The sequence below is a fragment of the Enterobacter cloacae complex sp. 382A5 genome, from assembly GCF_050031095.1.
Lineage (GTDB): Bacteria > Pseudomonadota > Gammaproteobacteria > Enterobacterales > Enterobacteriaceae > Enterobacter > Enterobacter cloacae.
Genome location: NZ_JBLGVK010000001.1, coordinates 2755750 through 2812517 on the forward strand (window position 1 = coordinate 2755750; position 56768 = coordinate 2812517).

General features: G+C 54.0%; 56 protein-coding genes and 1 pseudogene (2 of these 57 only partly in view). 25 read left to right on the plus strand and 32 right to left on the minus strand.

Features of this window, described 5'->3' with window-relative positions; genetic code table 11:
- Window positions 1–1539: the 5' portion of a CNNM family cation transport protein YoaE gene (yoaE, locus tag ACQG2G_RS12985; protein ID WP_013096133.1), read on the minus strand. Its footprint begins 21 nt before the window's first position; only the first 1539 of its 1560 coding nucleotides appear in the window; its start codon is at window positions 1537–1539; the stop codon falls past the left edge of the window.
- Window positions 1527–1736: a protein YoaL gene (locus ACQG2G_RS12990; protein ID WP_071843273.1), complete on the minus strand. Its 210-nt coding sequence runs from the start codon at window positions 1734–1736 to the stop codon at window positions 1527–1529. The genes yoaE and ACQG2G_RS12990 overlap by 13 nt, the downstream gene beginning before the upstream one ends.
- A 264-nt stretch (window positions 1737–2000) precedes the next feature.
- Here ACQG2G_RS12990 and manX point away from each other — a divergent pair, with 264 nt between their 5' ends.
- From manX to mntP, 5 genes are all read left to right on the plus strand, one after another.
- Window positions 2001–2966, plus strand: coding sequence for a PTS mannose transporter subunit IIAB (manX, locus tag ACQG2G_RS12995; RefSeq protein ID WP_250020558.1), 966 nt, complete (start codon window positions 2001–2003; stop codon window positions 2964–2966).
- A 47-nt stretch (window positions 2967–3013) separates the two neighbouring features.
- A complete protein-coding gene (gene manY, locus ACQG2G_RS13000) occupies window positions 3014–3814 on the plus strand; it encodes a PTS mannose transporter subunit IIC (RefSeq protein ID WP_003859914.1) in 801 nt (266 codons plus the stop codon).
- 12 nt (window positions 3815–3826) lie between these two features.
- Window positions 3827–4678, plus strand: a complete 852-nt coding sequence (locus tag ACQG2G_RS13005; RefSeq protein WP_006175979.1) for a PTS mannose transporter subunit IID — start codon at window positions 3827–3829, stop codon at window positions 4676–4678.
- 54 nt (window positions 4679–4732) lie between these two features.
- A complete protein-coding gene (locus ACQG2G_RS13010) occupies window positions 4733–5191 on the plus strand; it encodes a DUF986 family protein (protein WP_426769271.1) in 459 nt (152 codons plus the stop codon).
- A 395-nt stretch (window positions 5192–5586) separates the two neighbouring features.
- A complete protein-coding gene (mntP, locus tag ACQG2G_RS13015) occupies window positions 5587–6153 on the plus strand; it encodes a manganese efflux pump MntP (protein WP_013096130.1) in 567 nt (188 codons plus the stop codon).
- Here the strand turns inward: mntP and rlmA are convergent.
- The 7 genes and pseudogenes from rlmA to mgrB form a co-directional block, all read right to left on the minus strand.
- Window positions 6150–6965 (minus strand): 23S rRNA (guanine(745)-N(1))-methyltransferase, encoded by an 816-nt coding sequence (rlmA, locus tag ACQG2G_RS13020; protein WP_047023051.1) that lies wholly within the window; start codon window positions 6963–6965, stop codon window positions 6150–6152. The two genes, mntP and rlmA, sit on opposite strands and share 4 nt — an antisense overlap.
- A gap of 67 nt (window positions 6966–7032) precedes the next feature.
- The gene (ftsI, locus tag ACQG2G_RS13025) at window positions 7033–8739 is read right to left on the minus strand and encodes a peptidoglycan glycosyltransferase FtsI (protein ID WP_072193823.1); all 1707 of its coding nucleotides are present in this window, start codon (window positions 8737–8739) and stop codon (window positions 7033–7035) included.
- Between the two features lie 230 nt (window positions 8740–8969).
- Entirely contained in the window at window positions 8970–9179 is a 210-nt protein-coding gene (cspE, locus tag ACQG2G_RS13030; RefSeq protein WP_001062678.1) for a transcription antiterminator/RNA stability regulator CspE, read from the minus strand.
- 12 nt (window positions 9180–9191) lie between these two features.
- Window positions 9192–9336: pseudogene (locus ACQG2G_RS13035) on the minus strand (DUF2627 domain-containing protein).
- 525 nt (window positions 9337–9861) lie between these two features.
- Entirely contained in the window at window positions 9862–10851 is a 990-nt protein-coding gene (locus tag ACQG2G_RS13040) for an MBL fold metallo-hydrolase (protein ID WP_348595901.1), read from the minus strand.
- Between the two features lie 23 nt (window positions 10852–10874).
- The gene (locus ACQG2G_RS13045; RefSeq protein WP_023620462.1) at window positions 10875–11165 is read right to left on the minus strand and encodes a YebO family protein; all 291 of its coding nucleotides are present in this window, start codon (window positions 11163–11165) and stop codon (window positions 10875–10877) included.
- Between the two features lie 74 nt (window positions 11166–11239).
- Complete coding sequence (gene mgrB / locus ACQG2G_RS13050; RefSeq protein ID WP_013096124.1) at window positions 11240–11383, minus strand: PhoP/PhoQ regulator MgrB; 144 nt, start codon at window positions 11381–11383, stop codon at window positions 11240–11242.
- A 159-nt stretch (window positions 11384–11542) separates the two neighbouring features.
- Between mgrB and ACQG2G_RS13055 the strand changes: the two genes are divergently transcribed.
- The gene (locus tag ACQG2G_RS13055; protein ID WP_013096123.1) at window positions 11543–11782 is read left to right on the plus strand and encodes a YobH family protein; all 240 of its coding nucleotides are present in this window, start codon (window positions 11543–11545) and stop codon (window positions 11780–11782) included.
- 67 nt (window positions 11783–11849) lie between these two features.
- Here the strand turns inward: ACQG2G_RS13055 and kdgR are convergent, their stop codons facing one another.
- The gene (gene kdgR / locus ACQG2G_RS13060) at window positions 11850–12641 is read right to left on the minus strand and encodes a DNA-binding transcriptional regulator KdgR (RefSeq protein ID WP_013096122.1); all 792 of its coding nucleotides are present in this window, start codon (window positions 12639–12641) and stop codon (window positions 11850–11852) included.
- A gap of 178 nt (window positions 12642–12819) precedes the next feature.
- Here kdgR and ACQG2G_RS13065 point away from each other — a divergent pair, with 178 nt between their 5' ends.
- Window positions 12820–14193, plus strand: a complete 1374-nt coding sequence (locus ACQG2G_RS13065) for an MFS transporter (protein ID WP_013096121.1) — start codon at window positions 12820–12822, stop codon at window positions 14191–14193.
- A 50-nt stretch (window positions 14194–14243) separates the two neighbouring features.
- Here the strand turns inward: ACQG2G_RS13065 and htpX are convergent, their stop codons facing one another.
- The 4 genes from htpX to ACQG2G_RS13085 form a co-directional block, all read right to left on the minus strand.
- Window positions 14244–15125 (minus strand): protease HtpX, encoded by an 882-nt coding sequence (htpX, locus tag ACQG2G_RS13070; RefSeq protein ID WP_061771943.1) that lies wholly within the window; start codon window positions 15123–15125, stop codon window positions 14244–14246.
- Window positions 15126–15317: 192 nt separating this feature from the next.
- Window positions 15318–17366: a carboxy terminal-processing peptidase gene (gene prc / locus ACQG2G_RS13075; protein ID WP_348595900.1), complete on the minus strand. Its 2049-nt coding sequence runs from the start codon at window positions 17364–17366 to the stop codon at window positions 15318–15320.
- 19 nt (window positions 17367–17385) lie between these two features.
- Window positions 17386–18072: an RNA chaperone ProQ gene (proQ, locus tag ACQG2G_RS13080; protein WP_020690828.1), complete on the minus strand. Its 687-nt coding sequence runs from the start codon at window positions 18070–18072 to the stop codon at window positions 17386–17388.
- Window positions 18073–18168: 96 nt separating this feature from the next.
- Window positions 18169–18666: a GAF domain-containing protein gene (locus ACQG2G_RS13085; protein WP_013096117.1), complete on the minus strand. Its 498-nt coding sequence runs from the start codon at window positions 18664–18666 to the stop codon at window positions 18169–18171.
- A 132-nt stretch (window positions 18667–18798) separates the two neighbouring features.
- Between ACQG2G_RS13085 and yebS the strand changes: the two genes are divergently transcribed.
- The 4 genes from yebS to ACQG2G_RS13105 all read left to right on the plus strand — a co-directional run bounded on the left by yebS (window position 18799) and on the right by ACQG2G_RS13105 (window position 24548).
- Window positions 18799–20082, plus strand: a complete 1284-nt coding sequence (yebS, locus tag ACQG2G_RS13090) for a membrane integrity lipid transport subunit YebS (RefSeq protein WP_038984489.1) — start codon at window positions 18799–18801, stop codon at window positions 20080–20082.
- A complete protein-coding gene (locus tag ACQG2G_RS13095; protein WP_038419908.1) occupies window positions 20051–22684 on the plus strand; it encodes a PqiB family protein in 2634 nt (877 codons plus the stop codon). Before yebS ends, ACQG2G_RS13095 begins: the two co-directional genes overlap by 32 nt.
- Before the next feature lie 76 nt (window positions 22685–22760).
- A complete protein-coding gene (gene rsmF / locus ACQG2G_RS13100; protein WP_061771945.1) occupies window positions 22761–24203 on the plus strand; it encodes a 16S rRNA (cytosine(1407)-C(5))-methyltransferase RsmF in 1443 nt (480 codons plus the stop codon).
- Between the two features lie 105 nt (window positions 24204–24308).
- Entirely contained in the window at window positions 24309–24548 is a 240-nt protein-coding gene (locus tag ACQG2G_RS13105) for a YebV family protein (protein ID WP_013096113.1), read from the plus strand.
- A gap of 33 nt (window positions 24549–24581) precedes the next feature.
- Here the strand turns inward: ACQG2G_RS13105 and pphA are convergent, their stop codons facing one another.
- Window positions 24582–25226, minus strand: coding sequence for a protein-serine/threonine phosphatase (gene pphA / locus ACQG2G_RS13110; RefSeq protein WP_061771946.1), 645 nt, complete (start codon window positions 25224–25226; stop codon window positions 24582–24584).
- 166 nt (window positions 25227–25392) lie between these two features.
- Here pphA and ACQG2G_RS13115 point away from each other — a divergent pair, with 166 nt between their 5' ends.
- The gene (locus ACQG2G_RS13115; RefSeq protein WP_161670188.1) at window positions 25393–26334 is read left to right on the plus strand and encodes a VirK/YbjX family protein; all 942 of its coding nucleotides are present in this window, start codon (window positions 25393–25395) and stop codon (window positions 26332–26334) included.
- A 593-nt stretch (window positions 26335–26927) separates the two neighbouring features.
- Window positions 26928–27767, plus strand: coding sequence for a benzoate transporter (locus tag ACQG2G_RS13120; protein WP_061772751.1), 840 nt, complete (start codon window positions 26928–26930; stop codon window positions 27765–27767).
- A gap of 1314 nt (window positions 27768–29081) precedes the next feature.
- Here the strand turns inward: ACQG2G_RS13120 and ACQG2G_RS13125 are convergent.
- Genes ACQG2G_RS13125 through yobA form a run of 3 tightly spaced genes read right to left on the minus strand, consistent with a single transcriptional unit; the run spans window position 29082 to window position 30679 of the window.
- Window positions 29082–29420 (minus strand): YebY family protein, encoded by a 339-nt coding sequence (locus ACQG2G_RS13125; protein WP_013096105.1) that lies wholly within the window; start codon window positions 29418–29420, stop codon window positions 29082–29084.
- 16 nt (window positions 29421–29436) lie between these two features.
- Window positions 29437–30306 carry a copper homeostasis membrane protein CopD gene (gene copD, locus ACQG2G_RS13130; RefSeq protein WP_061772750.1) on the minus strand — a complete coding sequence of 290 codons (870 nt, stop codon included), beginning with the start codon at window positions 30304–30306 and terminating at the stop codon, window positions 29437–29439.
- A gap of 1 nt (window position 30307) precedes the next feature.
- Window positions 30308–30679 carry a CopC domain-containing protein YobA gene (gene yobA / locus ACQG2G_RS13135; RefSeq protein ID WP_020690820.1) on the minus strand — a complete coding sequence of 124 codons (372 nt, stop codon included), beginning with the start codon at window positions 30677–30679 and terminating at the stop codon, window positions 30308–30310.
- A gap of 137 nt (window positions 30680–30816) precedes the next feature.
- Between yobA and ACQG2G_RS13140 the strand changes: the two genes are divergently transcribed.
- The 3 genes from ACQG2G_RS13140 (at window position 30817) to exoX (ending at window position 32493) form a co-directional block, all read left to right on the plus strand.
- A complete protein-coding gene (locus tag ACQG2G_RS13140; RefSeq protein WP_061772749.1) occupies window positions 30817–31047 on the plus strand; it encodes a DNA polymerase III subunit theta in 231 nt (76 codons plus the stop codon).
- 109 nt (window positions 31048–31156) lie between these two features.
- Window positions 31157–31807, plus strand: a complete 651-nt coding sequence (locus ACQG2G_RS13145; RefSeq protein WP_061772748.1) for a carbon-nitrogen hydrolase family protein — start codon at window positions 31157–31159, stop codon at window positions 31805–31807.
- A gap of 23 nt (window positions 31808–31830) precedes the next feature.
- The gene (gene exoX, locus ACQG2G_RS13150) at window positions 31831–32493 is read left to right on the plus strand and encodes an exodeoxyribonuclease X (RefSeq protein WP_013096100.1); all 663 of its coding nucleotides are present in this window, start codon (window positions 31831–31833) and stop codon (window positions 32491–32493) included.
- On the opposite strand, the gene ptrB is transcribed toward exoX, so the two are convergent.
- Together ptrB and ACQG2G_RS13160 are read right to left on the minus strand one after the other, a co-directional pair.
- Entirely contained in the window at window positions 32490–34550 is a 2061-nt protein-coding gene (gene ptrB, locus ACQG2G_RS13155; protein WP_020690816.1) for an oligopeptidase B, read from the minus strand. The two genes, exoX and ptrB, sit on opposite strands and share 4 nt — an antisense overlap.
- An 85-nt stretch (window positions 34551–34635) precedes the next feature.
- Window positions 34636–35283 (minus strand): tellurite resistance TerB family protein, encoded by a 648-nt coding sequence (locus tag ACQG2G_RS13160; protein ID WP_020690815.1) that lies wholly within the window; start codon window positions 35281–35283, stop codon window positions 34636–34638.
- A gap of 170 nt (window positions 35284–35453) precedes the next feature.
- On the opposite strand from ACQG2G_RS13160, the gene purT reads away from it, so the two are divergent.
- Window positions 35454–36632 carry a formate-dependent phosphoribosylglycinamide formyltransferase gene (gene purT / locus ACQG2G_RS13165; RefSeq protein ID WP_040019983.1) on the plus strand — a complete coding sequence of 393 codons (1179 nt, stop codon included), beginning with the start codon at window positions 35454–35456 and terminating at the stop codon, window positions 36630–36632.
- Window positions 36633–36674: 42 nt separating this feature from the next.
- Here the strand turns inward: purT and kdgA are convergent, their stop codons facing one another.
- The 3 genes from kdgA to zwf form a co-directional block, all read right to left on the minus strand.
- Window positions 36675–37316: a bifunctional 4-hydroxy-2-oxoglutarate aldolase/2-dehydro-3-deoxy-phosphogluconate aldolase gene (gene kdgA, locus ACQG2G_RS13170; protein WP_029882310.1), complete on the minus strand. Its 642-nt coding sequence runs from the start codon at window positions 37314–37316 to the stop codon at window positions 36675–36677.
- A gap of 39 nt (window positions 37317–37355) precedes the next feature.
- Window positions 37356–39167 (minus strand): phosphogluconate dehydratase, encoded by a 1812-nt coding sequence (edd, locus tag ACQG2G_RS13175; RefSeq protein ID WP_061772747.1) that lies wholly within the window; start codon window positions 39165–39167, stop codon window positions 37356–37358.
- 234 nt (window positions 39168–39401) lie between these two features.
- Complete coding sequence (zwf, locus tag ACQG2G_RS13180; RefSeq protein ID WP_014832396.1) at window positions 39402–40877, minus strand: glucose-6-phosphate dehydrogenase; 1476 nt, start codon at window positions 40875–40877, stop codon at window positions 39402–39404.
- A 356-nt stretch (window positions 40878–41233) separates the two neighbouring features.
- Between zwf and ACQG2G_RS13185 the strand changes: the two genes are divergently transcribed.
- Together ACQG2G_RS13185 and pyk are read left to right on the plus strand one after the other, a co-directional pair.
- On the plus strand, window positions 41234–42103 hold the full coding sequence (locus ACQG2G_RS13185) for a MurR/RpiR family transcriptional regulator (protein WP_029882312.1): 870 nt from the start codon (window positions 41234–41236) through the stop codon (window positions 42101–42103).
- A 144-nt stretch (window positions 42104–42247) separates the two neighbouring features.
- Window positions 42248–43690 carry a pyruvate kinase gene (gene pyk / locus ACQG2G_RS13190; RefSeq protein WP_013096092.1) on the plus strand — a complete coding sequence of 481 codons (1443 nt, stop codon included), beginning with the start codon at window positions 42248–42250 and terminating at the stop codon, window positions 43688–43690.
- A 51-nt stretch (window positions 43691–43741) separates the two neighbouring features.
- Here pyk and lpxM read toward each other — a convergent pair whose 3' ends face one another.
- The 3 genes from lpxM to znuA all read right to left on the minus strand — a co-directional run bounded on the left by lpxM (window position 43742) and on the right by znuA (window position 47112).
- Complete coding sequence (lpxM, locus tag ACQG2G_RS13195) at window positions 43742–44713, minus strand: lauroyl-Kdo(2)-lipid IV(A) myristoyltransferase (protein WP_023620452.1); 972 nt, start codon at window positions 44711–44713, stop codon at window positions 43742–43744.
- A gap of 119 nt (window positions 44714–44832) precedes the next feature.
- Entirely contained in the window at window positions 44833–46152 is a 1320-nt protein-coding gene (gene mepM / locus ACQG2G_RS13200; RefSeq protein ID WP_013096090.1) for a murein DD-endopeptidase MepM, read from the minus strand.
- A 15-nt stretch (window positions 46153–46167) separates the two neighbouring features.
- On the minus strand, window positions 46168–47112 hold the full coding sequence (znuA, locus tag ACQG2G_RS13205) for a zinc ABC transporter substrate-binding protein ZnuA (protein ID WP_013096089.1): 945 nt from the start codon (window positions 47110–47112) through the stop codon (window positions 46168–46170).
- 77 nt (window positions 47113–47189) lie between these two features.
- Between znuA and znuC the strand changes: the two genes are divergently transcribed.
- Both znuC and znuB read left to right on the plus strand, forming a co-directional pair.
- Window positions 47190–47945 (plus strand): zinc ABC transporter ATP-binding protein ZnuC, encoded by a 756-nt coding sequence (znuC, locus tag ACQG2G_RS13210; RefSeq protein ID WP_014832401.1) that lies wholly within the window; start codon window positions 47190–47192, stop codon window positions 47943–47945.
- On the plus strand, window positions 47942–48727 hold the full coding sequence (znuB, locus tag ACQG2G_RS13215) for a zinc ABC transporter permease subunit ZnuB (RefSeq protein ID WP_013096087.1): 786 nt from the start codon (window positions 47942–47944) through the stop codon (window positions 48725–48727). The genes znuC and znuB overlap by 4 nt, the downstream gene beginning before the upstream one ends.
- Window positions 48728–48786: 59 nt before the next feature.
- Here the strand turns inward: znuB and ruvB are convergent, their stop codons facing one another.
- From ruvB to aspS, 6 genes are all read right to left on the minus strand, one after another.
- Entirely contained in the window at window positions 48787–49797 is a 1011-nt protein-coding gene (gene ruvB, locus ACQG2G_RS13220; RefSeq protein ID WP_020687650.1) for a Holliday junction branch migration DNA helicase RuvB, read from the minus strand.
- An 8-nt stretch (window positions 49798–49805) separates the two neighbouring features.
- Entirely contained in the window at window positions 49806–50420 is a 615-nt protein-coding gene (gene ruvA, locus ACQG2G_RS13225; protein ID WP_020687649.1) for a Holliday junction branch migration protein RuvA, read from the minus strand.
- Window positions 50421–50501: 81 nt separating this feature from the next.
- The gene (gene ruvC, locus ACQG2G_RS13230; protein WP_013096083.1) at window positions 50502–51023 is read right to left on the minus strand and encodes a crossover junction endodeoxyribonuclease RuvC; all 522 of its coding nucleotides are present in this window, start codon (window positions 51021–51023) and stop codon (window positions 50502–50504) included.
- 34 nt (window positions 51024–51057) lie between these two features.
- Entirely contained in the window at window positions 51058–51798 is a 741-nt protein-coding gene (locus ACQG2G_RS13235; RefSeq protein WP_013096082.1) for a YebC/PmpR family DNA-binding transcriptional regulator, read from the minus strand.
- A gap of 27 nt (window positions 51799–51825) precedes the next feature.
- A complete protein-coding gene (gene nudB / locus ACQG2G_RS13240; RefSeq protein ID WP_023620451.1) occupies window positions 51826–52269 on the minus strand; it encodes a dihydroneopterin triphosphate diphosphatase in 444 nt (147 codons plus the stop codon).
- A 1-nt stretch (window position 52270) separates the two neighbouring features.
- Complete coding sequence (gene aspS, locus ACQG2G_RS13245) at window positions 52271–54043, minus strand: aspartate--tRNA ligase (RefSeq protein WP_013096080.1); 1773 nt, start codon at window positions 54041–54043, stop codon at window positions 52271–52273.
- 264 nt (window positions 54044–54307) lie between these two features.
- Here aspS and ACQG2G_RS13250 point away from each other — a divergent pair, with 264 nt between their 5' ends.
- The 4 genes in view from ACQG2G_RS13250 to cmoA are tightly spaced (at most 50 nt apart) and all read left to right on the plus strand, a layout consistent with a single transcriptional unit that may run on beyond the window.
- On the plus strand, window positions 54308–54874 hold the full coding sequence (locus ACQG2G_RS13250) for a hydrolase (protein ID WP_045292479.1): 567 nt from the start codon (window positions 54308–54310) through the stop codon (window positions 54872–54874).
- Window positions 54871–55689 (plus strand): DUF72 domain-containing protein, encoded by an 819-nt coding sequence (locus tag ACQG2G_RS13255; protein ID WP_013096078.1) that lies wholly within the window; start codon window positions 54871–54873, stop codon window positions 55687–55689. Before ACQG2G_RS13250 ends, ACQG2G_RS13255 begins: the two co-directional genes overlap by 4 nt.
- Before the next feature lie 50 nt (window positions 55690–55739).
- A complete protein-coding gene (locus ACQG2G_RS13260; RefSeq protein ID WP_013096077.1) occupies window positions 55740–56135 on the plus strand; it encodes an MAPEG family protein in 396 nt (131 codons plus the stop codon).
- Window positions 56136–56175: 40 nt separating this feature from the next.
- Window positions 56176–56768, plus strand: partial view of a carboxy-S-adenosyl-L-methionine synthase CmoA gene (gene cmoA, locus ACQG2G_RS13265; protein WP_045292481.1) — the 5' portion only. 151 nt of this gene lie beyond the right edge of the window; only the first 593 of its 744 coding nucleotides appear in the window; it begins with the start codon at window positions 56176–56178; the stop codon falls past the right edge of the window.

Sequence of the window (56768 nt, forward strand, 5' to 3'; positions counted from 1 at the left end):
GGATTGCTCTTTAACAATACGCACCATATCAACGCGATAGTCGTTGGCTTCAACAATGGTAATGCTCAACGGGGGCAGTTCAATCACATCCCCCACGCGCGGGATCTGCCCGTTTACGGCGATGACCAGACCGGCCACAGTGGCAATGTCTTCTTCATCGTTGACCACGTTTTCCAGCCCCAGCGTATGCGAAAGCGCGTGCAGGTCAGTGGTACCTTTCACCAGCCAGCCTTCACCATCGGCCACGATTTCCGGTGTTTCGTCCTCATCCGGGAATTCACCGGCAATGGCTTCAAGCACGTCCAGCGGCGTGACCAGCCCCTGCACCACACCGAACTCGTTGGTGACAATCACGAAGCTGCCGCGGGCACGGCGCAGAACGCCAAGCAGGTTGATGGGGTCCAGCGTTTCCGGTACCACGATAGCCGGTGAGGCGGCGGCGATGGCTTCGACGTCAACGCCCTCTTCCAGCGCGACCAGCATCTCTTTGGCACGCACGACACCGATGATCTCATCCAGCTCACCACGACACACCGGGAACAGGCTGTGCGGTGAAGAGAGCAGCTGCTGACGAATTTCATCAACGCTCAACCGGGAATCTACCCAGCTGATCTCGCCGCGCGGGGTCATGATGCCGCGCAGTGAACGGGAGGCCAGGGAGAGAACGCCGTTAATCATATAACGCTCTTCTTCCACAAATGCCCCTTCCGGCACCGGAACCGGGTTACGGTTCTCGGTGTCACTCTGCACATTCACCTGACGGCGACCGCCCATCAGGCGCAGGATGGCATCCGCCGTACGGGCACGCAGCGGCTGATTGGACTGCTGCTTAATAAAGTTACGGCGTGCAATCTGGTTAAACAGTTCGATCAGGATCGAGAAGCCAATCGCGGCATACAGATAACCTTTCGGAATATGGAAACCGAAACCTTCCGCAACGAGGCTCAGACCGATCATCAGCAGGAAGCTCAGACACAGCACCACGACCGTCGGATGTTGATTCACAAAGCGGGTCAGCGGTTTAGACGCCAGCAGCATAACCGCCATAGCGATAACCACAGCCGCCATCATCACCGGGAGATGGTTCACCATACCCACCGCTGTGATCACCGCATCAAGCGAGAAGACAGCATCCAGCACCACGATTTGCAGCACCACAACCCAGAAGCTGGCATAGCCTTTGCCATGTCCATCGTCATGCTGACGGTTCTCCAGCCGCTCGTGCAGTTCTGTCGTTGCTTTAAAGAGCAGGAATATCCCCCCGAGCAGCATGATCAAATCGCGGCCAGAGAAGGTGAAATCCATGACGGTAAAGAGCGGTTTTGTCAGGGTGACCATCCACGAGATCACGGACAGCAGCGCCAGACGCATAACCAGCGCCAGCGAGAGGCCGATCAGACGCGCTTTATCACGCTGTTTTGGCGGCAGTTTGTCCGCGAGGATGGCGATAAACACCAGGTTATCAATGCCGAGAACGATCTCCAGCACCACCAGCGTGAGCAATCCCACCCAGATTGACGGGTCCATTAAGAATTCCATGACAAGCTCCTGCTAAAGGAATGACGAAACGGTGCCCCACTCAATGTGGGCAAAACAGCGGTAAACAGAGTCGATACGTGGCGAGGATCGCCGGTGAAAAAGGCGCGAAGTGGCCTGATAGATGACTGACGTCGGTGACGGTCCATATAGTGGGCTGTAGCCCTATACTCCTGATCAATTAAACGGAGGCTAAACATATCAGAGACATTACGTTTTTAGCAAAGATTTACGTTCCTTTGCAAAAACGTGAAAAGGCAGAATTTGTGTTGAGTAATTTCTGATTTTCGAAACCTAAATTACGGATCTTCATCACATAAATTATTTTTTCACTATCTAAAATAATTCGCGTAAGTCTGAGCTTTTTTAACTCTAACCCTTATCTGAATCGATTCGGTTCGCCAATACGATTCTCAGTACGTCTGCCTGGCAGAGGTATTAATGATAATAAAAGGAGGTAGCAAGTGACCATTGCTATTGTCATAGGCACACATGGTTGGGCTGCAGAGCAGCTACTCAAAACAGCAGAGATGCTGTTGGGCGAGCAGGAAAACGTCGGCTGGATCGATTTCGTTCCCGGTGAAAACGCCGAGACGCTGATTGAGAAATACACGGCTCAACTGTCGAAGCTGGATACCAGCAAAGGCGTGCTGTTTCTCGTTGATACATGGGGCGGCAGCCCGTTCAACGCTGCCAGCCGCATTGTCGTCGATAAAGAGCACTATGAAGTTGTCGCCGGGGTCAATATCCCGATGCTGGTGGAAACCTTCATGGCACGCGACGACAATCCGGCTTTTGATGAGCTGGTTGCCCTGGCGGTCGAAACCGGTCGCGAAGGCGTGAAAGCGCTGAAGGCACAGCCGGTTGAGAAACCCACACCGGCGGCTGCCGCGGCACCGAAAGCCGCTGCCCCCGCAAAACCAATGGGCCCGAACGATTATATGGTGATTGGCCTTGCGCGCATCGATGACCGTTTAATTCACGGCCAGGTGGCAACGCGCTGGACTAAAGAGACCAACGTTCAACGTATTATCGTGGTCAGCGACGAAGTGGCCGCCGACACGGTGCGTAAAACCCTCCTCACCCAGGTTGCTCCTCCGGGCGTTACCGCGCACGTGGTGGATGTCGCCAAGATGATCCGCGTCTATAACAACCCGAAATATGCCGGTGAACGCGTGATGCTTCTGTTCACTAACCCGACAGACGTCGAGCGCATTGTTGAAGGCGGCGTGAAAATCACCTCCGTGAACATTGGTGGTATGGCTTTCCGTCAGGGCAAAACGCAGGTCAACAACGCGATTTCAGTCGATGCGAAGGATATCGAGGCATTTAACAAGTTGAATGCTCGCGGTATTGAACTGGAAGCCCGTAAGGTTTCCACGGACCCGAAACTGAAAATGATGGATTTGATCGGCAAAGTTGGGAAATAAGCCCGCGCCGGTTTTTCACATAAAGATTATGCAATAGGAGAAGTACAATGGAGATTACCACTCTTCAGATTGTGCTGGTGTTCATCGTCGCGTGTATTGCGGGTATGGAATCCGTACTTGATGAATTTCAGTTCCACCGCCCTCTGGTGGCCTGTACGTTGATTGGCGCCGTTCTCGGTGATATGAAAACCGGTATCATCATCGGTGGTACCCTGGAAATGATCGCCCTTGGCTGGATGAACATCGGTGCGGCGGTTGCGCCCGATGCCGCGCTGGCGTCCATTATTTCAACTGTGTTGGTCATTGCCGGTCATCAAAGCATCGGTGCCGGTATCGCTCTGGCAATTCCGTTGGCCGCCGCAGGCCAGGTACTGACCATTATCGTTCGTACTATCACCGTGGCTTTCCAGCACGCGGCGGATAAGGCGGCCGAAAACGGCAACCTCACGGCGCTCTCCTGGATCCACGTCTCGTCCCTGTTCCTGCAGGCGATGCGTATCGCTATTCCGGCCGTTATCGTCGCTATCTCCGTAGGGACCAGCGAAGTTCAGGGCATGCTCAACGCCATCCCTGAAGTGGTCACCAGCGGTCTGAACATCGCCGGTGGTATGATCGTGGTGGTTGGTTATGCGATGGTCATCAACATGATGCGCGCAGGCTACCTGATGCCATTCTTCTACCTGGGCTTCGTAACCGCGGCGTTCACCAACTTCAACCTGGTTGCTCTGGGTGTGATTGGTGCGGTAATGGCAATTCTCTACATCCAGCTCAGCCCGAAATATAACCGCGTTGCGGGTGCCCCAGCGCAGGCTGCTGGTAATAACGATCTCGATAACGAACTGGACTAACAGGTGAGCGAAATGGTTGATATGACTAAAACTACCCCTGAGAAGAAACTCACTCCGGGTGATATTCGTGGCGTGTTCATCCGTTCTAACCTGTTTCAGGGTTCATGGAACTTCGAACGTATGCAGGCCCTGGGCTTCTGCTTCTCCATGGTACCGGCGATCAAACGCCTCTACCCGGAGAACAACGAAGCACGTCGCCAGGCGATTAAGCGTCACCTGGAATTCTTTAACACCCATCCTTACGTAGCGGCACCGGTACTGGGCGTTACCCTGGCGATGGAAGAGCAGCGTGCAAACGGCGCAGAGATCGACGATGGTGCCATCAACGGTATTAAAGTCGGTCTGATGGGTCCGCTGGCAGGCGTAGGTGATCCGATCTTCTGGGGTACCGTTCGTCCGGTCTTTGCAGCGCTGGGCGCGGGTATCGCGATGAGCGGCAGCCTTCTCGGTCCGCTGCTGTTCTTCATCCTCTTCAATGCGGTGCGTCTGCTGACCCGTTACTACGGCGTGGCGTACGGTTACCGTAAAGGGGTGGATATCGTTAAAGATATGGGCGGCGGCTTCCTGCAAAAACTGACAGAGGGGGCGTCAATCCTCGGCCTGTTTGTGATGGGGGCGCTGGTTAACAAGTGGACGCACGTGAACATCCCGCTGGTGGTTTCAACCATCACCGGACAGGATGGGCAAACCCGTGTGACCACCGTGCAGACCATCCTTGACCAGCTGATGCCTGGCCTGGTGCCGCTGCTGTTGACCTTCGCCTGTATGTGGCTGCTGCGTAAGAAAGTGAACCCGCTGTGGATCATCGTTGGCTTCTTCGTCATCGGTATCGCGGGCTACGCTGTTGGTCTGTTGGGCCTGTAAAGCTTTATGTTATACGCCGGGGGCTTGCCCCCGGTTTTTTTATCTGGAGGATGAATGACTGTCACGGACACCGTACTGGTTTTGTTTATTGTTGCCCTTCTGGCTTACGCGATCTATGACGAGTTCATTATGCCTCGCCGCCACGGCGAGACGCTGCTAACCCTTCCCCTCTTACGCCGCGGACGCATTGATGCGTTTATCTTCGCCGGTCTGGTGGTCATCCTGATTTACAATAACGTGACCAGCCATGGTGCAATATTAACCACATGGTTATTATGTGCGCTGGCAATAATGGCGATTTACCTGTTCTGGATCCGTTCGCCAAAACTCATTTTTAAAAAACACGGATTCTTCTTTGCCAATGTCTGGATAGAATATAACCGCATTAAAGAGATGAATTTATCTGAAGACGGGGTGCTGGTAATGCAATTAGAACAGCGCCGCCTGCTCATTCGTGTCAAAAATATAGATGACCTGGAAAAGATATACAAATTACTCATTAAAACTCAATAAGTTATATTTATAGCATCGGCTATATTCCGTGTTAACGTTGCTCACGAAATATAGCCATAGCTATATTCCATTGTTTTTATCCTTCCTATTTTTTAACGCTATTTTTACGAATAAATCTAAATGAAAATCGTTATCAACAAGACAATAAAATAATACCCCGCTGTTGTTGTTTTATATTCTCAAAATATGTTAAGGTTGCGCCCGTCGTTGGGGAGTAGCTAATTTCCTGTACTCAGGAAATGTACGTGTCAACATACTCGTTGAAAAACGTGGCGCGTACGGATCGTTTTCTGCACATCATTGTGCGACGGTCAGGCGAGACCATAGATACATCAACTGCTGTTTACTGGGGGCAGTGATGTGTCATATGGATATCTCCCGGTCTGGACGCTTGTATGAACATCTCCGCCACCATTCTTCTCGCTTTCGGCATGTCCATGGATGCTTTTGCTGCTTCCATCGGAAAAGGTGCCACACTCCATAAACCAAAATTTTCTGAAGCGCTGCGCACAGGTCTGATTTTCGGTGCTATCGAAACCCTGACGCCGCTTATCGGCTGGGGCCTGGGTATGCTGGCCAGCCAGTTTGTACTGGAGTGGAACCACTGGATTGCGTTTGTGCTGCTGGTGTTTCTCGGCGGACGAATGGTGATTGAAGGATTCCGTGGCAACAGCGATGAAGATGAAGAGCCTCAGCACCGCCACGGTTTCTGGCTGCTGGTCACCACCGCAATTGCCACCAGCCTTGACGCGATGGCCGTCGGTGTTGGTCTGGCCTTCCTGCAGGTGAATATCATTGCCACCGCGCTGGCCATTGGTTGCGCCACACTGATTATGTCCACCCTGGGCATGATGGTTGGCCGTTTTATCGGCCCGCTGCTGGGTAAGCGAGCCGAGATCCTGGGCGGGATCGTGTTAATCGGTATTGGTGCCCAGATACTCTGGGCACACTTCGCGGGTTAACCTTCGCGCTGCCAGCAGTGGATGCTGAAATCCGTCTGGCAGCGAAACGTGGCCTGTGCAGCCAGCGTCTCCCGGACAGCCGGTTTTGCCCGCCAGGCAAACGGCGTCATTTGCAGTAACGCCACGGCTTCATCCCCTGTCAGATCCATCTCATACGCTACGGTTTCTTCCTGCCTGAGCACAAAACCAGCCAGTTGTTCTGAATGGGGAGCATGCAGGCGAACCTCGTCATAAATCAGCCCTTTCAGCTCCATCAGATGACGTGGTCCTGGCGTGACGGTTATCACCCAGCCGCCGGGTTTCACCACCCGAGCCAGCTCTTCTGCCTTACAGGGAGCATAAATACGCACAACGGCATCCATGCTGGCATCTTCAAACGGCAGCCTGTGGCTTGAGGCCACGCAGAACATCACCCCCGCGTAGCGTTTTGCCGCTGCGCGGATCGCCGCTTTCGACACGTCCAGACCCGTCGTCTGCGCGCCCTTCCCGGCGGCAATCTCGGCAAACCTTGCGGTGTAATACCCTTCACCACAGCCGATATCCAGCAGAGCGGAGGCACTCTGCGTCAGCGTGTGGTCCAGCAGCTGAGCGACACTCTCCCTTAGCGGCTTGTAATGTCCGGCATCCAGAAATGCACGTCGCGCCTGCATCATCTCTGCGCTGTCGCCCGGATCGCGGGAGCGTTTATGCTGCACCGGCAGAAGATTCACATACCCCTCTTTCGCCATATCAAACTGATGTCCCTGCGGACACGCATAACTTTTCTCAGAACGCGTCAGGCGCGCGTGACAAAGGGGGCAACTGAAGGGCATGACAACTCCGGGGCATAAATCAAAGGGCGAAGTGTACCGCTATTCGCCCCGTTATAAAACGCCAGGGTTAACGCATGACGATAAGGTGGCCGGAATCAGCCGGCAAGCCATCCGGTTTCACGTTCTCCAGGCGCAGCACATTCCCCATGATCTCACTGAAAACGGGCGCTGAAACGGCACCACCATAATAGGCACCGTTCTGCGGATCGTTTATGACTACCACCAGCGCAAAACGCGGGTCGCTGGCAGGCGCAACGCCTGCGGTATAGGCGACATACTTATCGACGTACTTGCCACTGTCATCAATCTTTTTCGCCGTCCCGGTTTTGACCGCCACCCGGTAATCCCGTACCGCGGCCTTCACTCCTCCACCGCCCGGAAGCGCCACGCTTTCCATCATGTGTTCCACTTCATGGGCAATCTCTTCTGGCATGACTCTGTGGCCTATCACCGGCGGGTCGATACGGGTGATCGAGAGCGGGCGCTCAAGCCCATACCCGCCAATGGTGGCGTAGACATGGGCCAGCTGAAGGGGCGTCACCATCAGGCCGTAGCCGAAGGCAAAGGTTGCCCTGTCGAGTTGACTCCAGAATTTACGCTGCGGCAGTAACCCTGAGCTTTCGCCCGTTAAGCCCAACCCGGTATTGGTGCCAAAGCCAAAGTTCCGGTAGGTATCGATAAGATGCTGGATGGGCATCGCCAGAGAGAGACGGGAAACACCGGTGTCGCTCGATTTTTGCAGGATCCCGGTCATCGTCAGTTCCGGATAGTAACCCACATCGCGGATACGGTGACCGTCAAGGGTATACGGATGGGTATCAATGACGCTGTCCGGTTGCACCAGCCCCTGCTGCAATGCCGTCATCAGAACCAGCGGCTTAACGGTGGAGCCGGGTTCGAAGGTATCGCTAATGGCACGATTACGAAAATCGTTTAACGTTGCACCTTCACGATTGTTTGGGTTGAAATCGGGATAGCTCGCCATGGCGAGTATTTCCCCTGTGGGGATATTGATCAGGACCGATGCACCCGACTCGGCTTTATTCCAGGCAACCGCATTATCAAGCGCGTCCTCGGTGATGGTTTGCAGACGCTCGTCAATGCTCAACTGGATATTATGCGCAGGAACGGGCGCCACTTCGGTCAGGTTTTCCACCACGCGTCCATAGCGGTCCTCCCTCACCTGCCGGACCCCGGCCTTCCCCATCAGCTGCGCGTTGAAGCTCTTCTCTACGCCTTCAATCCCCTGGCCATCAATATTGGTAAAACCGATAAGGTTTGCGGCCACATGGCCTGCCGGATAAAAACGCCGGGACTCATCGCGCAGGTTGATGCCTGGCAAATTGAGTTTATCGATCCACTGCGCCTGAGCAGGATCCACCTGACGGGCAAGGTAAATGAAGCGCCCCTGTGGATTGCTGTTAATACGCGATGCCAGCGTGCTGAGGGAGAGATGCAGCGCGCTGGCCAGCGCCTGCCAGCGGTCATCAAACCCTACCCCACCTTTTGCCAGCACCGTTTTGGGGTCGGCCCACACGGCCCTGACGGGCACACTCACCGCCAGCGGACGGCCTTCACGGTCCATGATCATGCCACGCGGTGCATCAATCGCCACCTCACGCAGCGATCGCATATCTTCCTGTTTTACCAGATTGTCAGGTTTAATAATCTGCAGCCAGGCAACGCGTCCCAGTAAAAATGCCAGGCTGCAAAAAATAGCAAAACAGAGCAGAGCAAAACGTGCCGGGGTGAAACTGCCGGCACTCGGTATCATTTTCTTCTTCACCTGAACCCCAGGGCTGTTGAACAACGCCCTGATTTAACGGGAAAAGCCGCTGTGGAGGGGGGAAAACAGTGCTAATAATCTCGTAGCTTTGCAACAAGTTACTAACAGAGACAGGGATGGTAATATTTTGAAAGATAAGGCATATAAAAAAGCCCCGCGTTTGCGAGGCTTTATGTCTGAGATTGAAGTGCTACGCGCTTCAGTCAGCAGCGGTTCGATCAGATAGCAGTTACGTTAACTGCAGCTGGGCCTTTCTGGCCGTCCTGAATTTCGAACTCAACGTTCTGGCCTTCAGCCAGAGTTTTGAAGCCGTTACCCTGGATTGCAGAGAAGTGTACGAACACGTCTTTGCTGCCGTCAGCAGGAGTAATGAAACCAAAACCTTTAGACTCGTTGAACCACTTAACTTGACCTTTAATCTTTGCCATTTGCAAAATTCCTTAGAGTGTTTTCTTAGCCCGCAGGCATTGACTGAGATAAAACTGAGACATTACTGCTTGAGGCACTAATATAAGGTTCGGCAGAGAAGCGGTATTCAACGACAACGTGTTTACTCAGGACTTCTTTACTGAAAATGCCACACATAAACAGAACTGTACCTCGTTTGACCCAAAACGTGTTATCACACACTATGTTTAATATGGCAAGCCATTTTTAAACATGTCTCGATCCGCCGCACAAATTCGAACACAGCCTGTAAGGATTTGCACATTTATGCTTACCGCATACAAACCAGTCCTCGTCCTTATACAGACTCAACGTTGCTTTCACACCCGCTGTAATCAAAGACTTTTTTAACATAGCTCAATCATTACAATGCGTCCAGCAACCCACGAAAGAAAGCCGGAAACAGTGATTGATTTAGAACATTTTGTGAAAAGTTATGCTCAAATCATTGTAACGCAACTGTATTGTTACAAAGAAAATACACAGCTAATAAGCCCGGCCAAACTGTGTTAAAAATCACCAGATAATAAAAAAGTTATGCACCAAAATAATGAAATTTTTATGACTCTGCCTCAAAAGAAGGCAAGCAAAACGTTTCGATAAAAATAAAACATTAGATAGTGGCTTTAATAGCAGAATATATGCAACAAACCATCGCTTCGCTTACAAGGATAAATATTCACCAATTTTCAGTATCCTGAAGGAATTATTAACCGGTGCTAAATTAACAAGCGCGTCAGTTAACTCTCTGACTGGTTCATCCAGTGATTCATCCGCCAGTTCAAACACGCCCCAGTGAATGGGAAAAGCTAAGGGACTTCCCAGTTGCTGCCACAATGCGACGGCAGATTGCGGATCCATATGGTGTACCGCCATGAACCATCTTGGTGCATAGGCGCCAATGGGCAACGCGGCGGCGTCGATTTTGCCCAATCGTTCCGGGATCAAAAGCAGCTCCGGAGAGTAACCCGTATCGCCGCTAAACCAGAAACGGCGGTGTCGTCCCTCAAAGACCCAGCCACACCACAGAGAGCGATTGCGGTTCCAGAATGTTCGCATGCTCCAGTGCTGTGCCGGAACGGCGGTCAGGGTTATCCCCTGCCAGGTGATACTCTGCCACCAGTCGAGCTCAACGATGCGCCTTGCTCCCCGGCGGCGAAACCATTGTGCAAGTCCTAACGGCACGAAGAAACTGACGTCGGGAAAGCGCTTCAGGATACGGCGAACGGTCGCGTCATCAAGGTGATCGTAATGATTGTGGGAGATAACCACTGCATCAAGCTGCGTGAGTTGTTCCACAGAGAGAACGGGAGGCGTTCTGCGCAGGGGCCCCAGGAACGGTACGGGAGAGGCGCGTCGGGAAAATACCGGGTCGGTGAGAAGAGTATTGCCGTCCATTTGCAGCAGCATACTCGCATGCCCCAGCCACCATACCCCATCTTCATGAGGTTGATTAAGCGACACGGGCTGCCACCACTGGCGGATAAAGTCGTCATAACCGAGCGCAGGGGGTTTGGGCAAACCGGCTTCTTTACGCGCTTTACGCCAGCGCTCAAGGTCGCCGGGCTGATGCCCAACGGGACAGGTATTCTGAAAACCGTTCGGTGTGTGATGCTTCAGGGAGGCGTCATACCAGGGATTTTTCCAGACCACAACCACCTCCCAGGTCAGAAAGATTAACGCTCTGCCACCAGACGGATAAAATCGTCTTTGTCGTCGCTCTCTTCCGCAGCAGCCTCTTTCGCCGTCTCTTTCTCTTCCGGTTCGTTAGCCTCACACAGACGGCGTAACAGCGCATTCTGACGCTTTTGCTGATCGAGCAGCGCTTCCAGCAGTTCGATCTGCTCGTTCGTCCGGGAGCTCGCGCGGTTCACGAAAAACCAGATGACAAGTCCCACCAGCAAAACAACGACAGAAACCATCAGGGATGCCATATTCAGCAGCCCTGAATTCAGTAACTCACCCATTTCACCACCTCAATAAAAACGCTCATTTTACCACTGGCGCGAAGGAAGGAAATCACCTTAAGAAAAAATGCCTGTTACCACGGAATAAACTTATTGATTGCGCAAACGCCGCTAAAAAACTGTACATCCTGATCGCACATCACATTGATCGTCTGCGTCCACAACACCACGCATGCAATCAGCACGATAACCAGAATTACCCAGCGTATTTTTTTCACTCCACACTCCGTCTTAACACCTGTTGCATACAGGTTATCACGGTTATCTTAAACAAGGACTAACTGTAACGCCTGTAAGCCCTTTTCAGAATCATGCACTTGTTTCATAGAGTAAACCGTTTAGTCTTGAGGCATGACAACAAAGATAAAGAGGCAATGATGCATTTAATCATTCGAACAATTATTGCACTGGCCGTAGTATGGATTGGCCTTTTATTAACCGGATATGGCGTGCTTGTGGGGAGCACCGAAAACGCAGCTGGATTAGGTATCCAGTGTAAATACCTGACCGCCCAGGGAATGAGCACCGCCCAGTACCTGCATTCTGATAGCGGGATCATCGGGTTAACCAACTGCCCGGTCCTGCGTAAAACTTCCGTCGTCATTGATAACGGTTAATTACCCTTTTTTACGACCGATAAAAAACGCCGCAATGTCTGCGGCGTTTTTTCATGCTGAGAGGGGGTTAAAACGGATACGCGTTATAGCCCATCTGCTCAGAAATCTTACGCGCGGCGGTATGAAGAATAGCAACATACTCATGCAGACGCTCTTCTGAGAAGCGCAGCGTCGGGAAGGAGATACTGAGACCCGCAATCACCACACCAAAGCGGTCAAATACCGGCACACCAATGCAGCGCAGCCCTTCTTCCTGCTCTTCGTTATCTTCGCCATAGCCCTGCTCACGTACCTTATCAAGCACCGTCAGCAGTTCGTCCGTGCTGGTGATGGTACGCTGGGTGCTGCGTTTGTACTCCACCCCATCCAGAATCTGCTTCACTTCTTCACGGTCACGCCAGGCCAGCAGAACTTTGCCGATAGCCGTGCTGTATAACGGATTGCGACGCCCAATGCGAGAGTACATGCGCAGGTTATACATTGAGTCAATTTTATGGATGTAAACAATGCTGTCTTCATCCAGAGCACCCAGGTGAATGGTTTCTTTGGTCAGACGAGAGAGCTCACGCATCTGGATATCTGCACTACGCACCAGGTCAACGTTTTGCAGCGCACGGGCACCTAATTCGAACAGTTTCAGCGTCAGAGAATATTTTTCAGACTCGCCTTCCTGCGCGACATACCCCAGTGACTTCATGGTTTGCAAAAAGCGATAAACGGTGCTTTTCGACATCATCACACGCTGCGACAATTCTGTAATACCAATTTCACGCTCTTCTCCGAGCGCCTGCAGGATGCCAAACACCTTCAGCACGGAAGAAACAGAATCGGGTTGTTTATCCAAATCTGCAATTGCCATTCATCACCTCATAGAGAGTGTTTTATAAAAATCAGAACCGGTTTTTATTATAAATTCCCGTCATGCCTGCTGCAATCAATCCGCGTTTACTTCGTTACAAATCTGCGACATAAAGCGGTTGTAACAGTGCTAAAATAGTTACCCTGAGAATAATTTCACACTGAGCTATTCATCCCACATGGAAAAAAAACTGTCCGATGGCCTGCCTTTACCCCAGCGGTATGGCGCTATCGCTACGATTATCATCGGTATTTCAATGGCCGTGCTCGACGGCGCGATTGCCAATGTTGCCCTGCCCACCATTGCCAGCGATCTGCATGCCTCACCCGCCAGCTCAATCTGGATTGTTAACGCTTATCAGATAGCGATCGTGATCTCACTGCTCTCGTTCTCGTTTCTGGGCGATATGTTTGGCTACCGGCGGGTGTATCAGTGCGGTCTGGCTGTGTTTACCTTAACCTCCCTTTTCTGCGCCCTCTCTGATTCGCTGCATATGCTGACGCTGGCCCGCATTGCGCAGGGTTTTGGCGGCGCGGCGTTGATGAGCGTTAATACCGCGTTGATTCGCTTAATTTATCCTCAGCGCCATTTGGGGCGCGGAATGGGGATAAACTCCTTCATTGTGGCGGTATCCTCGGCCGCCGGGCCCACCATTGCGGCGGCTATACTGTCTGTCGCCTCATGGCAATGGTTGTTCGCCATCAATGTGCCGCTGGGTATGGTGGCCATTTTCTTTGCCCTGCGCTATCTGCCGGGGAATGGCCCCAAAAGCACCATGCCTCGTTTTGATATCGCCAGTGCGGTGATGAATGCGCTGACCTTTGGCCTGCTGATTACGGCTCTGAGCGGCTTTGCGCAGGGTCAATCACTCCTGCTGACCGTTGCAGAGGTTGCTGCTCTGCTGATCATTGGCTACTTCTTTGTTCGCCGCCAGCTCGCTTTGCCTGTGCCGTTACTGCCGGTGGATCTGCTGCGTATTCCGCTTTTTTCGCTCTCAATATGCACCTCCATCTGTTCGTTCTGCGCCCAGATGCTCGCCCTCGTCTCTCTGCCCTTTTTCCTGCAGAGCGTAATAGGACGTTCGGAAGTGGAGACTGGACTGCTGCTGACCCCATGGCCGCTGGCAACGATGGTGATGGCACCGCTGGCAGGTTATCTCATAGAGCGCGTGCATGCCGGATTACTGGGCGCGCTGGGGCTGGCAGTCATGGCGGCGGGTCTGTTTGCGCTGGCGCTGCTTCCCTCGCAACCTACGGATCTGGATATTATCTGGCGTATGATCCTCTGCGGTGCTGGTTTTGGCCTGTTCCAGTCACCGAACAACCACACCATTATCACCTCCGCACCGCGCCACCGCAGTGGAGGAGCCAGTGGCATGTTGGGTACCGCGCGCCTGCTGGGGCAAAGCACCGGTGCGGCACTGGTCGCCCTGATGTTCAACCTCGCCGGGCAGAATGGTAATCACCTTGCGCTCCTCACCGCAGGTGCGCTTGCCACCCTTGCCGCGATCGTCAGCGGCCTGCGCGTCACACAGCCCAGCGTACAGGCATAAAAAAAGCCGGGCGGAGTTTCCTCCGCCCGGCTCAGACTGCATCTTCAGCGTTACTTCAGGTATTCCCCACTGCGCAGCGCTTCAATACGTTTATCCAGCGGCGGGTGAGACATAAACAGCTCGCTCAACGATTTTGATTTACCGTTGATGCAGAATGCCATCATGCTGTTAGCTTCCTGCGGCTCGTAGCTGGTTTTCAGACGCTGCAGGGCAGCAATCATCTTCTCACGACCAACCAGTTTCGCAGAGCCGGCATCCGCATGGAATTCACGGTGACGGGAGAACCACATGGTGATGATGCTGGCCAGAATGCCGAACACCAGTTCCAGAACCATCGATACCGCGAAGTAGATCAGCGGGTTACCGTTGCTCTCTTCACCTTCATCGCGGTTTCCACCCATAAAGCCAGCGGCGATCTGCGCCAGAATACGGGAAATAAAGATCACAAAGGTGTTCACCACGCCCTGAATCAGCGTCATGGTTACCATGTCACCGTTCGCAATATGGCTGATTTCGTGCGCGATAACCGCTTCGGCTTCGTCACGGCTCATGTTCTGCAGCAGCCCGGTACTTACGGCAACCAGCGACGCATCGCGACGGGCACCCGTAGCAAAGGCATTGATGTCCGGCGCATGATAAATGGCAACCTGCGGCATGGCGATCCCCACCTGCTTAGCTTGCTGCGCCACCGTATTCATCAGCCACTGCTCCATATCGTTGCGCGGCTGTTCAATGACCTCACCACCTACCGATTTCAGCGCCATCCACTTCGACATCAGAAGTGAAATAAAAGAGCCACCAAAACCAAACAGCAGCGCCATAATCAACAGACCCTGAACGCTACTCGACTGAATTCCTGTCAGGCTTAGCACCAGCCCGAATACCACCATTACCGCCAGGTTGGTGAGCAGGAAGAGCGCGATTCGCATCATAATTTTCTTTTAACCTCAATTTAACAAAACGCACTATGCGATTACCCACATCGTATGGGTATTGTGGCTATTTTCAAGCATCCGAAGGGCGTAAGTCACCAGAAAGACACAACTTTACACAATTGGAAATCTGCCTGACGGAAGGATGCAGAACAAAAAGAAACAGGCACAATTTCTTGTGCCTGTTGGGGATTATTTTGCCGGAGCAGGTTGCTCGGCGGGCCTGGCTCTTTCGAGTTTCGCCAGGTCAAGAGCGATATGTACCGTCTCGTCCAGGTACGGATCCGGCTCCTGGTAATCTTTTGGCAGATCGTCCAGTTTCTTGAGCAACGGTTTACCTTCACGTTTGAAGCGATCGTTGATACGCGCCAAACGCGTTGCGTCATCCTCATTGTTCTCTTTCTCACGCTGAGCGTAGTTCAGAGAAACAATATTCCGTTTTTCTTTCAGGGCATTAAAGCGGGCAATGTCCTTCATGATGTACTGGAATTCAGGATCTTTCGCGATGCGTTCGTTGTGGTCTTTCAGTAGCTCCGGACCAAACTGGGTCATATCACCGGCTTTCACGTAAGTCGCGGCATTGATGCTATCCCACGGTAACGCGTTATCTTCAAACTTCTCACCGGTTTCCGTCTCTTCCGTGCCTGTCGGCATCATGATGTCTGGCGTCACGCCCTTACGCTGCGTACTGCCGCCGTTCACACGATAGAATTTCTGAATGGTGTACTGAACAGACCCCAGCACAGGCCATTCCGGACGCAGCATCTGATCGTAAATACGATTCAGAGAACGATACTGCTGGACGGTACCTTTACCGAACGTCGGCTCACCCACGATCAGCGCGCGACCATAGTCCTGCATTGCAGCGGCAAAGATTTCTGACGCTGACGCACTGAAGCGATCGACCAGCACCACCAGTGGGCCTTTGTAGTAAACCACGCCATCATTGTCGGCATCTTCACGCACTTTGCCGTTATTATCGCGCACCTGCACGACCGGGCCAGACGGGATAAACAGGCCAGACAGAGAAACGGCTTCTGTCAGTGCACCACCGCCGTTGCTGCGCAGATCGATGATCACGCTGCTGACGTTCTGCTTCTCAAGCTTCTGCAGCTGCACTTTTACATCATCGGTCAGCCCTACGTAGAAGCCAGGAATATCAAGTACCCCCACCTTCTCTTTACCGACGGTTTTCACCGACATTTTCACCGCGCGGTCTTCAAGACGAATACGCTCACGGGTCAGGGTAACGATACGGGTTTTGGTGCCTTTCCCGGCAGGCAGAATTTCAAGACGAACTTTGCTGCCTTTCGGACCTTTGATCAGCGCAACCACATCGTCCAGACGCCAGCCGATGACATCAACCATGTTCTGCCCGGTTTGGCCTACACCGACAATGCGATCGCCTACGCTTATCGCTTTGCTTTTTGATGCCGGGCCACCCGCAACCATGGAGTTGATCACCGTGTAATCGTCGTCCATCTGCAGCACCGCGCCGATACCTTCCAGAGACAGGCTCATTTCGGTATTGAACTGTTCGGTGTTACGCGGGGAGAGATAGTTCGTATGCGGGTCGATTTCGTGGGCAAAGGCAGTCATTGCCAGCGAGAAAACATCTTCGCTGTTGGTTTGTGCCAGACGACGAATGGCAAACTTGTAACGGCGCGTCAGCGTGTCACGGATCTCTTTCTCATCTTTGCCAGTGAGCTTGAGACTCAGTTCGTCGTACTTCACTTTGCTGTCCCACAGGGCGTTCAGCTCGGCTTCGTCTTTCGGCCAGGGCGCTTTACTGCGGTCCAGATTAAAGGTGTCATTGCCGGTGAAGTCCATCGGACGTTCCAGCACTTTCAGCGCATATTGATAACGTTCAAAGCGGCGCTTTTGTGCCAGGTTATACAGATCGTAGAACAGATCCAGCTTGCCGGAACGCAGCTCATCACCGACGTCGGATTTACGTTTGGCGAACTGCTCGACATCGCTGGCAAGCAGTACGTTATGGCTGTAATCCAGCAAGTTCAGATAGCGGTCGAAGATTTTGGCCGAAAAGGCCTGATCGAGATCGAACTGACGATAGTGCGAACGGGTGAAGCGTGACGTCACACGCTCGCTCACCGTCGCGTGCTGCGTCTCTTCCTTGAGAACCGGAATTTGATCAACACGCGTAATATCGTCCACTGCGAAAGCATGGCCTGTTATGGCAAACAGGCCCGCCAGCGCGGTGAGCTTAAAAAAAGTGTTCATGCCAGGCTTGGCCTCCGTTTCAGAACAACAAGTGTTCTGCGCGTACAATCATTGACATACCAGAAGTCAGCTGTACACGAACGCCATCTTTGGTGATTTCCATAACGGTGGCGTCCATTGCATTGTTACCCGCTTTTACCTTCAGTGCCTGACCGACGCTCAGGGCGTTGATGTCTGAAACCGGAGTGTGGCGCTGCTCTTCACGAGGCGCGCGCGGGGCTTTAGCTGCTGGTTTGTCAGCACGCGGTTTGCGATCGTTATTTTCGGTGCGACGCGGTGCAGGACGCGGTTTACGCTCACGGCGAGGCGCTTCTTCCTGGCCGTTTGCCGCAGCGGCTTCACGTTTTTTCGCCTGCTGTTCTGCACGTTGTGCTTGAACGCGTGCTTTGGCTTCTTCAAGCTGCTTACGCGCATGCTCGACGTGCTGCTCGTCCAGCTCACCACATGGGTTGCCGTCAAGATCCACGCGAGTCGCGCCCGGTTTGATACCGTACAGGTAACGCCAGCTCGAAGTATAAAGACGTAAGGCGGAACGCAGCTGAGTTTTGCTGAGGTTCATTTCCCCCTCAACGCGTGCTACCAGATCCTGAAAAATACCGACTTTCAGGGGACGAGCTTCGCCTTCAGCGCTGAAGCACTGTGGGAAACGCTCGGCCAGAAATGCGATAACTTCTTTACTGCTATTCAACTTAGGTTGATTTTCCATGAAATTTCCTGATTACAACGGACGTTGCCAACAAGCGCAGGCATGAACAGGCGTCATTATAATGACGCTATCAGTAAATGCTACGTTATCCGTTGATTATCCTGCGACGCTCGCAAAGAATTTTTGATAATCGGTTGCTGCAAGAACGTTTTCCAGATTCGCCACCAGCTCGCGCAGCCCCTGTTCGTCCTCGATTGTAAAGCGACTGAAGACCGTACTGTCGATGTCCAGAACGCCAATAATCTGATTTTTTACCACCAGCGGCAGCACGATTTCAGAATTACTGGCGGCATCACAGGCAATGTGCCCGTCAAACGCATGCACATCTTCCACACGCTGTACCTGATTCTCGGCGACTGCCGTGCCGCAGACACCCCGGCCGACCGGAATGCGCACGCAGGCCAGTTTGCCCTGGAACGGCCCCAGCACCAGCGTTTCACCTTCCAGAAGATAAAAACCGGCCCAGTTCACGTCAGAGAGACGTTCAAACAGCAATGCGCTAGTATTTGCCAGAGTGGCTAAGAAGCTGGTCTCACCCGCCATCAATGCCTTAAAATCGCGGTTCAGATCCGCGTAGAATTCTGTTTTGTTCATTCTTCAATCACTTAGTTGTCTTACAAAATTACCGCATAGCCTATTAAAATAAGCATTAAATGCGCTCATGCTCAAGATGAATCCATTCATGAGTTATTATAACTTTCAACAATACCTATTTGTGCGCAACTGATGGCCTTAAAAACAACCAAAATCACGCCGACAAAAAAGATAACTGTCCATACGGTAAGCGCAGCTTTGCCTCGTGCACATTATCAGCGTTGCCCCCAGTGCGATACGCTTTTTATGTTGCCGAAGATGAAATCGCACCAAAGCGCCTTTTGTCCCCGCTGCGACGCCAAAATTCGTGACGGCCGCGACTGGTCATTAACCCGTCTCGCCGCCATGGCGGTCACCATGCTGCTGTTGATGCCCTTTGCCTGGAGCGAGCCGCTGCTGAAGCTCTACCTGCTCGGCGTGCGCATTGATGCCAACGTGCTGCAGGGGATCTGGCAGATGACGCGCCAGGGCGATCCGGTGACCGCAGCCATGGTGCTTTTCTGTACCGTTGGTGCACCACTGGTGCTGGTCGCCGCCATTGCGTATCTCTGGTTCGGTAATATTCTCGGCATGAACCTGCGTCCGGTGTTGCTGATGCTCGATAAACTCAAAGAGTGGGTGATGCTGGATATCTATCTGGTGGGCGTTGGCGTGGCCTCCATAAAAGTGCAGGACTACGCGTTTCTGCAACCGGGCGTCGGCCTCTTTGCTTTTATCTGTCTGGTATTACTCAGTATCCTGACGCTGATCCATCTCAACGTTGAGCAGCTCTGGGAGCGATTTTACCCGCAGCGCCCCGCCACGCGCCCGGACGAGAATCTCCGGGTCTGTCTGGGCTGCCACTACACCGGGCTGCCCGATGCGCGCGGCCGCTGCCCACGCTGCCATATTCCCTTGCGACTGCGGCGCAACAACAGCCTGCAAAAATGCTGGGCCGCCCTCATCGCCTCGTTGATATTCCTGCTTCCTGCCAACATGTTGCCGATATCCATTATTTACGTGAATGGCGGGCGGCAGGAGGATACCATCCTCTCGGGCATTATCTCCCTTGCGCACAGTAATATTGGCGTGGCGGCAATTGTGTTTATCGCCAGTATTCTGGTGCCGTTTACCAAAGTGGTGGTGATGTTTACCCTGCTCATCAGCATTCACTTTAAATGTGAGCAAGGCTTACGTACCCGTATCCTGCTCCTGCGCTTCGTTACCTGGATTGGCCGCTGGTCGATGTTGGATCTGTTCGTGATTTCGTTGATGATGTCGCTGATTAACCGCGACCAGCTACTTGCTTTTACAATGGGACCCGCAGCTTTTTATTTCGGCTCTGCGGTGATATTGACTATTCTTGCTGTGGAATGGCTGGATAGCCGCTTACTTTGGGATGCACATGAGTCAGGAAACCCCCGCTTCGCCGACTGAAGCGAGAATTAAAACAAAACGCCGCATTTCGCCATTCTGGTTGCTGCCTGTCATCGCCCTGATGATTGCAGGCTGGCTTATCTGGACGAGCTATGAAGATCGCGGAAGTACCATCACCATTGATTTCCAGTCTGCCGACGGCATTGTGGCCGGACGTACCCCGGTGCGTTTCCAGGGGGTGGAAGTCGGTACCGTCCAGGATATCTCCCTTGGAAAAGGGCTGAATAAGATTCAGGTGCGGGCCAGCATCAAATCTGATATGCAGGACGCGCTGCGCAGCGAAACACAGTTCTGGCTGGTCACGCCAAAGGCCTCTCTGGCCGGGGTGTCCGGTCTGGATGCGCTGGTTGGCGGGAACTATATCGGCATGATGCCGGGTAAAGGTGAGCCACAGGATCACTTTGTGGCGCTTGATACGCAGCCCAAATATCGTCTCAATAACGGGGATCTGATGATCCACCTGCAGGCGCCGGACTTAGGGTCACTCAACAGCGGCTCGCTGGTGTACTTCCGTAAAATCCCGGTGGGCCGGGTGTACGATTACGCCATCAACCCCAACAAGCAGGGGGTGACTATCGATGTGTTAATCGAGCGTCGCTTTACCAATCTGGTGAAAAAAGGCAGCCGTTTCTGGAACGTTTCCGGCGTGGACGCTGACCTAAGTCTCAGCGGTGCGAAAGTGAAGCTTGAAAGTCTGGCCGCGCTGGTCAATGGTGCCATTGCCTTTGACTCCCCGGAAAATTCCAGCCCTGCCGCCGCAGATGACACGTTCGGTCTGTATGCCGACCTGGCGCACAGCCAGCGTGGCGTGATCGTCAAACTTGCCCTGCCCGATGCCAAAGGGTTAAAAGCCGGTTCTACGCCACTGATGTATCAGGGGCTGGAGGTCGGTCAGCTCACCAAAATGACGCTCAATCCGGGCGGTTCCGTAACCGGGGAGATGACGGTTGACCCAAGCGTGGTAGATCTTCTGCGCGAGAAAACGCGTATCGAAATGCGCAGCCCGAAACTGTCCCTGAGTGATGCCAGCATCAGCAGCCTCCTGACAGGCAGTACCTTCGAGTTGATCCCCGGCGAAGGCCAGCCCAGCAACACCTTTGTGGTTGCCCCGGCGGATAAAGCCCTGCTGCAAAAACCCGGCGTGGTGACAATAACGCTGAACGCGCCGGAAAGTTACGGTATCGAAGCCGGTCAGCCGCTGATCTTACACGGCGTGCAGGTAGGTCAGGTGCTGGAGCGGTCGTTGTCGGAAAACGGTGTGAGCTTCTCCGCCGCAATCGATCCGCAATACAGCAACCTGGTGCATGGCGACAGCAAATTCGTGGTTAACAGCCGCGTAGACGTGAAGGTCGGGCTGGACGGCGTTGAATTCCTCGGAGCCAGTGCGAGCGAGTGGGTGAACGGCGGGATCCGCATCCTGCCGGGCAGCAAAGGTCCCGTTCGCGACAGCTATCCGCTGTATGCCAATCTGGATAAAGCGATTGAAAACAGCATGAGCGATCTGCCGACCACCACGCTGACGTTAAGTGCGGAAACGCTGCCGGACGTTCAGGCAGGATCGGTCGTGCTGTATCGCAAGTTTGAAGTTGGGGAAGTCATCACCGTTCGCCCTCGTGCAGACGCCTTTGATATTGAACTGCACATCAAGCCGGAGTATCGCAAACTGCTTACCCCGAACAGCGTCTTCTGGGCGGAAGGTGGCGCAAAAGTTCAGCTCAACGGTAGCGGGCTGACCGTGCAGGCCTCCCCGCTCTCGCGCGCGCTGCGCGGGGCGATCAGCTTCGATAACCTGCCCGGCGCGGGCGGCAATATGCGCAAGGGTGACAAGCGTATTCTCTTCCCGTCTGAAACCGCTGCACGTGCGGTTGGCGGGCAGATTACCCTGCACGCCTTCGATGCCGGAAAGCTGGCGGAAGGAATGCCTATCCGCTACCTGGGCATTGATATCGGACAGATCCAGAAGCTGACGCTGATCACCGCCCGCAATGAAGTGCAGGCCACCGCGGTGCTTTATCCGGAATATGTGCAGACGTTCGCCCGTTCAGGCACGCGTTTCTCCGTGGTGACGCCGCAAATCTCGGCCGCGGGCGTTGAGCATCTCGACACCATCCTGCAGCCGTATATCAACGTCGAGCCTGGCCGTGGCAACGCGCGTCGTGATTTTGAGCTGCAGGAAGCCACCATCACCGACTCGCGCTATCTTGATGGTCTGAGCATTGTGGTGGAGGTACCGGAAGCCGGCTCGCTTAGCATCGGCACGCCAGTCCTGTTCCGCGGTATTGAAGTGGGAACGGTGACCGGCCTGACGCTCGGGACGCTCTCCGACCGTGTGATGGTGGCGTTACGCATCAGCGATCGTTACCAGCATCTGGTACGGAATAACTCGGTGTTCTGGCTGGCCTCTGGCTATTCGCTGGACTTCGGCCTGACGGGCGGCGTGGTGAAAACCGGTACGTTCAACCAGTTTATTCGCGGCGGTATTGCTTTCGCCACGCCGCCGGGTACACCGCTGGCGCCGAAAGCACAGCCGGGCAAACACTTCCTGCTGCTCGAAAGCGAACCTAAAGAGTGGCGTGAGTGGGGAACCGCCCTGCCGCGTTAATCTCAGGGCTCCGGTGTCAACGCGCCGGAGCCTTTATGTTACACTGCGCACCTGAACTTTTCCCTGTGGTGTGCCCGTGGCTCAAAACTCCGTATATCTTCCTGAACAATTCCTGGCGCAGATGCGCGAGGCGCTTCCTTCTCACCTCTCGTTAGACGATTTTATCGCCGCCTGTCAGCGACCGTTACGCCGGAGTATTCGCGTCAACACGCTGAAAATCAGCGTCGCGGATTTCCTTGCGCTGGTATCACCTTACCACTGGCGGCTCACGCCCGTTCCGTGGTGTGAAGAGGGTTTCTGGATCGAACGGGAGGACGAGGCGTCACTGCCGCTGGGCAGTACCGCCGAGCATTTGAGCGGTCTGTTTTATATTCAGGAAGCCAGCTCAATGCTGCCGGTTGCTGCGCTGTTTGCCGATGGCAACGCGCCTGAACGGGTCATGGATGTGGCTGCCGCACCCGGTTCAAAAACCACGCAGATTGCCGCCCGCATGGCTAACCGCGGGGCCATTCTCGCCAATGAGTTTTCAGCCAGCCGCGTGAAGGTGCTGCATGCCAACATCAGCCGCTGCGGCATTCAGAATGTTGCCCTGACGCATTTCGATGGACGCGTGTTTGGCGCCGCCCTGCCGGAAGCGTTTGACGCCATCCTGCTGGACGCCCCCTGCTCCGGTGAAGGCGTGGTACGCAAAGATCCCGATGCGCTAAAAAACTGGTCAGTTGAAAGCAACCTCGACATTGCCTCAACGCAGCGCGAACTGATCGACAGCGCGTTTCATGCCCTTCGTCCAGGCGGTACGCTGGTTTATTCCACCTGCACGTTAAACCGTGATGAAAACGAAGACGTCTGCCTGTGGCTGAAAGCGCAATACCCCGATGCGGTTGAGTTTCTGCCACTGAATGACTTATTTGCCTCGGCTGAAGACGCCATCACCCCGGAAGGTTTCCTCCACGTATTCCCGCAGATTTATGACTGCGAAGGTTTTTTTGTCGCCCGTCTGCGTAAAACAGCCGCCATCGCACCACTGCCCGCGCCAAAATTTAAGGTCGGTAATTTCCCCTTCACGCCGCTGAAGAGCCGTGAAGCAGACCAGGTCACCACCGCAGCCCGCAAAGCCGGACTGAACTGGAATGACGATCTTCACCTCTGGCAGCGCGATAAAGAGATTTGGCTTTTCCCGGCGAACATCGAACCGCTTATCGGCAAAGTTCGTTTTTCCCGAATCGGGATCCGCCTGGCGGAGGTGCATAACAAGGGCTATCGCTGGCAGCACGAGGCGGTCATTGCCCTTGCCGGCACGGCTAACACCTTCGCGTTGACGCATCAGGAAGCTGAAGAGTGGTACCGGGGGCGCGATGTGTATCCGGAAACGGCCCCTTCTCAGGATGACGTTGTGGTGACGTACCAGGGATACCCGCTGGGACTGGCAAAGAAAGTGGGTTCGCGTCTGAAAAACAGCTATCCACGCGAACTGGTGCGCGATGGTCGCCTGTTTACCGGTAACGATCGCGCCGACTAAAAAAAGCGCACTTTTTTACTGGCGATTTTGCTCTCCTTGTCTACGATCAAAAATGGATGGCTGTACTGGTCATACCAGATTTTGACAACACACCCGGAGAGCATTATGACGAAAACCAGCGTGCGAATTGGCGCTTTTGAAATCGACGACGCAGAATTGCGCGGCGAAACCCAGGGCGAACGAACGTTAAGTATTCCCTGCAAATCCGACCCGGATTTGTGTATGCAACTGGATGCCTGGGATGCCGACACCAGCGTTCCGGCAATCCTTGATGGCGAACATTCCGTACTTTACCGCGAGCATTACGATAGTAAAACCGATGCCTGGGTCATGCGTCTTGCCTGACCAGAGAGAACCCGCCCGAAGGCGGGTTATTTATTACTGCAACTGCGCCAGCGTGAAATAGCCGTCAAACACCGCGCCGGTATCAATGTAGTGCAGGTTGTCAAAATCATATCGCTTATCCAGCGGCGTATGACCAAACCAGAAGTGATCCGCTCCGCGAATTCCCTGCCCTTTTCCTGCCATAAACCCCATTAGCCGATCCCGATCCCACAGCACCCGCTCAGCGCTCATCGGCTGCTGCCAGCGATATTCCGCTGCCGGATAGTCAGCATGAGCAATGACATTCAGGCCGTTTGTGCAGGTTATCTCAATAATCAGCGGCAACTGTCGGCACGCTTCTAACAGGGTCAGCGCCTGCTGCTGTTGCGAATCATCAAGCTGCGAGAACCAGCTTCCACCATTCATCAACCAGAGCGCAAAGTCGTTATTTTCCACGCTGTCGATTGCCATTTGCTCATGGTTCCCCCGGACTGCGCGAAACCATTTTTCATTGATCAGTTGCAGGCACTTAACGCTGTCAGGGCCACGATCAATCAAATCCCCAACGGAGATCAGCAAATCCTCATAAGGATTAAAACGGCGGCGTTTCAGTTCGTCCAAGAGCCACTGATAGCAACCGTGTATATCGCTCACAACCCAGACGTGACGCCACTTTCCACCATCGATTCGCTGATACATAAGGCCTCCCTGAATAAGTATAGCCGCATCAGAAAATGCAAATATCAGCGCCGGGCATCACAAAGCCAAACAAACGCTAAACCAAACGGAAATAAACCTTCCCGCGCTATTAATCCCTTTTTATCGGGCCTTTAAAATAAGCGCTAAATAAAAGAGAGGTTTCAACGTGTCCAATACTCACCTGCATAACGATGTGCTCTATCCGCATCGTACACATATTATTTCCGACCTGGTCAACGGAAGATGCGTTCCGGGCCCCATCTGGAAAAAGCGTGAGTATCGGCTGAAATTCCTGTTACGCACGCTTCTGTTCTGGTCTTCTACCCGACGCATGCTTGAGGCACTCTCTGGCCGGGATGACTTCGATCGGTTACTGGCCGCGCAAATCACGTTACCCAGTAAAACCCACCGCCAGTACTTGATGCGCGGCCTGAATGCCGGCGACCGTGCTGACGCGATCGTCAGCCACTACCACTGGATTGATGGTCTGAAAGACCCCTTACTCGCCCATGCGCTGACCAGCCCTCAGGAGCAACCTGTCGTGCAGTTCAGGGCTAAAAATGAGGTGCTCTATACCGTCAACGCCTCCTCCGCTCACAAGGCCGAGCGCGAAGGTGAAAGCACACTGTGGCTGCGCGATGATGAGAATACCTTGCTCGCAAGCCTGACCTTCACTGTTGCGCACAGCGCGGGACAACGGGTACTGGTGATCGGCGGGCTTCAGGGGCCTCGCCGTGGCGTCACGCGCGATGTGATCAAACAGGCTACCCGCGCCTGCCACGGCCTGTTCCCAAAACGCGTATTGATGGAAGTGATTTTCCAGCTGGTCGCACAGTCAAACATCCGCGCCATTTATGCCGTCAGTGATGAGGGCCATGTTTTCCGCGCGTTGCGTTATCGCCTGAGCAAAGGCCGTCATTTCCACGCCAGCTACGATGAGTTTTGGGAAACCCTGGACGGTAAGAAACGCTCGACCTTCTGCTGGCAGTTGCCACTTGAGATGGCGCGTAAATCCCTGGACGAGATTGCCAGTAAGAAACGGGCAGAATATCGCCGCCGCTTTGAGCTGCTTGATGAAATTAAAACGGCCATCAACGCCCGCTTTTAACCCTGCGTCTTGCTTTTGCCAACCACATACAAAAATTTAACAAAACCGTCAAAAAGGGCTGGACTTCCGCCTGCCGTAGTGTGGTATGGTTGAAGGCGGTTCACTGGAAGTGAACCTTCTGAGAGAGTTGACCAACAATTTTTATTTATTTTCAATAATATGAACAGAGGTCTGATGCGACTCTTTTCATTCCTGCGATTGTTAACCCATCTTAATCAAGCAAATACGCATTATTGAGAATTAAATTCATACATTCGGTGAGGTATGTCAAAGAGAGGAAGCCATTTATTTATCTTAAATTGATAATATGTTAGGGCACGATATGGACTCATATACTAGATTAATCTAGTTATAAAGGATATTTATTCTACATCATATCCATCAACACATTCTTGTGTCGAATTTTTCGTCCCAACAAATAGCAACCGCGACAAGGGCGCCTCCAGATCCAACTCTGTAGATTCAACTTTAAAATTACAAAGCTACGCGCTATTGCATATGGCATGGCTGCTCAGTTAGCATTAGGTGAATTCGGACTGGCGAAGGTGCCGGAAAAATGCGCTTAACGAGCGCGAGTTTAAAGGATTTTCATCATGATTTATGACTGTTTTCTCTACTACGACGAAGATATGCTTCTCGATATCAGACTGAATACGCTATCGGCTGTGGTTGATCGCTTTGTTATAGTTGAATCCACACACACTTTTACTGGTTTACCTAAGCCTTTAAACTTCGACAGTAAGAAATTCGATGCATTTAAAGATAAAATAATTTATATCATTTATGATGAAAAACCTATTTTTAAAGAAGATGGTCACGTGGATGCCTGGGTTAACGAAGAACATACACGAAATGCCATAATGAGAGGACTCAAAAATGCTTTTGACAGTGATTTGGTTATCATATCAGATATCGATGAAATACCTTCTCCAGACTCGATACTCAAAGTTGACAGTTCCAGGTTGTGCACAACAATGATAATGAATTTCTATAATTACCAGTTTAACCTACAGGTATTTAATGCAGATGGTCAACCCAGGTTATGGGAGTTACCAAGGGCAACCTCATTTAAAAATCTTAAAGGTTTCTTTGAAGGGAGTCCTGAAACTCTAAGAAATATAAAGAAAAGCAAAATAAAAAGCAACTTCTTAAAATGGAATGTTTTTAAATTTTTTAATAAAAAAATACCTAATGCTGGATGGCATTTTTCTTGGATAATGACACCAGACCGGATTTCAGAGAAAATGAATTCGATATCTCACACTGAATATAATTTACCTGAATTTAATAATAAAGCACATATTATTGACGCTTTAGAAAAAGGTAAAGACATATGGGGAAGAGAAAGGGTCATGAGAAAAATGGCGCTAGATGAGCAATTCCCTGATTATTTAGTAAAAAACAGAGAACGATTTAGAGAATTCATCCTTTAACCCCCCCCCCTTCATAGGGGGGATTAGCAAGACATTGCTTATTTGAAACCACGCCTTACAATTATACAACACATTACATTCGCTCTTATGAACCCTTTAATACCCCTTAACTAATGTAATTATATTCAGGCGATGGCGTAAAGTCCCACAAAATAAGACATATGCATCACTCGCTTACAACTGCATCATTATAAAAATCAAATTTGCCCCCACTGATTTAATCATTTCGAATTCAGACTAATGTACTGTGACACACAAGGAAATACCCCTTGGAGTTTAATTATTTTCGATTCATTTTTGACCGGCAATGCTACCTATTTTAGCTTATTTTTTCGGCAAGAATTCCTCCATTATTTATTATTTTACAATCAAACACCTTAAAATCTTTTGCTATTGTGCCTTTCTATCATTAACCTTCTACGATTTCACTGCCACCAATTAGTTATTTATTCAATGATTCCTCATTCGTTATAGCGCCATCCCCTCGCCTTTTCCTGTCCCGCTTGTCAGCCAACCACCATACCTGGTAATGCAATTGTTCGGCACAAATGTTTCAACACATTTTCTGTCATGCTAAAACAAGGTCTGGCGATATCGACATTCATTAGAAAATGCGTGTGATTTGAGCAGCATGTTTCGAAAATTAGGGCGTATATGGACATCACGCACAGACGATTTTCATAGTGCGTGTCAGCGAGCAGAAGCGACAGTCAAGGGTATCCATAAGAGCTGCAGTTACATAGCAACACTCATGACCGGAACCCCATGTATACGCAGCCTCCCAGGATGAGCTGATTCGTGATATTTAACCTCCACCAGTAACCTGAAGTTTAATCGAAGCAGGTTACCGGTGAAGTATCGATTGACAGTGCAGATCATTGATGACGAAGCCATGAAGGATGAGCGAAAAGCATCTGGAAAGCAGAAAAAAGAATTCGTGATGATCTAAGAGTTTGCGTGTAAATGAATTGTGAATGTTAAAAACGGTGTGGTATAACGGGAATTACCGAATGTTGAAGTTCGGACAACTTTCGGACGGAGAGCCGCAAGTGACTGAAATAAAAAGCAGATAAAAAGAGACCGAATACGATTCCTGTATTCGGTCCAGGGAAATGGCTCTTGGGAGAGAGCCGTGCGCTAAAAGTTGGCATTAATGCAGGCTAAGTCGCCTTGCCTTTTAAGAATAGATGACGACGCCAGGTTTTCCAGTCCACAGCTAAAGCGGCCGGAAAAAAAGCGTCAAAACATCAATAAATATGAAAAACCGCAGTGCTTTCGCAAGCCACTGCGGTTTTTTTTACTGGAAACCGAAAGCTAGCAGAGCTTGTCAGCGCGTTCGATAAACGGCGCCAGACTCATTTTCTGCCCCGGGCTGGACGGATCGTCTATCTGGATAACGCTGATAGGCTGTCCGCTGCTCTTACCGCTGGCGACCTGCTGTTCGGCCGCGTCGTTTAACGGGTATTGCACCAGCGTGCTTGGGTTGATGGCATACAGCGCATGACCCGGACGGCAGGTCAGCATCACCTCTTCACGATTGAACGCCCATTTATCCTTACCCACTTCAAAACGGCTGACGGTAATAACCTGCGGTGCCGCCAGCGCGCTACCCGTGCAGGCCAACAATAAGAGAGAAAGTACTGTCTTTTTCATATGCTTTTTAACCTTGTCAAAAGGGTTCCCAGGTGGCGAACAGGCTGACTGTTGCCAGCACCAACGCCCCCAGCACCACCTCTGCCTGTGTCATCCTGATAAAAATCTGTTGTTCGCGCCCGATGTGGGCACCAAACCGTGGCACCAGAAAATACCGATTCACCAGCGCAATTACCACCATCAATGCCACCAGCGCACATTTGAACAACAATAGTTGCACGTAGCCCGCGTGCCAGGGCACCGTAATGCCCAGAATAAAGAGCCCATTGATCGCGCCGGTAAGCACGACCCCCGCTACGGCATAATGCCCCACGCGAGAGAAGCGCATCATGGTGTAAATTGCCGCAACCCGCCAGCGCCCTTTCGCCAGATGCATGCAATACAGCAGCGGCAGGAGGCCGCCAACCCAGGTGGCGGCACAGAGCAGATGCAGAGCGTGATTGATACGCTGCAACGCCCCCGCTGCACCGTCGTTCATTGCCGCATGCCCTACGCCTGCCAGCAGAACAAATTGCCCCATGGCGAGCAGCAAGAGTCGCGATCCTTTCTGAGGCGCAAGCCAGGCGACACAGGCCGCAATTACGCCCAGAATAATTTGCCACAACCACACGCTACCAAACTGCGTTGCCAGCACGCTCTGCCAGACGTTCGGGTTAAACACGTCTCCCCAGCCGTTGCCCATGAGTCCCGCCTGGATCATGAACATCAGGAGCGCCGACAACAGACTGACCATAGACGCAATCTGCTGCTGCGCCTGAAAACGACAGGACATCAGACGGTACAAAGAAGACGGCGCGAACCAGACGCTATACAGCGCATTACCAAAAATCAGCATCAGCGCGCCGAAATGGATAAAGCGCAACCCTACGTAGATGAAGGCCAGCATATTATTTCACGCTGAAGCGATAGCTGCCTTTGGTTTTGTGACCATCTACCGAGACCACATGCCAGTCAACCTGGTACGTGCCGGTCACCAGCGTCTGCTCCAGCGGAACATGGAACTGGGCCTTATTCTGCTCGTCACGCTGTATATCACCGGTTTTAACCACGTTCCCCTGTGCATCCTTCACCACGACACCGCTGAATCCGGGTTCAATGCCTTCGGAAAAATTAAGGGTAAGCGCCTGAGGAGCTGCTACCTGGCTATCGGCTGCCGGGATTTGCTGCTGGAGGTGCGCATGCGCCAGCACCGGGGTCGCTGTAACGGAAGAGAAGAGAAAAGCCAGCGCGCATACCGCGCGGGAAGCGGATAAACCCATCGCAATCATTCCTTTTTGTTATGCCTGTATGCTAAAGAATAACGCTGTATAATAATCGAGTCGAGGATCATCCCACCTCCGCTTGTCATCATCGTGCAATCGCGGTAACGTTGCCGCCGCATAAAAAGGAGAAGGTAATGAAGATCAATCTGGCTGCCCTTCCTCAGGACGAGATGGATAAAGTGAATGTCGATCTCGCTGCCGCAGGTGTCGCGTTTAAAGAGCGTTACAACATGCCAATCGTGGCTGAGGTGGTGGAACGTGAACAACCCGCCCATCTGCGTGACTGGTTCCGCGAACGTTTGATTGCGCACCGACTCGCGTCGGTCAATCTCTCTCGTTTGCCGTACGAACTTAAAGTTAAATAAGCTTAACGACTCGTTACACTTCCTTACGCGGAATATGCCAGGATAAGAAAACCCTGATTAGTTTAGGTGTATTCTTAAATCCTGCGACTCTGTGTATAAGGAAGTCACGATGTCACAATGGAATATTGCCGCCGCCCAGTATGCCGGGCAGCATCACAGTGTAGATGACCACGTAGCGCACCATCTCCGTTTCGTTGCGGAAGCGGCACAACAGCGGTGCGATCTCCTGGTCTTTCCTGAACTCTCGTTAACAGGACCGGGAAGGACGGACCTACCTCCCCCACCCGATGACGCACAGCTGGTCCCTTTGCTCGCCGCCGCAAAGCGTTACCGAATCACCATCATTGCCGGTCTGCCCCTTGATTTGAATGGTCAGCGCGTTAAGGGCCTCGCCCTGTTTTCGCCATCCCGGCACAGCATCCTGCGCTACCCCCAGGGAAGCGGAGCCAGCCTGGTGCCGGGTGATAAACAGCTGACGATTGTTGATACGCATGCCGATTCCCCCAATCTGGATCCGCAGGCGACGCTATTCACCAGCTGTCAGTCGGTGGGCGATACCCGCTGGCGCCAGTCCATCAACACGTTGCAGCGCTTCGCGCACAGGTATGCCATTGCCGTGTTAATGGCGAACGCCCGTGGCGGTAGCGCGCTGTGGGATGAAAAAGGCCAGCTGATTGTCCGTGCGGATAAGGGCGAACTATTATTGACCGGATCTCTGGGCCGACAGGGTTGGCAAGGCGATATCATTCCTTTAGGCTAAGCGTTTTAGCTCAGGAGCGTTCAATGCTGCGCGTCATCGATACCGAAACTTGCGATCTTCAGGGCGGAATAGTGGAAGTGGCGTCAGTTGACGTCATTGACGGTAAAATCGTCAATCCAATGAGCCATCTGGTGCGTCCCGACCGCCCGATTAGCCCGCAGGCGATGGCCATTCATCGCATTACAGAATCGATGGTGGCGGATAAACCCTGGATTGAAGAGGTCATTCCGCACTATTACGGTAGCCCGTGGTATGTCGCGCACAACGCCAGCTTTGACCGCCGGGTACTGCCCGAGATGCCCGGCGAATGGATTTGCACCATGAAGCTGGCGCGTCGTCTGTGGCCGGGGATCAAATACAGCAATATGGCGCTGTATAAATCGCGTAAGCTCAGCGTCAGAACGCCCGAGGGGCTGCATCATCACCGCGCCCTGTACGACTGCTATATCACCGCGGCGCTACTCATAGATATTATGAATACCTCTGGCTGGACGCCGGATGATATGGCGACGATCACCGGGCGACCGGCGCTGCTGACCACCTTCACATTTGGCAAATACCGCGGCAAAGCGGTGTCCGATATCGCCGATAAAGATCCGGGCTATCTGCGCTGGCTGTATAACAACCTCGACAAAATGAGCCCGGAGCTTCGCTTAACGCTCAAGCACTATCTGGGTGAAGCTTAACTTCCGGCACGGCCTGGCAGCGTTTCCTGCGCCAGGCCAATCAAAAAGGCATACTCCAGCGCGACCCCTTCATACGATTTGAATCGTCCCGATTTCCCGCCGTGTCCGGAGTCCATGTCGGTACAGAGTAGCAGCAGGTTATTATCGGTTTTCAGCTCCCGCAGCTTCGCCACCCATTTTGCGGGCTCCCAGTATTGCACCTGTGAATCGTGCAGGCCGGTGGTCACCAGCATGTGCGGATAGGCTTTGGCTTCCACGTTATCGTACGGGCTGTACTCTTTCATATAGCGGTAATAGATCTCGTCCTGAGGATTCCCCCACTCTTCAAACTCACCGGTCGTCAGCGGAATAGACTCATCCAGCATTGTGGTCACCACGTCGACAAACGGAACCTGCGCGATAACCCCTTTGAAGCGGTCAGGACGCTGGTTAATGGCCGCACCCATCAGCAGCCCTCCCGCACTGCCGCCCATGCCAAAGCAGAGCTGCGGATCGCCATAGCCCTGCTCTATTAGCGCATCGCAGACGTCGAGATAGTCGTTAAAGGTGTTTTTCTTCTTCAGGAATTTCCCGTCTTCGTACCAGTGCTGGCCCAGCTCGCCGCCACCGCGCACGTGGGCGATGGCGAAAACAAAGCCACGATCGAGCAGGCTTAATCTGCTGCTGCTGAAATCGGCATCCATGCTTGAGCCGTAGGATCCATACCCGTAGACCAGGATCGGGTTTTTCCCTTTCTGAAAATGCGCCTTGTGATAGACGAGCGAGACGGGCACCTCAACGCCATCCCGGGCGGTGACCCACAGGTGTTCGCTTCGGTAGTTATCGGAATCAAACCCTTTTACCTCAGACTGCTTAAGCACCTGACGTTGTCCGGTCTCCATGTCCAACTCAAACAGCGTATCCGGCGTGGTCATTGACGAGTAGCCATAGCGCAAGCGGGAAGATTCCGGCTCGGGATTAAACCCAATCCACGTAACATAGGCCGGATCGTCAAACGCAATCCCGATGACCTCCCGCGTTTTGCGGTTAATTTGCCGCAGGCTGGTCAGCCCCCGCTGGCGCTCTTCCACCACCAGCCAGTCGGTAAAGAGGGTAAATCCTTCCAGCATCACCTGTTCCCGCGCAGGAATGAGCACTTCCCATTTCCGTTCATCGCGTACTTTGGTTTTATAGAGGCCAAAGTTTTTGCCCTCGCGGTTAGAGCGCAGGTAAAAGCTGTGCTGGAAGTGATCCAGGCTGTACTCATGATCTTTACGACGCGGCAGGAAGCAGAGCGGCTGCGCATCAGGCAGCTCGGCATCAAGGAGCAGAACTTCAGAGGTGGTTGCGCTGGCGAGGAAGATAATCACATAGTGGCGTGACGACGTTTTATGCAGACTGACATAGAACGTTTCATCTTTCTCTTCGTAGACCAGCTCGTCATCATCCGCACTGGTGCCGACGGTATGACGCCATACCTGATAAGGCAGCAGCGTGGAGGCATGTTTCTTCACGTAATAGACGGTTTCAGAATCATTCGCCCAGACAAAATCCGGCGAAACGTTCGCAATCATCTCCGGATACCAGTTACCGGTTTCCAGATTGCGAAAACGCAGGCCGTACTGACGCCGGGAGAGGTAATCTTCCGCCAGCGCCATAATGGCGTTATCGGGCGAGACCGACATGCCGCCCAGCGTATAAAACTCGCTGTGGGCAGCACGCTGGTTGGCATCCAGCAAAATATCCCATTCATCCCACTCGGCGCTTAACACCGACTGACGCTGGTAGATGGGATATTCATTACCTGGCTCGTAGATATGGCGATAACGATAGCCGTTTTTGGTCCAGGGTGCGGAGACATCGCGCTGGGGAATACGCTGCACCATTTCATTCAGCAACTGATCCTGCAGCGCCTGCTGGCTGGCCATGACCTTGCGGCCATAGTCATTTTCCGCGTGCAAATAGTCGAGCACCTCTGGCCGGGAACGCGAATCGTCCCGGAGCCAGTAATAGTTGTCAATGCGCGTATCGCCATGCGTGGTGATCGCATAAGGAGTACGTCGGGCTTTTGGTGGCATGTCATGTTTCTTTTGAGTTTTACACCCTATAAGGTTGGCAAAACACGCGCATGATGCAAGCGAAACATGACCGCGACGGTGACAGTTAACCCGCTAACGCCTGTTTTTGCTCCCTGATATCCTTCTCAATGCCGTCGCGCACGTCCTGAGGGATCTTCAACGCGTCGCCGAGGGCATTGAGGTAGCTGCGCTCCATAAAGTGGTCAATATCAATGGCGGCACAGCTTAAGAAATAGAGTTCAAGCGCCTCCTCCTCATTCTTTACGCTTTGCGCAAGGCGCTGCGGATCCAGCGGCTGTTCGATGGCCTGAGCCACCAGCGTTCTGCCCTGCTCTTCCACACCGGCCTCCCGCAGCTGCTGCTCAATCGCCGACCGTTCTTTATCGTCGATATGCCCGTCACTTTTCGCGGCAAAAACCAGCGCAAGGATCAGCCGTTCAGTGCGCAGATCCAACGGTGACGTGTGCTGACCATAATCGGGTTCATCGCTATGTGCGGTTCGTACTCTGTCCTTGTATTTGTTCCACAGAACCGTGCCCGCAATGGCTCCGCCACCGGCCAGTAACGCGCCGGTGCCATATTTTGCCAGCAACTTGCGCGAGGATTTATTCGCCACCAGCAGGCCCGCCAGCCCGCCGAGCGCCCCGGGGACCAGTTTGCTCAGCCCCTGCTCGCCGGATGGCGACGTTTTCTGCCCTAACAGTGATTGCAATTGATTTAACCAGCCAGACATGGTTTCCCTCACTTAACGGTGTACATGTTCCACAGCGTAAGCGAGCAGGCGTCAGGAAATGTCTGGCGGGGCTAAAGAAGCGCAAATTTCTTCCCCGCGCACCGGCCCCGATCAAGACACACGCAAACGTTTTCGTTTATACTGCGCGCAACTTTTTCAGGGGGATTGTTATGACTCGTTTAGGAACCGCGCTGCGACCAGCGGCGACGCGTGTAATGCTGTTGGGATCGGGTGAACTGGGCAAAGAGGTCGCCATTGAGTGTCAGCGTTTAGGCGTGGAAGTCATTGCCGTAGACCGGTACGCCGATGCACCCGCCATGCACGTTGCCCACCGTTCTTATGTGATTAACATGCTGGATGGCGATGCCCTGCGCGAGTTGATTACGCGTGAGAAACCGGATTTTGTCGTACCGGAAATCGAAGCCATCGCCACCGATACGCTGCTTGCCCTTGAACAGGAAGGCCAGCGCGTGGTGCCCTGTGCAAAGGCCGCGAAGCTGACCATGAATCGCGAAGGCATTCGTCGCCTGGCGGCGGAAGAGCTGGGATTACCCACCTCTGGCTATCGATTTGCCGGCGATAAAGCTGCTTTCCTGCAGGCCGTTGAGGAGATTGGCTATCCGTGCATCATTAAGCCGGTGATGAGCTCCTCCGGTAAAGGGCAGAGCTTCATCCGCGACAGCAGCACGCTGGACAAGGCGTGGGATTATGCCCAACAGGGCGGTCGCGCCGGAGCCGGTCGCGTGATTGTTGAAGGCGTGGTGAAGTTTGATTTCGAAATTACCCTCCTGACCGTCAGTGCCGTTGATGGCGTCCATTTCTGCGATCCGATTGGACACCGTCAGGAGGATGGCGATTACCGTGAATCCTGGCAGCCGCAGCAGATGAGTGCCCTGGCGCTGGCGCGCGCGCAGGAGATCGCCCGTAAAACGGTGCTGGCGCTGGGCGGTTACGGCCTGTTCGGCGTGGAACTGTTTGTCTGCGGTGATGAGGTGATTTTCAGCGAAGTGTCCCCTCGCCCGCACGATACCGGGATGGTGACCCTGATTTCCCAGGATCTCTCCGAGTTCGCCCTGCACGTGCGCGCGTTCCTCGGCCTGCCGGTTGGTGGTATTCGCCAGTATGGTCCGGCCGCCTCGGCGGTGATCCTCCCGCAACTGACCAGCCAGAACGTCACCTTTGACAACGTTGAAGGCGCGGTTGGGGCAGGTCTGCAGGTTCGCCTGTTCGGGAAACCGGAGATCGACGGTACGCGTCGACTGGGCGTGGCATTAGCCACTGGCGATAGCGTGGATGATGCCGTGGCAAGGGCGAAAGCTGCCGCTGCCGCGGTTAGCGTTAACGGATAAAAAAAACGGGCCTGATGGCCCGTTTTTCATGATGCGAGGTGCTTACTGCTTCGCACCTTCAACCGCTTCGCGAGCCAGTCTGGTGATGCGATCCCAGTCGCCTGCTTCCAGGGCATCCGCCGGTACCAGCCAGGAGCCGCCGATGCACAGCACGCTCTTCAGCGCCAGGTAATCACGGTAGTTGGCCGGAGAGATGCCGCCCGTCGGGCAGAAACGCACCTGAGAGAAGGGACCCGCAATCGCCTGCAGCGCTTTGGTGCCGCCGTTGGCTTCTGCCGGGAAGAATTTGAACTCTTTCAGACCGTAGTCCATGCCCAGCATCAGTTCAGAAACGGTGCTGATCCCGGGGATCAGCGGGATGGTGCCCTCGGTTGCCGCTTTTAACAGCGGCTCGGTCAGACCCGGGCTGATGGCAAACTGCGCGCCCGCTTCGGTCACTTCAGCCAGCTGTTTTGCGTTCGTAACGGTACCCGCACCAATGATGGCATCCGGCACTTCTTTAGCGATTGCGCGAATCGCGTCCATCGCGCAGGCGGTACGCAGGGTCACTTCCAGAACGCGAACGCCACCCGCAACCAGCGCTTTCGCCATCGGTACCGCGTGCTCCAGTTTGTTCACCACGATAACCGGCACAACGGGGCCTGTGGTCAGGATTGCTTCTGCACTTGTTTTCCAGTTTTTCATCAGAGTTTTCTCTCGCCAGATCGATAAAATCAAGTCGTCTTAAAACGTAATACAGGTTGCGCCCTGCTCCGCCCCGGAGAGTTTCTCACGCAGCGCGCCAAACATTTCGCGTCCGGTTCCCACGCGCGATGCGCTCAGGTCTGGAATATGCGGCTGACGGGCCGCCAGCTCGGCTTCGTCCACCAGCAGGGTTAACTCACCTGTCTGGCCATTGACGCGGATGATGTCGCCGTCACGCACCTTAGCCAGCAAACCACCATCATACGCTTCAGGCGTTACGTGGATGGCTGAAGGCACTTTACCTGAGGCACCCGAGAGGCGTCCATCGGTGACCAGTGCAATTTTGAAACGGCGGTCCAATAATACACCAAGTGGTGGCATAAGTTTATGTAATTCTGGCATCCCGTTCGCTTTAGGTCCCTGATGACGCACCACCACCACGCAATCTTTGTCGAGAAGGCCCGCATCAAAGGCAGGTAAAACATCATGCTGGCTCTCAAAGACCACTGCCGGGGCTTCAATCACCTGGTTCTCTTCCGGCACGGCAGAGGTTTTCATCACCGCGCGTCCCAGGTTGCCGCTCAGCACTTTCGTGCCGCCGTGGCGTGAGAACGGCTGTTCGAAGGTAGCAATGACCTGCGGATCAAGAGAGGCGCTCGCCCCATCACGCCAGTCCAGCTCACCGTTGTTCAGCCATGGCTCAAGGGTATAGCGATGCAGACCAAAACCCGCCACCGTGTTCACGTCTTCGTGCAGCAGACCGCCCTTGAGCAGCTCACGCATCAACACCGGTACGCCACCGGCGGCCTGGAAGTGGTTAATGTCTGCCGGACCGTTCGGATACAGGCGCGCCATCAGCGGCACCACGGAAGAGATGTCGGAGAAATCATCCCAGTTGATCAGGATGCCAGCCGCACGTGCCATTGCCACAAGGTGCATGGTGTGGTTGGTTGAGCCCCCTGTCGCCAGCAGGGCCACGATGCCGTTGACGATCACTTTCTCGTCGACCATTTTACCCAGCGGCATCCACTCGTTGCCGTTCCCGGTCAGACGCGTCACCTGACGGGCGGCGGCTTCGGTCAGAGCCTTGCGCAGCGGCGCATCGGGTTGAATGAAGGAGGAGCCCGGAAGCTGCATCCCCATAAATTCCACCACCATCTGGTTGGTGTTGGCCGTACCGTAGAAGGTACAGGTACCCGGCGCATGGTAAGAGGCGGCTTCCGCTTCCAGCAGCGCCTGGCGGTCTGCTTTACCTTCGGCATACAGCTGGCGGATACGCACTTTTTCTTTGTTTGGCAAACCGCTGGCCATCGGACCTGACGGCACAAAAATGGCCGGAAGATGACCAAACGACAGCGCCGCCATGGCGAGCCCGGGGACAATCTTGTCGCACACACCGAGGTACAGCGCGCCATCAAACATATTGTGAGACAGACCGACCGCTGCAGACATGGCAATGACTTCGCGGCTCAGCAGCGACAGCTCCATCCCGTCCTGCCCCTGGGTCACACCGTCACACATGGCCGGTACGCCCCCCGCCACCTGGCCCACCGCATTCACGCTGTGCAGCGCTTTACGGATGATGTCCGGGTACACTTCGTACGGCTGATGCGCAGAGAGCATGTCGTTATAGGAGGTAATGATGGCGATATTGTTACGCAGCATGCTCTTTAATGAGGCTTTGTCTTCAGGCTGACAGGCGGCGAAACCGTGCGCCAGGTTACCGCAGGCCAGCTGCGAGCGGTGTACGGTATTGGTCTTAGCCTGTTCAATGCGGGCGAGGTAGGCCGAACGGGTCTCTTTCGAGCGCTCGATAATGCGTTGTGTTACGCGTAACAATGTCGGATTCATAAAAGCTCCTCTAATTTATCTGTCCGGGCTCGGGAGTTTACAAAGTCGCTGGCAGTTGTTAACAACGCTGAAACGCTTGCTGTCCGGAGCTCAGGGGCAAAATCGCTTCCGGCAGTGTAATAAAAAAAGCCCCGCGGGTGAATCCACGCGGAGCTTAAAAGTATAAAAATTGTGCCACTAGCTGTGTTAGATCATGTTACCGGTAAAATAACACCTTCGGGCTAGAGGATTATCTTACTCAAACTCGTTCCAGGAGCGGCCATCACGGGTGATCATCGCCACGGAGGCGACAGGTCCCCAGGTGCCCGCCTGATACGGTTTTGGTGGATCCTGATCGGCAGCCCAGGCTTCGGTGATGGAGTCGACCCATTTCCACGCCTCTTCCACTTCGTCGCGACGCACAAACAGCGCCTGGATACCGCGCATGGTTTCCAGCAGCAGGCGCTCGTAAGCATCCGCCAGGTGCGTTTGATTGAAGGTCTCGGAGTAGCTCAGATCCAGTTTGGTGGTCTGCAGGTTATGTTTGTGATCCAGTCCCGGCACTTTGTTCAGGATCTGGATATCCACACCTTCATCCGGCTGCAGACGGATAGTCAGTTTGTTCTGCGGCAGCTCCTGCCACGACTCTTTGAACAGGTTCAACTCAGGGTTTTTGAAGTAAACGACAACTTCAGAGCATTTGGCTGGCAGACGTTTACCGGTACGCAGGTAGAACGGCACACCCGCCCAACGCCAGTCATCGATATCCACGCGGATCGCCACGAACGTCTCAGTGTTGCTGGACTTGTTCGCGCCCTCTTCTTCCAGATAACCAGGGACTTTTTTGCCCTGCGCAAAGCCGGATGTGTACTGACCACGCACCGTCTTCTCGCGCACGTTAGAACGGTCGATACGACGCAGTGACTTCAGCACTTTCACCTTCGCGTCGCGGATGCTGTCAGCGGTCAGGTCTGATGGCGGAGACATGGCAATCATGCAGAGTACCTGCAGCAGGTGGTTCTGGATCATGTCACGCATCTGACCGGCCTGGTCAAAGTAACCCCAGCGGCCTTCGATACCCACCTCTTCGGCCACGGTGATTTCCACGTGGTCGATGGTGCGGTTGTCCCAGTTGTTCACAAACAGGGAGTTGGCAAAACGCAGCGCCAGCAGGTTCAGTACCGTCTCTTTGCCCAGATAGTGGTCGATGCGGTAGACCTGGCACTCTTCGAAGTATTCGCCCACCTGGTCGTTGATTTCGCGGGAGGTTGACAGCGAGGTACCCAGCGGTTTTTCCATTACCACACGCGCAGGTTTGGCGTTCAGATTCGCTTCGCCCAGACCTTTACAGATGGCACCGAAGGTGCTTGGAGGCATGGCGAAATAGTTAATGGTGACCCGGTTTTTCTGATCCAGCATCTCACCCAGACGGGTAAACGCGCTCACGTCGTTCACATCCAGATTGCAGAAATCGAGACGTCCGCTCAGGGTATCCCACAAACTTTCATCAATTTTCTCTTTCATGAAAGTTTCGAGCGCTTCACGCACGACTTTGGTGTATGCGTCCTTGTCCCAGTCGGCGCGCCCTACACCCAGGATACGGGTATCCGGATGAAGTTGGCCCGCTTTCTCCAGTTGATACAGGGAAGGCAGCAATTTTCGGCGTGCAAGATCGCCTTTCGCGCCGAAAATGACCAGGTCACATGCCTGGGCTGTTTGCGTTACCGCCATGTCATTCTCCTCAGTTGGATCACCTGGTGCTTCTGCCAGGTATCGTTGTAATTTTATTACAATGCACTGTACTGCTTTTACGTCATTCCCGAAACCATTAGCGCTTAACGTCGCGTGCGATACGGCGATTTTTCACCCTTAAGAGGATTACGCTGGCCTGATGACGCAACAAGCGTCGATTCTTTGCGCAACACGGTCACAGTAAAACCCGACACCGATCAAGTAATGAAAAAAAACAACAACATTATCTTGTCGACTGTTACCCTTTATGGAAGCCACGAGGGTAATATCGGCTAAATCGAATCTCAATTTCATCTATGGATGAAATCGTTTACACCCATGAGCGTCCTGTTAACATGAACATGCTGGAAAAAATCCAGTTTCAACTGGAACACCTTAGCAAATCCGAGCGAAAAGTGGCTGAAGTTATTCTCGCCTCGCCTGCTCAGGCGATTCATTCAAGCATCGCCGCTCTGGCACAGGATGCAGGCGTCAGCGAGCCGACGGTGAATCGGTTCTGCCGGAGCCTGGAAACGCGTGGCTTTCCTGATTTTAAACTGCATCTGGCACAAAGTCTGGCAAATGGTACGCCCTATGTTAATCGCAATGTGGATGAAGACGACAGCGTTGATGCATACACGGCGAAAATATTTGAATCGGCCATGGCCACGCTTGACCACGTGCGTCAGTCGCTGGATATGAGTTCCGTTAACCGGGCGGTCGATTTACTGACCCAGGCCAAGCGAATTGCATTCTTCGGACTCGGTTCGTCGGCGGCCGTGGCGCATGACGCCATGAATAAATTCTTCCGCTTTAACGTCCCGGTCATTTATTCCGATGACATCGTGTTGCAACGCATGAGCTGTATGAATTGTAGCGAGGATGACGTGGTGGTCCTGATTTCCCATACCGGGCGCACTAAAAGTCAGGTTGAGCTGGCGCAGCTGGCGCGTGAAAACGATGCCATGGTTATCGCCCTCACGACGGCAGGCACGCCGCTGGCAAGAGAAGCCACGCTCGCCATCACTCTGGACGTTCCGGAAGATACGGATATCTATATGCCAATGGTCTCCCGTCTGGCGCAGCTGACGGTGATTGACGTCCTGGCAACCGGTTTTACCTTACGCCGCGGCGCTAAATTCAGAGATAACTTGAAGCGTGTCAAGGAAGCGCTCAAGGAATCGCGTTTTGATAAAGAATTGCTTATAAAGAGCGATGTTCCCTGATAGTAGATAGATAACTAAGACGTAACGAATAATTACGATGTAACGATTTACGGCATTCGGTCCCCTCGCGGTTGCTTTGCAGCAGATGAAGGCCGATTCAATCTTCACGCAACACCAAAGTTGTTTCAGTCAACGGAGTATTACATGTCCAGAAGGCTTCGCAGAACCAAGATCGTCACCACCTTAGGCCCGGCCACCGATCGCGATAATAACCTCGAAAAGATTATCGCCGCGGGTGCCAACGTGGTGCGTATGAACTTCTCTCACGGTACGCCAGAAGACCATAAATTACGTGCCGACAAAGTGCGTGAGATCGCGGCTAAACTGGGCCGCCATGTTGCTATCCTCGGTGACCTGCAGGGTCCAAAAATTCGTGTCTCGACCTTCAAAGAAGGCAAAGTTTTCCTCAATATCGGCGATAAATTCCTGCTTGATGCCAACCTGGGTAAAGGTGAAGGCGATAAAGAGAAAGTGGGTATCGACTATAAAGGTCTGCCGGCTGACGTTGTGCCTGGCGATATCCTGCTGCTCGACGACGGTCGTGTTCAGCTGAAAGTGCTGGAAGTTCAGGGGATGAAGGTGTTCACCGAAGTCACCGTCGGCGGCCCACTCTCTAACAACAAAGGCATTAACAAGCTCGGCGGTGGCCTGTCTGCCGAAGCGCTGACCGATAAAGACAAAGCGGATATCGTTACCGCGGCGCTGATCGGCGTGGACTATCTGGCTGTCTCCTTCCCGCGCTGCGGCGAAGACCTGAACTATGCCCGTCGTCTGGCGCGTGATGCCGGCTGCGACGCGAAAATTGTGGCAAAAGTTGAACGTGCGGAAGCCGTTTGCGATCAGGATGCCATGGACGACGTGATTCTGGCGTCTGACGTGGTGATGGTTGCCCGTGGCGATCTGGGTGTGGAAATTGGCGACCCGGAACTGGTCGGCATCCAGAAAGCGCTGATCCGTCGCGCGCGTCAGTTGAACCGCGCGGTGATCACCGCAACCCAGATGATGGAATCCATGATCACCAACCCAATGCCGACCCGTGCAGAGGTGATGGACGTGGCTAACGCCGTGCTGGACGGTACCGATGCGGTCATGCTCTCCGCTGAAACCGCAGCCGGTCAGTACCCGGCAGAGACCGTTGCCGCGATGGCGCGCGTCTGTCTGGGCGCGGAGAAGATCCCAAGCATCAACGTCTCTAAACACCGTCTGGACGTGCAGTTCGACAACGTGGAAGAAGCGATTGCGATGTCCGCCATGTATGCGGCTAACCATCTGAAGGGCGTCACGGCGATCATCACCATGACCGAATCGGGCCGTACCGCGCTGATGACGTCCCGTATCAGCTCCGGTCTGCCGATCTTCGCGATGTCCCGCCACGAGCGCACGCTGAACCTGACGGCGCTGTACCGCGGCGTAACCCCGGTTTACTTCGACAGCACCAATGACGGTGTGGCAGCGGCGCACGATGCCGTTAATCTGCTGCGCGACAAAGGCTACCTGGTATCCGGTGATATTGTCATCGTGACCCAGGGTGATGTCATGAGCACCATCGGCTCAACCAACACCACCCGCGTATTAACCGTCGAATAATAAACAGATGTTTCCCTCTCCCCCACGGGGAGAGGGTCAGCGTGAGGGGTTTTATTTCTTTGGGTAAAGTTCTTTGCGCTGATACGGCTCTTTCTCGCCAGGCTTACGCGTTTTGAGCAGCTTCAGGATCCACGTGTATTGCTCAAGATGCGGTCCCACCAACACCTCCACCTCTTCATTCATGCGACGCGCGATGGTGTTATCGTCCGCGGTCAGTAAGTCGTCCATCGGCGGGCGAACCTCAATGCTCAGACGGTGCGTGTTGCCATCGTAGACCGGGAACAGCGGAATAACCCGGGCGCGGCAGACTTTCATCAGACGGCCAATCGCCGGAAGCGTCGCCTTGTAGGTGGCAAAGAAATCGACAAACTCGCTGTGCTCAGGACCGTGATCCTGATCAGGCAGATAGTATCCCCAGTACCCCTGTCGCACGGACTGAATAAACGGCTTGATACCATCGTTACGGGCGTGCAGGCGTCCACCAAAACGACGACGCACGGTGTTCCAGACGAAATCAAAGACTTTATTACCCTGGTTATGGAACATGGCCGCCATCTTCTGGCCCTGAGATGCCATCAGCATGGCCGGAATATCCACTCCCCAGCCGTGCGGAACGAGAAAAATCACTTTTTCATCGTTGCGGCGCATCTCGTCAATGATCTCCAGCCCTTTCCAGTCAACACGCTTAAGGATCTTTTCTGGCCCTTTTAGCGCCAGCTCTGCCATCATCGCCATGGCCTGTGGCGCGGTGGTATACATGTCATCAATAATCGCTTCGCGCTCGGCATCGCTCTTTTCCGGGAAGCAGTAGTAGAGATTGATTTGCGCGCGACGGCGGGCACTTTTGCCCATTCGTCCTGCAAGACGGCCAATTTTCCCCAGAACGGGATCGCGCACAGAGGCAGGTAACATGGCAATGCCAGCAAACGCGTAAACGCCAAGCCAGGCGCCCCAGTTACGCGGGTGGCGAAAGGATTTTTCAAACTCAGGAATGAACTCAATATTGTTTTTTTTGGTTTCCATGCTGGTTCCAGGGTCTGGTGACGCAAAATATAATGACGATAGTGTAGCGAGGCAGCGCCCCACGCACAAAAGAAAAAGCCGGCGCTTACTGACGCCGGCTTTAGACAAAACGGAAGGGTTTAGTCGAAACGCAGTTGCGGCACAACCTCTTTCACCTGCGCCAGGTAATCTTTACGATCTTTACCCGTCAGCCCTTCGGTGCGCGGCAGTTTCGCCGTCAGCGGGTTTACCGCCTGCTGGTTGATCCACACTTCATAATGCAGGTGTGGCCCCGTAGAACGCCCGGTATTGCCTGAGAGGGCGATACGGTCGCCACGTTTCACTTTCTGGCCTGGTTTCACCAGCAGCTTGCGCAGGTGCATATAGCGGGTGGTATAAGTGCGACCATGACGGACCGCAACATAGTACCCGGCCGCCCCGCTGCGTTTGGCGACAACCACTTCACCATCTCCCACCGCCAGCACCGGTGTGCCCTGCGGCATGGCGAAGTCCACGCCACGGTGCGGCGCCACGCGCCCGGTGACCGGGTTCAGACGACGCGGGTTAAAGTTGGATGAGATGCGGAACTGTTTCGCCGTTGGGAAGCGCAGGAAGCCTTTCGCAAGCCCGGTACCGCTGCGGTCATAGAATTTGCCGTCTTCAGCGCGAATGGCGTAGTAATCTTTACCATCAGAGCGCAAACGTACACCCACCAGTTGGCTCTGCTCACGCTTGCCGTCCAGCATTTCGCGGGACATCAGTACGGAGAACTCATCACCTTTTTTCAGCTTACGGAAATCCATCTGCCACTGCATGGCTTTGATAACCGAGCTGATTTCAGCGCTGGTCAGGCCCGCATCACGCGCGCTGGAGACAAAGCTTGCGCCTACGGTCCCTTTCATCACGCTGTTAACCCAGTCGCCCTTCTGCAACTCGCTGGTCATCTTGAAACCGTTTGCAGTGCGGTCGTAGGTGCGCGTTTCGCGACGGGACATTTCCCAGGTCAGGCGCTGCAGATCGCCCTCTGGCGTTAACGTCCACGAGAGCTGCTGGCCAATTTTCAGGTTACGCAGGTCTTTATCTGCGGCAGCCAGCTGGCTGATATTCCCCATGTCAATGCCGTACTGGTTCAGTACGCTGCTCAGCGTATCGCCAGTGGAGACCACATATTCATGGATCCCGGCTTCATTCTCGGTTTTATCGTCCAGCTCATCCTGCGGAATGGCTTCATCTTCCTGAGCCGCCTGGTCGATAGGCTCACTGGCCTCCGGCAGCAGAGAACGGATTTCGTTCTTCTCAAGCTCGATGGTTTTGATGATAGGGGCAGAACTCGGGTGGTAAACATAGGGCCGCCAGACGGCGACCGCTAAGGTGAGAACTGTAAGCGACCCCAGCATAACGCGATGGGGTCGGGGCAGATTGTTAAATGCCAGGGCGACAGAGCGGGCTATCTGTTGCACGTATTCACTTCCTCGTTAATCTCCTTTCAGGCAGCTCGCATACTGGTTCGCCAGTTGAGTGAGGAACTGCGAATAGCTCGCTTTACTCAACTGGATGTTCGTTCCTAGCGGGTCAAGGGTTCCCATGCGCACGGATGTTCCCCTGGCCACGGCTTCTACGACCGCTGGCCTGAACTGTGGCTCAGCAAAAACGCAGGACGCTTTTTGCTCAACCAACTGTGTTCTGATCTCATGTAAACGCTGCGCACCAGGCTGAATTTCAGGGTTGACGGTAAAATGCCCACGCGGGGTCAGGCCGTAGTGTTTTTCGTAATAGCCATAGGCGTCATGAAAAACGAAATACCCTTTTCCTTTCAGCGGTGCCAGCTCGTTACCCACCTGCTTATCGGTTGCGGCTAATTGTGCCTCAAAATCTTTCAGGTTGGCGTCTAGTTTGGCTCGACTTTGCGGCATAAGTTCCACTAATTTGTCATGGATTGCAACCGCCGAAAGCCGCGCTATCTCTGGGGAGAGCCAAAGATGCATATTGTACTCGCCGTGATGGTGATCCCCGTCACCTTTTTCATCATGAGCATGATGACCTTCGTGTTCGTCACCGTCGTCGTCACTCCCCTTCATGAGCAACGGTTTCACGCCAGAAAGTTCGGCAATGGTGACCTTTTTCGTGTCCGCGATCTGGTTCGCAGACTTCTGCATGAAGGCTTCCATCTCCGGCCCAATCCAGACAACTAAGTCCGCGTTTTGTAAGCGTTTTACATCTGATGGACGCAGGGAATAATCATGCTCAGAGGCCCCATCGGGCAGCAGAACCTGGGTTTCCGTCACCCCATCTGCAATGGCCGATGCAATGAATCCCAGCGGTTTGAGCGAAGCGACAACGGCAGCGTTAACATCTTGTGCTGTTGTGCCCCAAAGGGCAGCGGATAATGCTGCGAAAAGAAGCGTATTTTTATGTAACATAATGCGACTAATCATCGTAATGAATGCGTGGAATGTGATATTATAACATTCGTTGACTTCTGCAAGCTTAAATTGACATGACAACTTTGGTTTCTCTTGAAAATGTTTCGGTCTCTTTCGGTCAGCGCCGCGTCCTTTCTGACGTGTCGCTGGATCTGAAGCCCGGTAAAATTCTGACGCTGCTCGGTCCGAACGGCGCGGGTAAATCCACCCTTGTGCGCGTGGTGCTGGGTCTGGTAGCCCCTGATGAAGGTGTCATCAAGCGTGAAGAAAAATTGCGTATCGGCTACGTGCCGCAAAAATTACATCTTGATGCCACGCTGCCGCTGACCGTCAGCCGCTTCCTGCGCCTGCGCCCTGGTACGCGTAAAGCCGATATTCTTCCGGCGCTGAAACGTGTCCAGGCGGGCCACCTGGTGGACGCGCCACTGCAAAAACTGTCCGGCGGGGAAACCCAGCGCGTGTTACTTGCCCGGGCGCTGCTCAGCAGCCCCCAGCTGCTGGTACTGGATGAGCCAACGCAGGGTGTGGACGTCAATGGTCAGGTCGCGCTTTACGATTTAATTGACCAGCTGCGCCACGAACTGAACTGCGCGGTGCTGATGGTCTCCCACGACCTGCATCTGGTGATGGCAAAAACCGACGAAGTGCTCTGTCTGAACCATCATATCTGCTGTTCCGGCACGCCTGAAGTGGTGTCAATGCACCCCGAATTTATCTCTATGTTTGGCCCTCGCGGGGCTGAACAACTGGGTATTTATCGCCACCATCATAACCACCGCCATGATTTACAGGGACGAATTGTCCTGCGCCGGGGAAATGGACACTCATGATTGAACTGTTACTGCCCGGCTGGCTGGCCGGGATTATGCTCGCCTGCGCCGCGGGTCCGCTTGGCTCGTTTGTGGTCTGGCGCAGAATGTCCTATTTCGGCGATACCCTGGCCCATGCTTCACTGCTGGGCGTGGCCTTTGGTTTGCTGCTGGACGTCAACCCGTTCTATGCGGTGATTGTCGTTACGCTGCTCCTCGCCGCCGGTCTGGTCTGGCTGGAAAAACGCCCTCACCTCGCCATTGATACCCTGCTCGGCATTATGGCGCACAGCGCACTGTCGCTGGGCCTGGTGGTAGTGAGCCTGATGTCCAATATCCGCGTTGACCTGATGGCCTACCTGTTTGGCGACCTGCTCGCCGTGACGCCTGAAGATCTCATTGCTATTGCCATTGGCGTGGTGGTGGTGCTGGGTATTCTGCTGTGGCAGTGGCGTAATTTGCTGGCGATGACCGTCAGCCCGGATCTGGCGTTTGTTGACGGCGTGAAGTTGCAGCGGGTGAAACTGCTGCTAATGCTGGTGACAGCGTTAACCATCGGCGTGGCGATGAAGTTCGTCGGTGCGCTGATTATTACGTCGCTGCTGATTATTCCTGCGGCCACCGCGCGTCGTTTTGCCCGTACGCCGGAGCAGATGGCAGGCGTGGCGGTGATTATCGGGATGATTGCGGTAACGGGCGGGTTAACCTTCTCGGCGTTCTATGACACGCCTGCGGGGCCGTCAGTGGTGCTGTGTGCGGCGGTGCTGTTTATTTTCAGTATGATGAAGAAGACCGCTAGTTGATATCGAGGGCGCTGATGCCCTCACCCTAACCCTCTCCCCGTGGGAGAGGGAATTAAGCATTACGGCATTGCCGGTGGCGTGATACCAAAATGATTCCACGCCCGCACCGTGGCCATACGCCCACGCGGGGTACGTTGCAGGAAGCCTTGTTGGATCAGATACGGTTCGAGTACATCTTCAATTGTCTCGCGCTCTTCCCCGATTGCCGCCGCCAGGTTATCCAGCCCGACCGGCCCGCCAAAGAATTTGTCCAGTACCGCCAGCAGCAGCTTGCGGTCCATGTAGTCAAAACCCTCAGCATCGACATTCAGCATATCCAGCGCCTGAGCAGCAATTTCGGCAGAAATAGAACCATCGTGCTTCACTTCTGCAAAGTCACGGACGCGGCGCAGCAGGCGGTTAGCGATACGCGGTGTTCCGCGCGAACGCTTCGCCACTTCAAATGCCCCCTCTTCGCTCATATCCAGCCCCATATAGCGGGCACTGCGGCCCACGATATGCTGGAGGTCGGCGACCTGATAGAACTCGAGGCGCTGCACAATACCAAAGCGGTCGCGCAGTGGAGAGGTTAACGACCCGGCACGGGTGGTGGCGCCAATCAGGGTAAACGGCGGCAGATCGATTTTGATCGAACGCGCGGCAGGGCCTTCGCCGATCATGATATCCAGCTGGTAGTCTTCCATTGCCGGATAGAGAACCTCTTCCACCACCGGTGACAGGCGGTGGATCTCATCGATAAACAGCACGTCGTGCGGTTCAAGATTGGTCAGCATCGCCGCCAGATCGCCTGCTTTTTCCAGCACCGGGCCAGACGTGGTACGCAGGTTCACGCCCATTTCATTGGCAACGATATTCGCCAGGGTGGTTTTCCCCAAACCCGGAGGACCGAAAATCAGCAGGTGATCGAGCGCATCGCCGCGCAGCTTTGCCGCCTGGATGAAGATCTCCATCTGGGAACGCACCTGCGGCTGGCCAATATACTCATCAAGCAACTTCGGACGGATCGCACGATCCACCACGTCCTCTGCCTGAATAGTGCCTGCCGATACCAGGCGATCTGCTTCAATCATCCTTTACCTCACAATGCAGCGCGCAGCGCTTCACGAATCAGAGTTTCACTGCTGGCATCCGGTTTGGCAATTTTGCTCACCATTCGGCTGGCCTCCTGAGGTTTATAGCCCAGCGCCACCAGCGCGGCAACCGCTTCCTGCTCGGCATCATCATCCGACACAGGCGCACCCGGCGAAGTCAGCACCAGATCGGCAGCAGGGGTAAAGAGATCGCCATGCAGACCTTTAAAGCGGTCTTTCATCTCAACAATCAGGCGCTCTGCCGTTTTCTTACCAATGCCCGGAAGCTTAATCAGCGCGGCAGGATCTTCGCGCTCAACGGCATTCACGAACTGCTGGGCGGACATACCGGAGAGAATGGCCAGCGCCAGCTTCGGCCCGACGCCGTTGGTTTTAATCAGCTCGCGGAACAGGGTGCGTTCCTGTTTGTTGTTGAAGCCATAGAGCAGTTGAGCATCTTCACGCACCACAAACTGGGTAAAGACAATCGCCTCTTTGCCCGCGTCCGGCAGCTCGTAGAAGCAGGTCATTGGCATATGGACTTCATAGCCCACGCCGCCCACTTCCAGCAGCACTAACGGGGGTTGTTTTTCAATGATGATGCCTCTGAGTCTGCCTATCACGTGACGCTCCTGCGTTCTGGAAAATTATTGATTTGCGACATAATAAAAAAAGGCTGGATAAACATCCAGCCTGATTTCTCATTATCGTAACCTGCCTCGCGCCAGATTGAGCCGCGACTCGCTCATTTGCATCGCGTTCTGGCTGACATGACAGTGGGTGATCGCAATTGCCAGCGCATCGGCGGCATCGGCCTGCGGGTTCGCGGGGAGCTTCAACAGGGTACGCACCATGTGCTGCACCTGGCTTTTCTCCGCGCTACCAATTCCGACCACCGTCTGCTTGACCTGTCTTGCCGCGTATTCAAATACCGGAAGATCCTGGTTCACGGCAGCAACAATTGCCACGCCCCGCGCCTGACCGAGCTTTAACGCCGAATCGGCGTTTTTCGCCATGAAGACCTGCTCGATGGCGAAATAGTCAGGCTGAAACTGGGTGATAATCTCCGTCACGCCCGCATAAATGAGCTTCAGTCGCGACGGCAGATCTTCAACTTTGGTGCGAATACAGCCACTGCCAAGGTAGGTTAACTGGCGTCCAACCTGACGGATAACGCCGTAACCGGTGACGCGTGAGCCGGGGTCAATCCCAAGGATAATCGACATCACGCGTCTCCCGTAAACGGTTTAAACGCTCTCATCAGAGAGTCGCTGCAACCTCATCAGAGATCTCACCGTTGTGATACACTTCCTGCACGTCGTCGCAGTCTTCAAGCATGTCGATCAGACGCAGCAGTTTTGGTGCCGTTTCAGCATCCATATCCGCTTTGGTGGACGGGATCATGGAGACTTCAGCGTTGTCGGCTTTCAGGCCCGCCGCTTCCAGCGCATCACGTACTGCGCCCATCTCTTCCCACGCGGTGTAGACATCGATAGCGCCATCGTCGAAGGTCACTACGTCTTCCGCACCCGCTTCCAGCGCCGCTTCCATGATGACATCTTCGTCGCCTTTCTCGAAGGAGATGACGCCTTTTTTGCTGAACAGGTACGCTACAGAACCGTCAGTCCCCAGGTTCCCCCCGGTTTTGGTGAACGCATGGCGCACTTCTGCAACGGTACGGTTACGGTTGTCGGACAGACATTCAACCATTACCGCGGTGCCGCCAGGACCGTAACCTTCATAAATGATGGTTTCCATGTTCGTGTCTTCATCACCGCCCACGCCACGAGCGATAGCACGGTTCAGGGTGTCACGCGTCATGTTGTTGGACAGCGCTTTATCTACTGCCGCACGCAGACGTGGGTTAGACGCCGGATCGCCGCCGCCCAGACGCGCCGCTGTCACCAGCTCGCGAATGATTTTGGTAAAGATCTTACCGCGCTTGGCATCCTGTGCCGCTTTGCGGTGTTTGGTGTTGGCCCACTTACTATGACCTGCCATAAAAAGTTCTCCAAAAATCGCGCCTTTTCAGGCTGCGTTAATTACAAATTCTTCAATCGCCTGCCGGTTGCTCCACGATTTGGTCAGTGCGGCGGCATCCGCCGCATCCACCCAGCGGTAGGTCAGATGTTCAGTGAACACGATCTCCCGTTCGTGAGGGAGCGCGAGACAGAACCACGATTCCGTGTTGCGCTCGATACCCGGTGCATAGCGATGACGTAAATGGCTAAAAATTTCGAACTCCACCGTGCGCTGACAGTCCTTCAGGGTCAGTTGCTCGCAAGCAACGTCAATGGTGACCTCTTCCTTTACTTCACGCGCGGCGGCCTGCGGCGCGGTTTCGCCCTCTTCCAGACTGCCGGTAACCGACTGCCAGAATTCAGGGTCATCGCGCCGCTGCAACATCAGCACCCGCTTCGTGTCCTGAGCGTAAATTACAACTAAGACAGAAACGGGACGCTTATATGCCATATCAGTTTTTCTCTTCCTTTTTCACCACGTCGATACCCAGCTCAGCCAGTGCGGCCGGGTTAGCGAAGCTTGGCGCTTCGGTCATCAGACACGCCGCTGCGGTGGTTTTCGGGAAGGCGATAACGTCACGGATGTTGTCGGTGCCGGTCAGCAGCATAGTCAGACGGTCGAGACCGAATGCCAGGCCTGCGTGAGGCGGCGTACCGTACTTCAGCGCATCCAGCAGGAAGCCGAACTTCTCGCGCTGTTCCTGTTCGTTGATGCCCAGAATGCCGAACACCGTCTGCTGCATCTCACCGCTGTGAATACGCACGGAGCCGCCGCCCACTTCATAGCCGTTGATAACCATATCGTAGGCGTTCGCGACTGCCTCTTCCGGTGCCGCTTTCAGCTCTGCCGCCGTCATGTCTTTTGGCGAAGTGAACGGGTGGTGCATGGCAGTCAGGCCGCCTTCACCGTCGTCTTCAAACATCGGGAAGTCGATAACCCACAACGGCGCCCATTTGCTCTCGTCGGTGAGGTTCAGATCTTTGCCCAGTTTCAGACGCAGCGCGCCCATTGCATCGGCAACAATTTTCTTGTTGTCAGCGCCGAAGAAGATCATGTCGCCATCCTGTGCGCCGGTGCGCTCAAGGATCGCTTCTACAATCTCCGCGTTCAGGAACTTCGCCACCGGGCTGGTGATACCTTCCAGACCTTTCGCACGCTCGGTTACTTTAATATAGGCCAGACCTTTCGCGCCGTAGATCTTGATGAAGTTGCCGTAGTCGTCAATCTGCTTACGGCTAAGCGCTGCACCGCCCGGTACACGCAGGGCTGCTACGCGACCTTTCGGATCGTTAGCCGGGCCGGCAAACACCGCAAACTCAACGGATTTCACCAGGTCAGCAACGTCCACCAGCTCCATAGGGTTACGCAGGTCTGGTTTGTCGGAGCCGTAACGACGCTCGGCTTCGGCGAAGGTCATAATGGGGAAGTCGCCCAGCTCCACGCCCTTCACGTCATTCCACAGGCTGCGCACCAGCGCTTCCATCACTTCACGCACCTGCTCAGCGGTCATGAAGGAGGTTTCCACATCGATCTGGGTAAATTCTGGCTGACGGTCAGCGCGCAGGTCTTCGTCACGGAAGCATTTTACGATCTGATAGTAGCGATCGAAGCCGGACATCATCAGCAGCTGTTTAAACAGCTGTGGAGACTGCGGCAGCGCGTAGAATTTGCCTTTATGAACGCGGGATGGCACCAGGTAATCGCGCGCGCCTTCCGGCGTGGCTTTGGTCAGCATCGGGGTTTCGATATCGAGGAAACCGTGGTCATCCATAAAGCGACGCACCAGGCTGGTGATTTTCGCACGGGTTTTCAGGCGCTGTGCCATCTCCGGGCGACGCAGATCCAGGTAGCGGTATTTCAGACGCGCTTCTTCAGTGTTGACGTGGTTGGAGTCCAGCGGCAGCGCTTCAGCACGGTTGATGATCGTCAGATCGGAGGCCAGCACTTCAATGGCACCGGTCGCCATATCTGCGTTGACGTTTTTCTCGTCACGCGCACGTACGGTGCCGGTGACCTGAATGCAGAACTCATTACGCAGCTCAGAAGCCAGCTTCAACGCGTCCGCGCGATCCGGATCGAAGAACACCTGAACGATACCTTCGCGGTCGCGCATATCGATGAAGATAAGGCTACCAAGATCACGACGACGGTTGACCCAACCACACAGGGTCACCTGCTGTCCGACGTGGGACTGACGCAGCTGCCCGCAATATTCTGTACGCATGAGATATCCCTTAATTAGCCGCAGGCTAAATGTCGCCTGGTATGCAGGCTACTATGTCGCAGCTTTCTGTATGTCACAACTGGATGAAAAAAGGCGGCTATTATACTGGAAATTCCGCCGGACGATAAGAGCGAAGCACGGCCAGACGCACGTTTGCTGCGCTCTTATTGCGCATTCTCACAAAAATTAACAAAATTATCCGACCGATAACAGGCCATAACGTCGTAAGGTGTAACGGAAGCGATTCATTTAACTGGAGTTACCATGCTGACACTTGATGCCCGCAAAACCGCCCTGGTGGTGATTGATCTACAGGAAGGGATCCTTCCCTTTGCCGGCGGCCCGCACACCGCTGATGATGTCGTCAGCCGTGCCGCCCGTCTGGCGGAAAAATGCCGCGCCAGCGGCGCACCGGTTGTCATGGTGCGCGTTGGCTGGTCGACCGATTTTGCCGAAGCGTTAAAACAGCCGGTTGACGCCCAGGCGCCCGCGCACGCCCTGCCGGACAACTGGTGGACGTATCCGGTCTCGCTCGGTAAACGCGACAGCGATATCGAGGTGACCAAACGCCAGTGGGGCGCCTTCTATGGCACCGACCTGGAGCTGCAGCTGCGCCGCCGCGGTATCGACACCATTATCCTGTGCGGGATCTCCACCAACATTGGCGTGGAATCCACCGCCCGTAACGCCTGGGAGTTGGGCTTTAACCTGGTGATTGCCGAAGACGCATGTAGCGCGGCTTCTGCGGAACAACACCAGGGCAGCATGACCCATATTTTCCCGCGCATCGGTCGCGTGCGCAGCACGGATGAGATTTTAAGCGCGTTATGATGTACGTGGGCCTGCCCCAGTGGTCGCACCCGAAATGGGTGCGCCTTGGCATAACCAGCCTTGAAGAGTACGCCCGGCACTTTAACTGCGTGGAGGGCAACACCACGCTGTATGCCCTTCCCCGGGCAGAGATTGTTGAGCGCTGGCGGGATCAAACCACGGATGATTTCCGCTTCTGCTTTAAATTTCCGGCAACCATCTCCCATAACGCCGCCCTGCGTAACTGCGGTGATTTAACCGAAGAGTTTTTTGGCCGAATGTCGCCACTGGCAAACCGTATCGGCCAGTACTGGCTGCAGCTTCCCGCCACCTTTGGTCCGCGCGATCTGCCCGCGCTCTGGCCATTCCTTGATGGCCTGCCCCGGGACTTTACCTACGGCGTTGAAGTGAGACATCCTGAATTTTTTGCCAAAGGCGAGGTGGAGAAAGCACTCAACCGGGGATTGCATGAGCGCTCAGTCAACCGCGTCATCCTTGACAGTCGTCCTGTTCACAGCGCAATTGCGCATAACGAAGCCATTATTGATGCCCAGCGCAAGAAGCCCAAAGTCCCGGTCCACGCTATCGTAACCGCGCACAATCCGATGGTCCGGTTTATCGGCAGCGACAATATGCAGCAAAATCAGGAGATGTTCGCCGTCTGGCTGCACACGTTAGCGAAATGGGAACAGACCACCACGCCGTATCTCTTTTTACATACGCCGGATATCGCCCAGGCCCCCGAACTGGTCGATACGCTCTGGCAGGCCCTGCAAACCGCGGTTCCGTCGCTCGGCAGCGCGCCGTCCATCCCACAACAATCTTCTCTTTTCTGAGATCACGCCATATCATAGAGACGCCATCTGCCAAAACACAGGGAGTTTGTATGGTCAGCGCGTTGTATGCGGTGCTAGGTGCATTACTGCTGATTAAATTTTCATTTGATGTTGTGCGACTCAGAATGCAGTACCGCGTCTCATACGGCGACGGGGGGTTTTCCGAACTGCAAAGCGCTATCCGTATCCACGGCAACGCGGTTGAGTACATTCCGGTGGCACTCATTTTGCTGCTGTTTATGGAGATGAATGGCGCCGAAACCTGGATGGTACACATTTGTGGCCTGCTGCTGATTGCGGGTCGGTTAATGCATTATTACGGCTTTCACCACCGCTTATTCCGCTGGCGTCGTTCCGGCATGAGCGCGACATGGTGCTCGCTTTTGCTGATGGTGCTGGCTAACCTTTGGTATATGCCGTGGGAGTTGGTTTTCTCCTTCCGTTAGCGCACAATACGCCACTTTATTTTTCCCGGATTTTTACGTTATGTCAGATCGCGACACGCTTTTTTCCGCGCCTATCGCCAGCCTGGGCGACTGGACCTTCGATGAACGGGTAGCCGAAGTCTTCCCGGATATGATCCAGCGCTCTGTTCCCGGTTATTCCAATATTATCTCCATGATCGGCATGCTGGCTGAGCGCTTCGTTCAACCCGGCACGCTGGTGTATGACCTGGGCTGCTCGCTCGGCGCGGCAACGTTGTCGGTACGTCGTAACGTTCATCACGAAGGCTGTAAAATCATTGCCGTCGATAACTCCCCGGCGATGGTTGAACGCTGCCGCCGTCATATTGATGCCTGGAAAGCGGCAACTCCGGTCGAGGTCGTTGAAGGCGACATTCGTGATATCGAAATCCACAACGCCTCGATGGTCGTGCTGAATTTTACCCTGCAGTTCCTGGTGCCCGATGACCGCCAGCGGCTGCTGGACAAAATTTATCAGGGCCTTAACCCCGGTGGCGCGCTGGTGCTGTCTGAGAAATTCAGCTTTGAAGACGCGACCGTCGGCGAACTGCTGTTCAACATGCACCACGATTTCAAACGTGCAAACGGCTACAGCGAGCTGGAGATTAGCCAGAA

What these genes read in the sequence shown, in the direction of transcription:
- ACQG2G_RS12990 (WP_071843273.1), bottom strand. Translation starts at nt 1,736, where the DNA reads ATGTTTAGCCTCCGTTTAATTGATCAGGAGTATAGGGCTACAGCCCAC.
- manY (WP_003859914.1), top strand. Translation starts at nt 3,014, where the DNA reads ATGGAGATTACCACTCTTCAGATTGTGCTGGTGTTCATCGTCGCGTGT.
- ACQG2G_RS13005 (WP_006175979.1), top strand. Translation starts at nt 3,827, where the DNA reads ATGGTTGATATGACTAAAACTACCCCTGAGAAGAAACTCACTCCGGGT.
- ACQG2G_RS13010 (WP_426769271.1), top strand. Translation starts at nt 4,733, where the DNA reads ATGACTGTCACGGACACCGTACTGGTTTTGTTTATTGTTGCCCTTCTG.
- mntP (WP_013096130.1), top strand. Translation starts at nt 5,587, where the DNA reads ATGAACATCTCCGCCACCATTCTTCTCGCTTTCGGCATGTCCATGGAT.
- rlmA (WP_047023051.1), bottom strand. Translation starts at nt 6,965, where the DNA reads ATGCCCTTCAGTTGCCCCCTTTGTCACGCGCGCCTGACGCGTTCTGAG.
- ftsI (WP_072193823.1), bottom strand. Translation starts at nt 8,739, where the DNA reads ATGATACCGAGTGCCGGCAGTTTCACCCCGGCACGTTTTGCTCTGCTC.
- cspE (WP_001062678.1), bottom strand. Translation starts at nt 9,179, where the DNA reads ATGGCAAAGATTAAAGGTCAAGTTAAGTGGTTCAACGAGTCTAAAGGT.
- ACQG2G_RS13045 (WP_023620462.1), bottom strand. Translation starts at nt 11,165, where the DNA reads ATGGGTGAGTTACTGAATTCAGGGCTGCTGAATATGGCATCCCTGATG.
- ACQG2G_RS13055 (WP_013096123.1), top strand. Translation starts at nt 11,543, where the DNA reads ATGCATTTAATCATTCGAACAATTATTGCACTGGCCGTAGTATGGATT.
- kdgR (WP_013096122.1), bottom strand. Translation starts at nt 12,641, where the DNA reads ATGGCAATTGCAGATTTGGATAAACAACCCGATTCTGTTTCTTCCGTG.
- ACQG2G_RS13065 (WP_013096121.1), top strand. Translation starts at nt 12,820, where the DNA reads ATGGAAAAAAAACTGTCCGATGGCCTGCCTTTACCCCAGCGGTATGGC.
- htpX (WP_061771943.1), bottom strand. Translation starts at nt 15,125, where the DNA reads ATGATGCGAATCGCGCTCTTCCTGCTCACCAACCTGGCGGTAATGGTG.
- prc (WP_348595900.1), bottom strand. Translation starts at nt 17,366, where the DNA reads ATGAACACTTTTTTTAAGCTCACCGCGCTGGCGGGCCTGTTTGCCATA.
- proQ (WP_020690828.1), bottom strand. Translation starts at nt 18,072, where the DNA reads ATGGAAAATCAACCTAAGTTGAATAGCAGTAAAGAAGTTATCGCATTT.
- ACQG2G_RS13085 (WP_013096117.1), bottom strand. Translation starts at nt 18,666, where the DNA reads ATGAACAAAACAGAATTCTACGCGGATCTGAACCGCGATTTTAAGGCA.
- yebS (WP_038984489.1), top strand. Translation starts at nt 18,799, where the DNA reads ATGGCCTTAAAAACAACCAAAATCACGCCGACAAAAAAGATAACTGTC.
- ACQG2G_RS13095 (WP_038419908.1), top strand. Translation starts at nt 20,051, where the DNA reads ATGAGTCAGGAAACCCCCGCTTCGCCGACTGAAGCGAGAATTAAAACA.
- ACQG2G_RS13105 (WP_013096113.1), top strand. Translation starts at nt 24,309, where the DNA reads ATGACGAAAACCAGCGTGCGAATTGGCGCTTTTGAAATCGACGACGCA.
- pphA (WP_061771946.1), bottom strand. Translation starts at nt 25,226, where the DNA reads ATGTATCAGCGAATCGATGGTGGAAAGTGGCGTCACGTCTGGGTTGTG.
- ACQG2G_RS13120 (WP_061772751.1), top strand. Translation starts at nt 26,928, where the DNA reads ATGATTTATGACTGTTTTCTCTACTACGACGAAGATATGCTTCTCGAT.
- ACQG2G_RS13125 (WP_013096105.1), bottom strand. Translation starts at nt 29,420, where the DNA reads ATGAAAAAGACAGTACTTTCTCTCTTATTGTTGGCCTGCACGGGTAGC.
- copD (WP_061772750.1), bottom strand. Translation starts at nt 30,306, where the DNA reads ATGCTGGCCTTCATCTACGTAGGGTTGCGCTTTATCCATTTCGGCGCG.
- yobA (WP_020690820.1), bottom strand. Translation starts at nt 30,679, where the DNA reads ATGGGTTTATCCGCTTCCCGCGCGGTATGCGCGCTGGCTTTTCTCTTC.
- ACQG2G_RS13140 (WP_061772749.1), top strand. Translation starts at nt 30,817, where the DNA reads ATGAAGATCAATCTGGCTGCCCTTCCTCAGGACGAGATGGATAAAGTG.
- ACQG2G_RS13145 (WP_061772748.1), top strand. Translation starts at nt 31,157, where the DNA reads ATGTCACAATGGAATATTGCCGCCGCCCAGTATGCCGGGCAGCATCAC.
- exoX (WP_013096100.1), top strand. Translation starts at nt 31,831, where the DNA reads ATGCTGCGCGTCATCGATACCGAAACTTGCGATCTTCAGGGCGGAATA.
- ptrB (WP_020690816.1), bottom strand. Translation starts at nt 34,550, where the DNA reads ATGCCACCAAAAGCCCGACGTACTCCTTATGCGATCACCACGCATGGC.
- ACQG2G_RS13160 (WP_020690815.1), bottom strand. Translation starts at nt 35,283, where the DNA reads ATGTCTGGCTGGTTAAATCAATTGCAATCACTGTTAGGGCAGAAAACG.
- purT (WP_040019983.1), top strand. Translation starts at nt 35,454, where the DNA reads ATGACTCGTTTAGGAACCGCGCTGCGACCAGCGGCGACGCGTGTAATG.
- kdgA (WP_029882310.1), bottom strand. Translation starts at nt 37,316, where the DNA reads ATGAAAAACTGGAAAACAAGTGCAGAAGCAATCCTGACCACAGGCCCC.
- edd (WP_061772747.1), bottom strand. Translation starts at nt 39,167, where the DNA reads ATGAATCCGACATTGTTACGCGTAACACAACGCATTATCGAGCGCTCG.
- zwf (WP_014832396.1), bottom strand. Translation starts at nt 40,877, where the DNA reads ATGGCGGTAACGCAAACAGCCCAGGCATGTGACCTGGTCATTTTCGGC.
- ACQG2G_RS13185 (WP_029882312.1), top strand. Translation starts at nt 41,234, where the DNA reads ATGAACATGCTGGAAAAAATCCAGTTTCAACTGGAACACCTTAGCAAA.
- pyk (WP_013096092.1), top strand. Translation starts at nt 42,248, where the DNA reads ATGTCCAGAAGGCTTCGCAGAACCAAGATCGTCACCACCTTAGGCCCG.
- lpxM (WP_023620452.1), bottom strand. Translation starts at nt 44,713, where the DNA reads ATGGAAACCAAAAAAAACAATATTGAGTTCATTCCTGAGTTTGAAAAA.
- znuA (WP_013096089.1), bottom strand. Translation starts at nt 47,112, where the DNA reads ATGTTACATAAAAATACGCTTCTTTTCGCAGCATTATCCGCTGCCCTT.
- znuC (WP_014832401.1), top strand. Translation starts at nt 47,190, where the DNA reads ATGACAACTTTGGTTTCTCTTGAAAATGTTTCGGTCTCTTTCGGTCAG.
- znuB (WP_013096087.1), top strand. Translation starts at nt 47,942, where the DNA reads ATGATTGAACTGTTACTGCCCGGCTGGCTGGCCGGGATTATGCTCGCC.
- ruvB (WP_020687650.1), bottom strand. Translation starts at nt 49,797, where the DNA reads ATGATTGAAGCAGATCGCCTGGTATCGGCAGGCACTATTCAGGCAGAG.
- ruvC (WP_013096083.1), bottom strand. Translation starts at nt 51,023, where the DNA reads ATGTCGATTATCCTTGGGATTGACCCCGGCTCACGCGTCACCGGTTAC.
- ACQG2G_RS13235 (WP_013096082.1), bottom strand. Translation starts at nt 51,798, where the DNA reads ATGGCAGGTCATAGTAAGTGGGCCAACACCAAACACCGCAAAGCGGCA.
- nudB (WP_023620451.1), bottom strand. Translation starts at nt 52,269, where the DNA reads ATGGCATATAAGCGTCCCGTTTCTGTCTTAGTTGTAATTTACGCTCAG.
- aspS (WP_013096080.1), bottom strand. Translation starts at nt 54,043, where the DNA reads ATGCGTACAGAATATTGCGGGCAGCTGCGTCAGTCCCACGTCGGACAG.
- ACQG2G_RS13250 (WP_045292479.1), top strand. Translation starts at nt 54,308, where the DNA reads ATGCTGACACTTGATGCCCGCAAAACCGCCCTGGTGGTGATTGATCTA.
- ACQG2G_RS13255 (WP_013096078.1), top strand. Translation starts at nt 54,871, where the DNA reads ATGATGTACGTGGGCCTGCCCCAGTGGTCGCACCCGAAATGGGTGCGC.
- ACQG2G_RS13260 (WP_013096077.1), top strand. Translation starts at nt 55,740, where the DNA reads ATGGTCAGCGCGTTGTATGCGGTGCTAGGTGCATTACTGCTGATTAAA.